Annotated in this window: 39 protein-coding genes, 1 tRNA gene and 1 pseudogene; 26 read left to right on the forward strand and 15 right to left on the reverse strand. The window is 56.7% G+C overall.

Annotation, left to right across the window (positions count from 1 at the left end; translation table 11 throughout):
• Nucleotides 1-4 precede the first annotated feature (4 nt).
• Nucleotides 5-78 (forward strand) — tRNA-Cys (locus tag PKC81_RS09675).
• A gap of 92 nt (nt 79-170) precedes the next feature.
• On the opposite strand, the gene PKC81_RS09680 is transcribed toward PKC81_RS09675, so the two are convergent.
• From PKC81_RS09680 to PKC81_RS09700, 5 genes are all read right to left on the reverse strand, one after another.
• A complete protein-coding gene (locus tag PKC81_RS09680; RefSeq protein WP_324335517.1) occupies nt 171-881 on the reverse strand; it encodes a hypothetical protein in 711 nt (236 codons plus the stop codon).
• Between the two features lie 79 nt (nt 882-960).
• Nucleotides 961-1,398 (reverse strand): DoxX family protein, encoded by a 438-nt coding sequence (locus PKC81_RS09685; protein WP_324335519.1) that lies wholly within the window; start codon nt 1,396-1,398, stop codon nt 961-963.
• Nucleotides 1,399-1,600: 202 nt separating this feature from the next.
• On the reverse strand, nt 1,601-2,230 hold the full coding sequence (locus tag PKC81_RS09690) for a peroxiredoxin (RefSeq protein ID WP_324335520.1): 630 nt from the start codon (nt 2,228-2,230) through the stop codon (nt 1,601-1,603).
• Between the two features lie 104 nt (nt 2,231-2,334).
• Nucleotides 2,335-3,930, reverse strand: coding sequence for an ATP-binding cassette domain-containing protein (locus PKC81_RS09695; RefSeq protein ID WP_324335523.1), 1,596 nt, complete (start codon nt 3,928-3,930; stop codon nt 2,335-2,337).
• Nucleotides 3,927-5,561: an ATP-binding cassette domain-containing protein gene (locus PKC81_RS09700; protein WP_324335525.1), complete on the reverse strand. Its 1,635-nt coding sequence runs from the start codon at nt 5,559-5,561 to the stop codon at nt 3,927-3,929. The genes PKC81_RS09695 and PKC81_RS09700 overlap by 4 nt, the downstream gene beginning before the upstream one ends.
• A gap of 105 nt (nt 5,562-5,666) precedes the next feature.
• Between PKC81_RS09700 and PKC81_RS09705 the strand changes: the two genes are divergently transcribed.
• From PKC81_RS09705 to PKC81_RS09740, 8 genes and pseudogenes are all read left to right on the forward strand, one after another.
• Complete coding sequence (locus PKC81_RS09705; RefSeq protein ID WP_324335527.1) at nt 5,667-7,247, forward strand: cytochrome ubiquinol oxidase subunit I; 1,581 nt, start codon at nt 5,667-5,669, stop codon at nt 7,245-7,247.
• Between the two features lie 12 nt (nt 7,248-7,259).
• Nucleotides 7,260-8,408, forward strand: a complete 1,149-nt coding sequence (cydB, locus tag PKC81_RS09710) for a cytochrome d ubiquinol oxidase subunit II (protein ID WP_324335586.1) — start codon at nt 7,260-7,262, stop codon at nt 8,406-8,408.
• 17 nt (nt 8,409-8,425) lie between these two features.
• Nucleotides 8,426-8,536, forward strand: a complete 111-nt coding sequence (gene cydX, locus PKC81_RS09715) for a cytochrome bd-I oxidase subunit CydX (protein WP_298603702.1) — start codon at nt 8,426-8,428, stop codon at nt 8,534-8,536.
• Complete coding sequence (locus PKC81_RS09720; protein WP_324335530.1) at nt 8,533-9,093, forward strand: DUF3365 domain-containing protein; 561 nt, start codon at nt 8,533-8,535, stop codon at nt 9,091-9,093. The genes cydX and PKC81_RS09720 overlap by 4 nt, the downstream gene beginning before the upstream one ends.
• Nucleotide 9,094: 1 nt before the next feature.
• Nucleotides 9,095-9,616, forward strand: a complete 522-nt coding sequence (locus tag PKC81_RS09725) for a hypothetical protein (protein WP_324335532.1) — start codon at nt 9,095-9,097, stop codon at nt 9,614-9,616.
• Between the two features lie 106 nt (nt 9,617-9,722).
• Nucleotides 9,723-10,346, forward strand: a complete 624-nt coding sequence (locus PKC81_RS09730; RefSeq protein ID WP_324335589.1) for a peroxiredoxin — start codon at nt 9,723-9,725, stop codon at nt 10,344-10,346.
• Nucleotides 10,343-10,711 (forward strand): metalloregulator ArsR/SmtB family transcription factor, encoded by a 369-nt coding sequence (locus PKC81_RS09735; RefSeq protein WP_324335534.1) that lies wholly within the window; start codon nt 10,343-10,345, stop codon nt 10,709-10,711. Before PKC81_RS09730 ends, PKC81_RS09735 begins: the two co-directional genes overlap by 4 nt.
• 4 nt (nt 10,712-10,715) lie before the next feature.
• A pseudogene (locus PKC81_RS09740) lies at nt 10,716-11,996 on the forward strand (DUF3422 domain-containing protein).
• Between the two features lie 2 nt (nt 11,997-11,998).
• Here PKC81_RS09740 and PKC81_RS09745 read toward each other — a convergent pair.
• Genes PKC81_RS09745 through PKC81_RS09760 form a run of 4 tightly spaced genes read right to left on the reverse strand, consistent with a single transcriptional unit; the run spans nt 11,999 to nt 16,909 of the window.
• Complete coding sequence (locus PKC81_RS09745) at nt 11,999-12,331, reverse strand: metalloregulator ArsR/SmtB family transcription factor (protein WP_324335536.1); 333 nt, start codon at nt 12,329-12,331, stop codon at nt 11,999-12,001.
• On the reverse strand, nt 12,328-15,534 hold the full coding sequence (locus PKC81_RS09750) for an efflux RND transporter permease subunit (protein ID WP_324335538.1): 3,207 nt from the start codon (nt 15,532-15,534) through the stop codon (nt 12,328-12,330). The genes PKC81_RS09745 and PKC81_RS09750 overlap by 4 nt, the downstream gene beginning before the upstream one ends.
• Nucleotides 15,531-16,562 carry an efflux RND transporter periplasmic adaptor subunit gene (locus PKC81_RS09755; RefSeq protein WP_324335540.1) on the reverse strand — a complete coding sequence of 344 codons (1,032 nt, stop codon included), beginning with the start codon at nt 16,560-16,562 and terminating at the stop codon, nt 15,531-15,533. Before PKC81_RS09755 ends, PKC81_RS09750 begins: the two co-directional genes overlap by 4 nt.
• 11 nt (nt 16,563-16,573) lie before the next feature.
• Entirely contained in the window at nt 16,574-16,909 is a 336-nt protein-coding gene (locus PKC81_RS09760; protein ID WP_324335542.1) for a rhodanese-like domain-containing protein, read from the reverse strand.
• 93 nt (nt 16,910-17,002) lie between these two features.
• Here PKC81_RS09760 and PKC81_RS09765 point away from each other — a divergent pair, with 93 nt between their 5' ends.
• Genes PKC81_RS09765 through PKC81_RS09795 form a run of 7 tightly spaced genes read left to right on the forward strand, consistent with a single transcriptional unit; the run spans nt 17,003 to nt 22,413 of the window.
• Nucleotides 17,003-18,283 carry an FAD-dependent oxidoreductase gene (locus tag PKC81_RS09765; RefSeq protein WP_324335544.1) on the forward strand — a complete coding sequence of 427 codons (1,281 nt, stop codon included), beginning with the start codon at nt 17,003-17,005 and terminating at the stop codon, nt 18,281-18,283.
• Between the two features lie 15 nt (nt 18,284-18,298).
• Nucleotides 18,299-18,502, forward strand: coding sequence for a DUF2892 domain-containing protein (locus PKC81_RS09770; protein ID WP_324335546.1), 204 nt, complete (start codon nt 18,299-18,301; stop codon nt 18,500-18,502).
• Nucleotides 18,499-19,755, forward strand: a complete 1,257-nt coding sequence (locus tag PKC81_RS09775) for a TolC family protein (RefSeq protein WP_324335548.1) — start codon at nt 18,499-18,501, stop codon at nt 19,753-19,755. Before PKC81_RS09770 ends, PKC81_RS09775 begins: the two co-directional genes overlap by 4 nt.
• Nucleotides 19,756-19,779: 24 nt before the next feature.
• A complete protein-coding gene (locus PKC81_RS09780; RefSeq protein WP_324335549.1) occupies nt 19,780-20,322 on the forward strand; it encodes a DUF2202 domain-containing protein in 543 nt (180 codons plus the stop codon).
• 40 nt (nt 20,323-20,362) lie between these two features.
• Nucleotides 20,363-20,716, forward strand: a complete 354-nt coding sequence (locus PKC81_RS09785) for a carboxymuconolactone decarboxylase family protein (RefSeq protein WP_298603683.1) — start codon at nt 20,363-20,365, stop codon at nt 20,714-20,716.
• On the forward strand, nt 20,709-21,626 hold the full coding sequence (locus PKC81_RS09790; RefSeq protein ID WP_324335552.1) for an MBL fold metallo-hydrolase: 918 nt from the start codon (nt 20,709-20,711) through the stop codon (nt 21,624-21,626). Before PKC81_RS09785 ends, PKC81_RS09790 begins: the two co-directional genes overlap by 8 nt.
• 4 nt (nt 21,627-21,630) lie before the next feature.
• A complete protein-coding gene (locus PKC81_RS09795; RefSeq protein WP_324335554.1) occupies nt 21,631-22,413 on the forward strand; it encodes a sulfite exporter TauE/SafE family protein in 783 nt (260 codons plus the stop codon).
• Nucleotides 22,414-22,420: 7 nt separating this feature from the next.
• Here the strand turns inward: PKC81_RS09795 and PKC81_RS09800 are convergent, their stop codons facing one another.
• Nucleotides 22,421-22,612 carry a hypothetical protein gene (locus tag PKC81_RS09800; RefSeq protein ID WP_324335556.1) on the reverse strand — a complete coding sequence of 64 codons (192 nt, stop codon included), beginning with the start codon at nt 22,610-22,612 and terminating at the stop codon, nt 22,421-22,423.
• 484 nt (nt 22,613-23,096) lie between these two features.
• On the opposite strand from PKC81_RS09800, the gene PKC81_RS09805 reads away from it, so the two are divergent.
• Nucleotides 23,097-23,405, forward strand: a complete 309-nt coding sequence (locus PKC81_RS09805; protein WP_324335557.1) for a hypothetical protein — start codon at nt 23,097-23,099, stop codon at nt 23,403-23,405.
• A gap of 155 nt (nt 23,406-23,560) precedes the next feature.
• Here PKC81_RS09805 and PKC81_RS09810 read toward each other — a convergent pair whose 3' ends face one another.
• Nucleotides 23,561-26,074: a TonB-dependent receptor gene (locus PKC81_RS09810; RefSeq protein ID WP_324335559.1), complete on the reverse strand. Its 2,514-nt coding sequence runs from the start codon at nt 26,072-26,074 to the stop codon at nt 23,561-23,563.
• An 88-nt stretch (nt 26,075-26,162) separates the two neighbouring features.
• Between PKC81_RS09810 and PKC81_RS09815 the strand changes: the two genes are divergently transcribed.
• From PKC81_RS09815 to PKC81_RS09840, 6 genes are read left to right on the forward strand one after another with little or no spacing between them, the layout of a single operon-like run.
• Nucleotides 26,163-26,837 (forward strand): GntR family transcriptional regulator, encoded by a 675-nt coding sequence (locus PKC81_RS09815; protein WP_324335561.1) that lies wholly within the window; start codon nt 26,163-26,165, stop codon nt 26,835-26,837.
• A 43-nt stretch (nt 26,838-26,880) separates the two neighbouring features.
• Nucleotides 26,881-27,792: a hydroxymethylglutaryl-CoA lyase gene (locus PKC81_RS09820; protein ID WP_324335563.1), complete on the forward strand. Its 912-nt coding sequence runs from the start codon at nt 26,881-26,883 to the stop codon at nt 27,790-27,792.
• Nucleotides 27,793-27,802: 10 nt separating this feature from the next.
• On the forward strand, nt 27,803-29,851 hold the full coding sequence (locus PKC81_RS09825) for a hydantoinase/oxoprolinase family protein (protein WP_324335565.1): 2,049 nt from the start codon (nt 27,803-27,805) through the stop codon (nt 29,849-29,851).
• 12 nt (nt 29,852-29,863) lie between these two features.
• Nucleotides 29,864-31,738, forward strand: a complete 1,875-nt coding sequence (locus PKC81_RS09830; protein ID WP_324335567.1) for a hydantoinase B/oxoprolinase family protein — start codon at nt 29,864-29,866, stop codon at nt 31,736-31,738.
• The gene (locus PKC81_RS09835) at nt 31,735-32,916 is read left to right on the forward strand and encodes a CoA transferase (protein WP_324335569.1); all 1,182 of its coding nucleotides are present in this window, start codon (nt 31,735-31,737) and stop codon (nt 32,914-32,916) included. The genes PKC81_RS09830 and PKC81_RS09835 overlap by 4 nt, the downstream gene beginning before the upstream one ends.
• Nucleotides 32,916-33,554 carry an N-carbamoylsarcosine amidohydrolase gene (locus tag PKC81_RS09840; RefSeq protein WP_324335571.1) on the forward strand — a complete coding sequence of 213 codons (639 nt, stop codon included), beginning with the start codon at nt 32,916-32,918 and terminating at the stop codon, nt 33,552-33,554. Before PKC81_RS09835 ends, PKC81_RS09840 begins: the two co-directional genes overlap by 1 nt.
• Nucleotides 33,555-33,588: 34 nt before the next feature.
• Here the strand turns inward: PKC81_RS09840 and PKC81_RS09845 are convergent, their stop codons facing one another.
• The 4 genes from PKC81_RS09845 to PKC81_RS09860 are packed head-to-tail and all read right to left on the reverse strand — an operon-like array spanning nt 33,589 to nt 37,948.
• Nucleotides 33,589-35,031: a bifunctional 3-(3-hydroxy-phenyl)propionate/3-hydroxycinnamic acid hydroxylase gene (locus PKC81_RS09845; protein WP_324335573.1), complete on the reverse strand. Its 1,443-nt coding sequence runs from the start codon at nt 35,029-35,031 to the stop codon at nt 33,589-33,591.
• Between the two features lie 24 nt (nt 35,032-35,055).
• The gene (locus PKC81_RS09850; RefSeq protein ID WP_324335575.1) at nt 35,056-36,087 is read right to left on the reverse strand and encodes an MBL fold metallo-hydrolase; all 1,032 of its coding nucleotides are present in this window, start codon (nt 36,085-36,087) and stop codon (nt 35,056-35,058) included.
• Nucleotides 36,088-36,092: 5 nt separating this feature from the next.
• Nucleotides 36,093-36,932: a fumarylacetoacetate hydrolase family protein gene (locus PKC81_RS09855; RefSeq protein WP_324335576.1), complete on the reverse strand. Its 840-nt coding sequence runs from the start codon at nt 36,930-36,932 to the stop codon at nt 36,093-36,095.
• Nucleotides 36,929-37,948, reverse strand: coding sequence for a VOC family protein (locus PKC81_RS09860; RefSeq protein WP_324335579.1), 1,020 nt, complete (start codon nt 37,946-37,948; stop codon nt 36,929-36,931). Before PKC81_RS09860 ends, PKC81_RS09855 begins: the two co-directional genes overlap by 4 nt.
• A 79-nt stretch (nt 37,949-38,027) precedes the next feature.
• On the opposite strand from PKC81_RS09860, the gene PKC81_RS09865 reads away from it, so the two are divergent.
• The 3 genes from PKC81_RS09865 to asnB form a co-directional block, all read left to right on the forward strand.
• On the forward strand, nt 38,028-38,675 hold the full coding sequence (locus PKC81_RS09865) for a TetR/AcrR family transcriptional regulator (protein ID WP_324335581.1): 648 nt from the start codon (nt 38,028-38,030) through the stop codon (nt 38,673-38,675).
• Nucleotides 38,676-38,977: 302 nt separating this feature from the next.
• Entirely contained in the window at nt 38,978-40,483 is a 1,506-nt protein-coding gene (locus tag PKC81_RS09870; protein WP_324335583.1) for a lipid II flippase MurJ, read from the forward strand.
• A gap of 18 nt (nt 40,484-40,501) precedes the next feature.
• Nucleotides 40,502-41,970, forward strand: a 1,469-nt coding sequence (asnB, locus tag PKC81_RS09875; RefSeq protein ID WP_324335584.1) for an asparagine synthase (glutamine-hydrolyzing), incomplete at its 3' end; no start/stop codon positions are given.

Raw genomic sequence — 41,970 nt, forward strand, 5'->3', positions numbered from 1 at the left:
GCGAGGCCCGATGGCGGAGTGGTGACGCAGAGGACTGCAAATCCTTGCACGCCGGTTCGATTCCGGCTCGGGCCTCCACACATATCTCGGTTTTTATATTTAATTTCCCATAGCTTGGTTCCGGGAAATCACTGCAACACGGTCGTGCCTATCGTACTCGTCAAAATGCCTTATCGGCCTTGACTGATAAACTTCCAGTCAAGTTCCGTAACCCCGCTATTCCCTGTTTTACGGTTTCGCGCGAACAAGACGATCCGGTATCGGCCTTTGGCTGGCGTCGCGATTGTGCCAGCGAAACGGCCGGGCGCTTCGATGAAAGCTAGCGGTGCAGAGCCGAGCGGCCTCCTGCCTTTCCAGACGGTCGCTTCCACTTCATATTCGGCTGCATCCCAGAGACCTCCCGGTGTAATCGGACAGCCGCACATCAATTCCACCTTGGCGTCAACCCAGAGTCCCTCATCCTTTCGGGCTATCTGCGGAGTTATCGCGAGCCCTGGCAATTCGATAGTCCAGCCATCGCCAATCGTCAGGTCTTTGCCGGGTAAGACCCAGCGTTGCGCGCGCACTGTCACCATTGATTGCGGTTTTGCGTTCGGCCCTGTTATGACCGCTTCAACGAGCGTCGGTCGATCAATGTCGATCGTCGCGAGAAAAGCAGCGGCATCGGGCGTCGAGCGCAGCGGGCTTCGCCCAGTTGTTTCCATGATCTTTTTAGTGTCGCCGGTGCCGCCCTTGGTCTTGCCCTGAACGAGAAGTTTGCCGGTACGGGCATCGCGTAATGTCACCGCTGCCCCACCCATGCTGTCGCCAATGAACTTGGCATCCGCGCTAATCACCCGCACGGCAATTTGTGTCGGCTCGGCGCTCAATTGCGACGACATCAAGCCGAGGGAAACAATTCCGATCCCGGTTCTGACTATGGATAGCATGACATTTTTCCGCAAGTTGGGACGCAAGATCTCATTTCCGAGGCCGGTTATCTAGTGCATAATGACCTGACCCACGAGCGAAAATCAACAGCAGCGCGCCAAGGATCGCAACGTTTTTGAATAGTGGCCCAACGTGACCCGGCGCGAAATGGATTGTGACGGTAATCGGGACCAACGTTGTAAACAATGCGATGGCAGACAGACGGGTCATCCAGCCCAGCGCGAGTGCTATCCCTGCCGCAACGAACACGCCTCCAGACAGCCAAAGCAACCAGATTGGATCGCCTAATGCGTTGATTGTGTCGCGCCATGGGGATTCCTCCATGCGCGCAAGCATTTCGTTCGATCTGCCGAAATGTCCCAGCCCGCCGATGATGAAGATCAAGCTCGTCAAGAACCGGAATATCGGGTCTGCAAGGGCTTTCACCTGCTCACCCGGCTCCACCAATGACTCAAATTTCCTCAACATTGTCCCGATCCCTCCCCACGAGATCAAATGTCTCGTCACTGCCTGTTAGCGCCTGAGGATAGATTGAGAAAACCGATATTTCGGCTGACGGTCATTCAGTTAACCGATTAACGGTTGATAGCGGATTGCAAATGCAGGGCCCGGACAGGAGGAGGTGGCGTCCGGACCCTGCTGTCATCGAACTGGCAAAACCAGTCGAAGATTATTTGACGTTTACGGTGCGCAGATAGGGGCGATGTTCGACCCAACCCTGCGGGAACAGGGTGGCGGCTTCTTCATTGGCGATTGACGGCGGGATGATGACATCCTTGCCCGGGGTCCAATCCGCAGGGGTTGCAATGCGCTTGGCATCACTGAGCTGCAATGCATCGATAACGCGAAGGATTTCGTCAAAATTCCGTCCAACGCTCATCGGGTATGTCATGGTCAGGCGGATCTTCTTTTTCGGGTCGATGATGAACACCGAACGCACAGCCGCCGTTTCGCTCTGATCGGGGTGGATCATTTCATAGGTCTTGGCAATGGCCAGATCGGTATCCGCGACAATCGGGAAGGTAAGGTTGGTGTGCTGGGTGTCGTTGACGTCGGCAATCCACTCATGATGTTCTTCAACCGAGTCGGTCGAAAGGCCGAGCGGCTTCACATTTCGCTTTGCAAACTCATCAGCCAATTGCGCCGTGCGCCCCATCTCGGTCGTGCAGACCGGGGTAAAGTCGGCGGGATGGCTGAAGAAAAAGACCCAGCTGTCGCCAGCCCAATCGTGCAGGCTGATTTTACCCACCTGGGTGTCGACGGTGAAATCGGGGGCGATATCGCCAATATGGAGAGACATTTGCAATTCCTTTTCTAGAATTTCGATGGATTGAAAATGCCACCCACGGCACATAATTGCAAATACAATATATCGATTAATGAAAGTGAATGTTTGAATGGATGTCAGCGATTGCCGATTTGCAACCGCTGCACCGCCAGCGTGGCCATCATTGGCCGGTGGCTGATCAGAATCAGTCCGGTTTTGCTATCGGCCAGCCACCGGTCCAGCCGATCAATCAGGCGGGCCTCTGTCTCGGCGTCAAGACCTTCGCTCGGCTCATCAAGCACCAGCCAGGGTCGTTTCGCCAGCAGAGCGCGTGCCAGAGCGATCCGCCTTTGCTGCCCTCCGGAAAGCCGCGCACCACTTTCGCCAAGCCATTGGTAGAGCCCGTCAGGAAGTCCCTGCACAAAGTCTGAAGCACAGGCCGTATCGAGCGCCTGCCACATATCGGATTCCGTTATGCCTGGCCGCGCCATGCGCAGATTGTCGGCAACCGAGCCGGCTATCAGGCCGGGCTCTTGCATTGCTGGCGCTGATATTTGCCGTAAAACGTCTAGCGGCAGTGCGCGCGCATCGATGCCGTCGATTAGCAATGTTTCGGGCGCATCGACACGAAGCCCACCCAGCATTGCTGCAAGCCGTGTTTTACCAGCTCCGGACGGCCCGTCGAGTAACAGCCGTTCACCCGGCCCGACGATTAAGCGACTATTTCCACTGACAAATTCCAGCGTCGGGGTGGCTGAAATGGACGTTTCGTCCTCCACGGTTCGAATGGGTAAAGCCAGCAACGCTTCAAGCCTGACTATAGCGTCCGCGCGTTCGGTTTCCCGAAGGTCACCCATCACCAATTGCCCCCAGACCTCGGCGGCTCCCAAGGCAGCGAGAGCGCCCAGAGCGAGTAATGGTGCAGGCGCATCGGCCAGCAAGAACATCGCTGCGATCATGACCCCCGTCAGTGCGGTTTGACAGGCCTGTACTATTGCTTCGATCCGTGTGAATTGAAGGCGGGCGGCATCATGTTCACGTGCCGTCTCGCCGAGCGATTGTGCAACGCGCTGCCCAAGCCCATAAATAGAAATGTCGGCACCCGCGCGGGCATAATCGGCATAGTCGGCCCGCAGCGCGGCCAAGCTATCCGCCAGCTGGGCAGATAGCGCCAGCATTCTTTTTCGGGCAAACTGAAGAGGCATCCAACGCATTACAATCAGTGCAGCCAGCCAAGGCAGCCATGCCAACCCGCCCATAGCCACTACGCCGCCTGTTCCCGCCAGTGCAGACAGCCAATGTGCCGGTTTGCCCAATCGGTGAATCAGATCATTTTCGATCCGATCGACATCGCTACCCAGGCGAGCGGCGATAACACCGCTGCGCTCAGCAAACAGGGCTTGCGGTTCGCGCTGCGCCAGATGGAGAAACAATGCAGGCCGCAATTGCGCCAATGTCTGTAGCGCTGCCTTATGGCCGATCAGTCGCTCGCCATAGCGGGAGAGGGTGCGCGTTATCGCCAGCATCCGGATTGCTGCGCTTGGCAGCAGGTAATTGAAGCCTCGCACCGCGATGAGCCCGCCTGCACCTGCTAATGCAGCGCCGGTCAGAAACCAGCCTGAAAGCGCCAAAAGGGCAATTCCGGAAAGCGCGCCGGCAATGGATAGCGAAATCGCCGTGCGATTGGCGGCCCCCTGGCCTTTCTCACAGTCTTTGAGAAGCGATTCTATCATCGCAATTCCAGCACAGAATGGCCTGCTGCGACCAACCGGTCGTCGTGCGTGGCTGCTATGATCAAACAGGTCTGCGCTGCTTCAGACAGCAGGTCAATGACCGCACGGGCAGCGACATCATCGAGATCTGCGGTAGGCTCGTCGAGCAGCAGCAATGGGCGGCCTGATGCGATGGCGCGCATTAACCCGATGCGCCGTCGCTCGCCGCCCGAAAGGCCCGAGCCTCTATGATCAATGATGGCGTCGAGTCCGTTTCGCTCCCCAAACATGCTTTCGAGACCGAGACGAGCGGCAAGTGCCAATAGAGCATCGTCGCTATATTCGGTTCCACATGGGGCAATGTTGTTGCGCAAATCACCGCGAAACAGTGCAACTGTTTGCCCGGCCCATGCAAGTTTGCCAGCCAACATATTCGGATCAATCGCTGTTCCATCGGCGACAAGCTCACCCCGATCTATTGGTATTAACCCCGCAATAGCTTTCAACAGGCTCGATTTTCCCGATCCCGTCGGACCGTGCAGAATGTGCAGACCGGGTGATTGCCACAGGCCGTTGAAGGGGCCGATACATTGCCCATCGGGGTAGCGAAGCGCAAAGTTCCGCAATCCCAATTGCTTCGGCATGGTTTCCAACCGTACCGAAATGTCCGCCTGATCAATTTGCCTCACTTCCTCGTCGATCCGCAATGCAGCCGATTCGCCCTGCTGTTTTTCGTGATAGGCGGTCGCCAGGCGGCGAATGGGCAGATAGAATTCCGGCGCCATCACCAGCGCAAAGAAGGCCTCGGTCAGTCCAAGTTGTTCGGGTGCCCGAAAGGGTAACAAGCCGAGCAGCGAGAAACCGGCGTAAACAGCGATCAGCGCGACCGACAATGCAGCAAAAAACTCCATGATCGCGCTGGAGGCAAAGGCGATCCGCAGCACATGGACTGTCCGGTCAGCGACCTCTTTCGTAGCTGTCGCCAGATGACGACCAATCCGCCCTTCAACGCCAAAAGCGAGGATCGAAGGCAGATTTTGCACCCGGTCGACAAATAGTCCCGACATGCGGGTAAGCGCAGCAAGTTGTGCATCGGATTCCTTGCGCGCGGCAAAACCGGCCAGCGCCATTCCAAGTGCAAAGGGCAACAGCGTCGCCAGCATGATAGCCGCGGCCACCCAGCTCGCCGGTGCCACGAGCGCCGCAACCAGCAAAGGTGACAGCGTGGCAGCGGCTCTGATAGGCAGGTAGCGGGCCGCATGACCCTCAATGGCCTCCGGATTATCAATCGCAAGGCGAACATCTTCACCAATGAGGCGGTTGCGCCGGGTGCCCGAAACCAAAAGCATTTGATGGAGTCGCGTACGCAGCTGCCCCTTGTGGGAGGTTGCGGCCTTCTGTGCGGAATAGCGTGCGGCAAATTGCGCCAGGGATCTCACGACGCCGCCACCGACGATTAGCAAAACCGCTGTTCCGATGCCGAACCAGCCCGCAGATCCGGCGACGGTGCTTATGCAATTGGCAAGCCCTGCGGCAAGCATTGCAGCACCAAACACATCGGCAAGCCACCAGCCCACAGGTGCCATATGCGGACGGCTGGGCAATGTGGTCTGTCCGCGGTGAGCATCGGATGGCATTTTGAAGCTTGACATCAGTTCAATTATATAGATACATTATTTGTATAAATGAAGTTCATTTTTTGAGTCGAAGGCCTCCCCTGCATATCGCTCGCGGTGCCTAGTATATGGAGCAATTCGATGGATATGGCAGTTGTAGAATTGTCGCGGTTGCAATTTGCGCTGACGGCGATGTATCACTTCCTTTTTGTTCCGCTCACGCTCGGTCTGTCTTTCATCCTTGTTATCATGGAGAGCATCTATGTGATGACGGGCCGCGAAATATGGCGGACGATCACCCGTTTCTGGGGCAAATTATTCGGCATCAACTTCGTACTCGGGGTCGCAACCGGTATAACGATGGAATTCGAATTTGGGACCAACTGGTCCTATTATTCGCATTATGTCGGCGATATTTTCGGCGCACCTCTCGCGATTGAAGGGCTGATGGCCTTTTTCCTTGAGGCGACCTTCGTCGGGTTGATGTTCTTCGGGTGGGACAAATTGTCGCGGGTCAAGCATCTGATGGTGACCTTCATGGTCGCCCTCGGCTCCAACCTCTCGGCGCTCTGGATTCTGATTGCCAATGGCTGGATGCAGAATCCGGTCGGTTCGAAATTCAATCCCGAAACCATGCGAATGGAAGTCACTGACTTCTATTCGGTTCTGTTCAACCCCGTTGCCCAAGCAAAATTCGTCCATACCGTTAGCGCGGGCTATGTCGCCGCTTCGGTTTTCGTACTTGGCGTGTCCGCCTGGTATATGCTCAAAGGCAAATGGGTTGGTATCGCGCGCCGTTCGATGATGGTCGCATCCGCTTTCGGCTTGGCCTCTTCGCTCTCGGTGGTCGTTCTCGGGGACGAATCTGGTTATGCGCTGACTGACAACCAGAAAATGAAGCTCGCCGCGATCGAGGCGATGTGGGAAACCGAACCGGCTCCCGCCGGATTGGCCATTTTCGGTATTCCCGACATGGCTGCGCAGGAAACGCATTATGAAGTCAAGATTCCCTATGTACTCGGCCTGATATCCACCCGCAGCCTTTCTGGTGAAGTCGAGGGCATCAACGAACTGGTGCTGCGCGCGGACGAGCGTATTCGCACAGGCATATTGGCTTATGATGCTGTTGAAAAACTGAAAGTTGATCGCGAGGACATGGCAGCACGCGAGACCTTTGAACGGCATAAGGCTGATCTGGGTTATGCAATGCTGCTCAAACGCTACATCAGTGATCCGCGTCAGGCGAGTGATGCCCAGATTTTGCAGGCCGCACGCGATACGATACCCAATGTCCCAGTGATGTTCTGGCTGTTCCGTTTCATGGCCGGGCTTGGTTTCTTCTTCATCGCCTTCTTTGCGGCAGCTTTCTATTGCGCATCGGCTTGCGGCTTCAACCGGAAGTGGTTCCTCCGTCTCGCCGTAGCCATCATTCCATTGCCATGGTTTGCGATCGAATTTGGTTGGGTGCTGGCCGAAATCGGGCGCCAGCCCTGGGCGGTAGAAGGGGTCTTGCCGACTTTCCTCGCGGCCTCCTCGCTCTCCATTGCGCAGATCTGGACCACAATAATCGGCTTCACTCTGCTCTACGGGACGCTCGCGGTTATCGAAATTCGCCTGATGCTCGCGACGATCCGCAAGGGGCCCGTCGAAGCACCGCATCATGAAAACAACGGGGCCGCCAGCCTGCCCGGTGTCGGCTACGCGCCTGTACCTGCAGAATAAGGGAGAAAGATGATGGGACTTCCCCTTGATTACGAAACGCTGCGCCTGATCTGGTGGCTTTTACTGGGCGTGCTGCTGATCGGCTTTGCTCTGACAGATGGTTATGATCTGGGCGTCGCAACCTTGATGCCGTTTATCGGCAAAACCGACGACGAACGGCGTATGGTCATCAACAGTATTGCCCCGACATGGGAGGGCCATCAAGTATGGTTCATCCTCGGTGGTGGCGCAATTTTTGCCGCATGGCCCTTTGTCTATGCGGTTAGCTTCTCGGGTTTCTATCTCGCCATGTTTCTGGTTCTGGCCGCGTTGATATTACGCCCTGTGGCATTCAAATATCGTTCGAAGCGGCCGGATGCAGCGTGGCGCAACCGTTGGGACTGGGCGCTGTTCATAGGTGGGGCGGTGCCTGCGCTGGTCTTCGGGGTTGCCGTGGGTAATGTACTGACAGGCGCACCTTTCCGCCTCGACAGCGACCTGCGCAGTTTCTTTGAAGGCAGCCTGATCGGATTGTTCCATCCCTTCTCCTTGCTTGCCGGCTTGCTCTCGGTGGCAATGGTCGTACTGCACGGTGCGGGTTGGCTGTCGGTGAAGATCGAACGCGGCCCGGTGATGGATCGCGCCCGCCGGATCGGATCGGTGGCAGCGATCGTTGCAATACTGTTGTTCGCTGCGGGCGGAGCGATGGTTGCCTGGTATGGCATGGGCTTCCGTATCGAAGGTGTGGTCGATCCCAATGGTCCTTCCAATCCGCTGTTCGTCAAAACGGTCGCCGCCTCTGGCGCATGGCTGGATAACTATAGCCGCTATCCCTGGATGATGATTGCACCTGCGCTCGGTTTTGCTGGCCCTGCACTTGCACTGCTGGCGATGGCGAAACGCAGCCATCAGTTGCTGATTGCGGGCTCTTCACTCGCTACCGTTGGCATCATTTCAACCGTTGGCCTGTCCATGTTCCCCTTCATCCTGCCGAGTTCGATTGACGCGCAGTCGAGCCTCACTGTTTGGAACGCCTCGTCGAGCCATCTCACGCTTTTCATCATGCTGGTCGTGACGCTGATATTCCTGCCGCTTGTGCTGGCCTATACAGCCTGGGTGATGAAAGTCCTTTTCGGGCGTGTCACGCTCGCGGACGTTCGCACCAACCCCGACTTTTATTGAACAAGGAAACTGCACCAATGTGGTATTTCGCATGGATATTGGGCTTGGGGTTGGCAGTCGCCTTCGGCATTATCAACGGGATGTGGCACGAGTTCAGCCTGCCTGAAGATGAGGATCCCAATCTGTGATCCGCCTGTTTGGGTTGGCCGCGCTAGCCATATTGGCTGGATGTTCGGGTGCAACGGAAAAACCGCCCGTACAGCAAAAAGTCCAACCGCAAGTCATTGCCGACCGCTTCCAGAAGGAACTGCAGGCCGAGCTGCAAGCTGCCTTGAAAGCGGGTGGTCCAACAGCGGCTATTGGCGTTTGCCAACAGGCTGCACCAGCGATAGCCGCGTCACTTTCCGACGAATATGGCGTAGAAGTGCGGCGGATCGCTCTGAAACCCCGCAATCCTGCAGCAGCGGTTCAAGGCCGTGTTGAACAGGAATTGCAAGCAATGTCTCAGGCCCCACTGAATGCATCGGGTAAACCCGCCATACGCCAATGGGGTGATGGCAACAAAAGCCATTGGATGCGTGCCATACCGATGAAAGAGGAGCCTTGTGCCGCCTGCCATGGCACATCGATTTCTGCGCCGGTAAAGGAAAAGCTCGATGCACTTTACCCTGAGGACAAAGCTACCGGTTTTTCTGCGGGCGATCTGCGTGGTGCAATTTTGATCAGCATGACGGCGGACAATTGAAATGAGCGGGTCAATCTCGCCCACCAGCGGCAACTTGCCCAAAATACTGGTTCCGGTTTTGCTGGCCATCATCCTTGCGCTGCTCGCCTTCATCTATTTCGACGAGAGCAGCGTCGAACCAAATTCCAGCGCCACGGGTCCACAAATTGCAAAGGGTGCGGGGGATGACAGGACGGCAGTTTCTTTGCCACCTGAACATGTCGCGCATGTGCTCGGAGAAATGCGCGGATTGATGACCGCATTGAGCGAGATCCAGAGCGCCCGCACCACCGACGATCTGGCTGCGATCGCCACGGCGGCAGGACAACAGTCTCCGGGGCGAAGAGGAAAGCCCCCCGCTGGGCTGCGTGAGGCCATGCCTGATGCTTTCCGGCTGATGAGCCAAGAAATGCGCCAAGATTTCGCGCTGGTTGCAGATGCCGCAGCAAAAGGGGATCGCAAAGCGATGGACAGCCATCTGTCTTCGGCCATGGCCAAATGCGTGGCCTGTCATGGTGGATACCGGTTGGAAACGAGGCGCTGATCTTCCTTATCACTCAGCCTCGACTGCACAGTTACATTTTTTGCAATAATGTGTATGATGGGCGAAATAGTAGTTCGGGGGTGATGGAGTGACAGTTACGGATATGATGGCGCACAGCCTGCAAATTGGCGATGCTGCGCCGAATTTTCAGGCGCGCAGCACGCAGGGGAATATCAGCCTGGCTGATTTTCGAGGCAAATGGCTGGTCCTCTTCTCGCACCCAGCCGATTTCACACCGGTATGCACCAGCGAATTTGTGGCACTGGCCAAAGCCAAAGATCGCTTTGATGCCATAGGCTGCGCGCTCATCGCCGTATCGGTCGACAGTCTCTATTCGCATTTTGGCTGGATCAGCGCCATCCGCGAGGGGCTGGGCGTGTCGCTCAACTTCCCGATTGTCGAAGACCCGTCGTTGGTCATCGGTCGCGCTTATGGAATGATCTCGGACCGCTCGCAGGATGCTTCAGCAATGCGGAGCAGCTATTATATTGATCCGGAGGGTGTAATCCGGGCGATCACCACCTATCCGGCGACAATTGGTCGTTCGGTTGAAGAAATGCTTCGTATAGTCGCAGCCTTACAGCGCGTGGATCAAGGGGGCGCGGTGACGCCGGAGGGTTGGCATCCAGGCGATCCTGCGCTGATACCGCCCCCGTTAGATATGCGATCTTTTGTTGAACGGGCTGACGATCCGCTATGGTTTTATAAGTTCGAAGGCGGCAACAAATGACCGGCAATGTGCATGACATTGTCGAGCTCGCCGAGCTGTTCCGTGTTCTGGGGCATGAAACCCGGCTTGGTCTGGTGGGCAATCTCCATGATCGGGGCGAGTCCAGCGTTGGCCAGCTTGAAGCCTTTTCCGGCGTGGGCCAACCGGCATTGTCCCAGCAACTGGCGGTCTTGCGCAAGGCAGAACTTGTGTTGACCCGCCGCGAAGCAAAGCAGGTTTATTACCGGATCAATCCGGATAAAATATTGCTGCTGAGAGGATTTCTCTCTGCGCTGGCATCTGACCAAGTTCTTATGGAGCGTCCTGCAAGCCTACCAACTCCCACCGCCGGAGCGGCAGGCTTTGCCCGGATAATTAGCAATTAGCGCAATGACACGGTCGTTTGTCGAGCATCCAGATCGCACCTATGTGATTGAGGAGCTGCACCTTCGACGCATGCCTCCTATACCTGTTCCGGCACTCGTTCTTCAAACACTTCATATCGTGGAGAGCGAAAATCGCGAGGCCGAAAAGGCTTATATTCAGACACTTCCCTTTGAACCCGTGATAACGCGATGTAGCGCCAGACATTGAGAAGCACATGCCGAAGACGGAACTATCATTCTGTGGGAACGCCACAGCGAGGCTTCAACCACAACGCTGATCGTACCAGCTTCTCGATCGCTCCATTTTGTAATGGATATATTCGATCCAAATCTGCTCGACTGGCTTCACCACGTGCCCGGCGCAGTCATGCGCGCGACACATATCGTCGTCGTCGAGAATGATGCAGCGGCGATCGCGCTCCTCGACAAGGCAGCCTTTGATCCCGACGAGTTGCTGAGCACACATATCGATCGGACTGCTCGAATTTGGTCTGATTTCAAGGTCCATGAAAATGGTTTCGGACATTTGCTGGTTGCTGCGAATGGTGCGGATACGCGCGATCTGGGCCGCATGTTGCAGCGGCTTCAGGAGTTGGGCAATTACCGCAATCTTGCTTTGATGGGACTACGCGTCGCGCAGCAGGAAAATGGCGCTTTGTCCAACCTTGAGACGGACTTGCTGGAAGTTACCAACGCAATGCAGAACGACGAAAGCGACGCTGAGGCAATGCTGGATCACCTCGTCTCGATTGCAACATCGGTCGCCGCATTGTCAGCAAAGACAGGTTTTCGGTTGAGCGCGACTGCTGCCTATACCGAAATCGCGATGCAACGACTGGAAGCATTGGAGGCTCGTTCCATTGCCGGCTACCAGTCACTTGGCGACTTCATCGAACGAAGACTGCTTCCTGGTGCAAGAACCTGCCAGACTTTCGAGCGGCGACTTGAACGCCTCTCATTGCGAACCGAACGTGCCACCGCACAACTGCGCACGCGTGTTGATTTGGCCATCCAGCAGCAGAATAGTGCAATGTTGGCTTCGATGGAGCGCAGCGCCAGCCAACAGCTCCATCTACAGCATATGGTTGAAGGGCTATCGGTAGTCGCAGTCAGTTATTATGCCATCGGGCTGTTTGGCTATCTGATCAAAGCGGTGGCCCACGCTGTGCCGATATTCGATCCGACTCTGGCTACTGGATTTGCCACGCTGCCAATTTTCGGTTTGGTCTGGCTCTATTTACGTTTGCGAACCTCTGCGTGGCGTAGTGCGAAATCAGAAAGCTAAACTTATACTGCCTTTGCGGTACTTTCTTTTGGGCCAAAGCGGTCGCACAACATATCGATGATCGCCTTGATATCATCATTGGCAAGACTGTAAAAAATCGTTGTGCCTTCGCGCCTTGTACCGACGACACCGCTACCCCTGATGCGAGCCAGATGCTGTGAGACGCTTGATTGAGACAAGCCGGATAGCTCGACCAGCTCGTTTACGGCACATTCGCCATGCTTCAATCGGCACAACAGCAACAGTCGTTGTTCATTTGCCAGCACTTTAAGTAGCCCGGCCGCCTGTGACGCGTTTTGCGACAGCGTGGCCATCTGGAGATCTGCAAGGTTCATGGCGTCGCCATATCCTTTCCGTCGTCGCGTAACACAATATAAATTGCCGGAATCACGAGCACCGTCAGCAAGGTTGACGAGGCCAGCCCAAACAGCAGAGAGATGGCGAGCCCCTGGAAAATCGGGTCGCTAAGGATCGTCGCCGCGCCAATCATGGCTGCCGCAGCCGTTAGCACGATCGGTTTGAAACGGATGGAACCAGCTTCGATCAGCACCTGGCGCAAGGGTTTGTCAGGTGCCTGAGCATGGCGGATGAAATCGACCAGCAAAATCGAATTGCGGACTATAATCCCGGCGAGCGCGATGAAACCTATCATGGACGTGGCGGTAAAGGGCGCCTGAAACAGCATATGACCGAGCACGATACCCACCAACGTCAGCGGCACGGGCGTCAGGATGACCAGCGGCAGTTTGAAACTGCGGAATTGCGCAACCACCAAAACATAGATTCCAAGCAGTGCGACCATGAAGGCAGCACCCATATCCCGGAAGGTGACCCAGGTGATTTCCCATTCGCCATCCCATAACAATGCCGGCGTGGCCTCATCCTTGGGCTGGCCGTTCAGACTGATTACCGGCTTCACCAAACCTTTGGCGGCCCAATCAACCTCGTCAATCGCCCTGTTGACTGCGAGCATACCGTAAATCGGTGCCTCATAATCGCCGGCCAGTTCGGCCAACACCATATCGGCGGCGCGTCCATCGCGGCGGAAAATGGTGTGGCTGCCTTGATCATTTTGAGCCCTGACCACCGCTCCAAGCTCAATCAACCCACCATTTGGGGCCTGGGCCACCGGCGTAGAAGCCAAGGTTGACGTCCAGGATCGCGCAGATTGCGGCAGCGCGACCGTGATCGGCAGAGGCGAGCGCCCATCACCGCGCGGCACATAGCCGACCGTCTGGCTGCCCAGCAGTGCGCCGATGCTATCGTTGATCTGGCGTTCGGATAGGCCGTAATAGTCGATCCGGTCGCGCTCCGGAATCAGCCGCAATCTGGGCCGTTGTGTGCCAAAGCTGTTGTCCACATCGACAATATAAGGAACCGAATTGAAGATCTTTTCAACCTCCAGCGCAGTTTTGCGACGGGTTTCGGCGTCGGGGCCATAAATTTCGGCGAGCAGGGTTGCCATCACCGGAGGCCCCGGCGGCGTTTCGACGACCTTGACCGAAGCGCCTGCGGGCAGCTTCAATGTCTTCAATTTTCCGCGAAGGTCCAAGGCGACATCATGGCTTGAGCGATCGCGATCATCCTTGGGAGCGAGCGTCACCATGACATCGCCCATTTCAGGGCGTGCCCTCAGGAAATAATGGCGCACCAGGCCGTTGAAATTGAAAGGGGCAGAGGTGCCTGCATAAGCCTCGATCGAGACCGTTTCAGGCAGCGAACGAGTGATAGTGGCAACATCTTCCAGCACCCGTGCCGTGTTCTCCAGCGCGGTTCCTTCTGGCATGTCGACCACCACCTGAACCTCCGACTTGTTGTCAAAGGGGAGGAGCTTCACCGTCACGGCTTTGAAGTAGAACATCGAGCAAGCCAGCAGCGTCGCCACCCCAACCCATATCAGGAAGGTCTTGGCGGACTTTTGGGTGTCGATAATGCGATGTGCGACCCTTGCATAGGCGACACCCAGCTTGCCGCCATCCTCTGCATGACCATGCCCGCCTTCAAGCGTTTTGCGTGCAAAGCGGATCATCAGCCACGGCGCGATTACAACTGCTACGAAGAAGGAAAAGACCATCGCTGCCGACGCGTTGACCGGAATCGGCGCCATATAGGGGCCCATGAGACCCGAAACGAACAGCATCGGTAAAAGCGCGACGACAACGGTCAGCGTCGCGACAATTGTCGGGTTGCCCACTTCCGCGACGGCTTCGACCGCTGCATCGATGCGGCTGCGGTCATCGTCCATTGCCCAATGCCGGGCGATATTCTCGATCATGACAATGGCGTCATCGACCAATATGCCGATCGAGAAAATCAGTGCAAACAGGCTGACGCGGTTAATGGTGAAACCCATCAGGTTTGATGCGAACATGGTGAGCAAGATCGTGGTCGGGATGACAACTGCCGTTACACCCGCCTCACGCCAGCCAATGGCAAAGCCGATCAACGCAACGATCGAGATTGTCGCCAGCGCGAGGTGAAACAGCAGCTCATTGGCTTTCTCATTCGCGGTCTCGCCATAATTGCGGGTCACCGATACCTCGACACCATCGGGTATCAGGCTGCCTTTCATCAGCTCAAGCCGTTCGAGAATGGATTCAGACAGGACGACGGCGTTGGCGCCGCTGCGCTTTGCAACGGCCAGACTGACCGCAGGGGCACTATGCCATTTGCCATCACTCTTGGCCCAGCGCCACGCGCGCGCCTGATCCTCACGCGGGCCTTGATCGACATTGGCAACGTCGCGCAGATAGACTGGTGCGCCGGTTGCAGAGCGCACTGTCAAAAGCCCGACTTCCTGTGCCGAGGTCAGCGTGCGTCCCGCAGAAACCGAGATGGCCTTGCCACCCTCCCGTATCGTTCCAACCGGAAAGGATCGGTTCGCCTGTCCAGCCGCTTCGATAACGCTGCCTAGGGGCACGCCATATTGGCTGAGCTTTGCCGGATCAGGCTGGATACGCACTTCGTCGGGACGACCACCTGTAATGAAGGTCAAACCGACATTGTCGACTTTGGCGATTTCGGTGCGCAGCTTTCCTGCCAGCTCGTACAACGCCTGATCAGACCACTGCCCGACAGCGCCCGGTTTGGGTGTCAGAGTCAGGACGACAATCGGTACATCGTTGATACCGCGCACTGTCACCTTGGGATCAGGGATGCCAACCGGGATGCGGTCCCAATTGGCCTGCAGTTTCTCGTTGATGCGGATGGCCGCGTCTTCGGGGTCGGATCCGACGAGGAAGCGTGCGGTCACCATCACGCCATCATCTTCAGCCTGCGTATAGACATGCTCGACACCATCGACGCTCTTGACGATGGTTTCCAGGGGAATGCCGACCAACTCGACAGCATCAGGTGCAGCAAGGCCGGGGGCCATCACCTGGATATCGACCATCGGGACACTGATTTGGGGTTCTTCTTCGCGCGGAATCGCCATCAAGGCGAGCAGACCGACCGCAATCGACGCCAGCAGGAACAGCGGCGTCAGCGGAGATGTTATCGTCGCGCGGGTCAGCCGCCCCGATACGCCCAGATTCATTTCCCGCCACCCGTGGTGTAGAGCGTGTCGCCTTCACCGACGCCGCTCAATATCTCGACCATTCCAGCGTCGGCGGCGGGCGCAAGCTGCACCGGAACGCTCGACAGGGCGCCATCCTTGGCGACGACATCGACATAATCCATGCCATAACGGGTTGAGACAAATTTGCGCGGAACGACAATGGCATTGCGTTGCCCAACTTCAACCGTCGCGCTGACGCGGCGCCCGACCGAGGTGGTAGCGAGGCCGGATACGGTGGCATCCACACGCACCCGGCCCCCGGCGATGGCAGGATAGACCTGCACCACCTGCCCAACGAGCGACCCGGAGGGCATATCAGGATCGGCAAGAGAAATCCGTGCCCCAATGCGGATTTTGTCTACCAATGATTCGGGAAGGTCGAGCCGAACAATCGGATCGCCTGCAGTAATGGTGGCAACCGATACGCCGGGCGCAACAGCGGAGCCCTGCGGCACATCGGCACGCAGAACCCGGCCAGATGCAGGCGCAATAATCGCGCCTTGCCCGGCGACACTTGACACGGCTCCTTGCTGGGCACGCGCAGCGGCCACCTGTGCATTGGCGGCGCGCGCAGCGGCTTCGGCCTGTTCGAGACGCGCTTTGGCATAAACATTCTGGTTGTAGAGATAGCGGATGCGTTCCAGTTCGGCTTGCGCACGGCCCGCTTCCGCCTGTGCCGCCGCAATCTGCGCACCAAAGGCTGCGGATTCATATCCGAGCCGGGAGTCTACCACCATTCCGATCCGCTGGCCCTTTTTGACCATGTCGCCTTCGCGGACCGTAAGACTTTGCAAAATGCCTGGGATGCGCACCGTTGCTTCGGCCATGTCGCGGGTCGTAATTTCGGCACCGACCGCTTTCATATCCGCCATCGGCATGGCTTTCAGCAGCAACCTTTCACCACCTTTGACGGCTTCGGCTTTCGGCGCTGTCGCCTGCTCGCTGCCGCAGGCTGCAAGCGGTAGGGTCAAGGCTAACAGCAACGTCAGATAGGAACGGCTACGCATCGGGTTACTCCTCAACCGCGAACAATAGGGAGGCCAGCAGACTTCCACGCGCCAATGCCGCCCGCAAGATGCGTTTCAATGGCGGCCTGCGCCGACGCGCATTTGTCGAGCGCCATGGCCGATCGCTTGCCGCCGGCGCATTGGAGCACGACGGTCTTGCCACCGGCGTCAGGGATAAGCGAAGCCTGAAAGCGGGACAGCGGCATGTTGATCGCGCCTGCAATATGGCCATCGGAAAATTCGTCGACTTCCCGGACGTCCACCAACAAAACAGCATCATCCTTGAGCATTGCGTTGAGCTCTGCAGCGCTGATTTCCTTATGCTTATTGCCGCCGAAACCGAACATGGGAACCTCCAAATCAATTTGTATATTGCATATATCGTTTAATTATCATATTTAGTCAATATACGAAAATCAGAATGATGGCAGGAGACGATCATGACGACCCCCAGGATAGTGGTAATAGGTGCCGGACTCGGCGGAACAATCGCGGCTTATGAAATCAATGGCGCGGTCGGTAATCGTGCGGAAATCTTGATGATTTCCGACTCGGACACTTACTCTTTTGTTCCGTCAAACCCTTGGGTGGCGGTTCGCTGGCGTGAGCCAGAGGCCATTCAGGTCCACCTGCCACCGATCTTTGCCAAAAAGGGAATCGGCTTCACTTCTGCGGGTGCCAAGCGCATTCATCCCGCAGAAAAACGGGTCGAGCTTAACAATGGCGAGTCAATCAATTACGATTATCTTGTAATTGCAACCGGCCCCAATCTCGCCTTTGACGAAATTGAAGGCTTTGGTCCAAATGGCGGTCATACCGTTTCGGTATGCCATACCAGCCATGCTTCCGAAGCCGCCGATGCCTTCGAAGAATTCTGCAAGAATCCGGGCCCAATCGTTGTCGGTGCTGCGCAGGGCGCGTCCTGCTATGGCCCGGCCTACGAATTTGCCTTGATCCTCGATACCGAACTCAAGCGTCGCAAGATCCGCGACAAGGTGCCAATGACCTTCGTCACGGCTGAACCTTATATAGGTCATCTGGGTCTGGACGGTGTCGGCGATACCAAGACGCTGCTCGAAAGCGAGTTGCGTAATCGCCATATCAAATGGATAACCAACGCCCGCGTTACCAGCTTTGAAGCGGGCATGGCGCATGTCGAGGAGGTAGCGGACGATGGATCGGTCAAGTCCAAACATGACCTGCCCTTCGGCTACTCGATGCTCTTGCCTGCATTCCGCGGCGTCCCGGCGGTGCGGGATATTGAAGGGCTAACCAATCCGCGCGGTTTCATCCTGATTGACAAGCATCAGCGCAATCCGAACTTCCCTGAAATATTCGCGCTTGGCGTTTGTGTGGCCATACCGCCGACGGGCCCGACTCCCGTTCCGGTCGGGGTGCCGAAGACCGGCTTCATGATCGAATCGATGGTTACGGCGATTGCCGAGAACTTTGTCGAAATACTCGATGGCAAGGAACCCACGCACGAAGCAACCTGGAATGCGGTCTGCCTTGCCGACTTTGGCGATGGTGGCGTTGCCTTTGTCGCGCAGCCGCAAATTCCGCCGCGCAACCTCAACTGGTCGGCGAGCGGCAAATGGGTGCATCTCGCGAAAATCGGGTTTGAAAAATACTTTCTGCGCAAAGTTCGCAAGGGCGAGAGCGAACCCTTTTATGAAAAGCTTGCCATGCATGTGATGGGCATTCGCAAACTGAAAATGTGATGGAAGGATTAGAAAATGACACTTGATCGAGCTGTACTGGCTTTTGCCGGTTTCGTTGTGCTCATTGGCATCGCGCTCTCATTGACCGTTCATCCCTATTGGCTGGGCCTCAGCGCTTTTGCCGGGCTGAATATGTTGCAGGCGGCGTTTACGGGCTTCTGCCCCGCTGCGAAGATATTCAAAGCGATGGGCGTTGCCCCGGGAGTTGCCTTCAAGTGAGGAATGCCGCGCTCGTTCTTGGCCTTGCGACCCTCATTTGGGCTATACCGCTGCACGCCACAACTCTTGAAGAGGCGATAGCAGCAGCGAAGGAGCATGCACCAGAAGTGGAAGTTGCCGAGGCCGAAAGCGACATCGCCAAGGCACGGCTGCAACAAGCCAAATCGGGCGGACGGCCAAGCGCAACGCTGTCAGGCACCATTGGCGCAGGACGACTGGACCCCAAGGGTTATTTCGGGCTGACAGCAGACAATGTCACGCCTGCCGCTGCCCAGTTGGTTATTGAACAGCCCCTGTTCACCGGCGGCAAGGTTTCGGCCGGGGTCGAACAGGCGCGTGCCAGCATGGCGGCGGCCGAGGCGGGTGTCGTCGCTACCGAGGCCAATCTGGTCGCCAATGTAGCCGGGGCCTATGGGTCTGTGATCGCTGCCGAGACAATGGTGGGCAACTATGCGCAGTTGGTTGACGAGACGGAGGAGATTGAGCGGCAAGCGCGCCTTCGGTTCAGCGTCGGTGAAAGCCCCAGAACCGATGTCGCGCAGGCTCAGGCGCGGACGGCAGAGGCAAAGGCCGGTTTGGCTCGCTCCGAAGGGCAATTGGTGACGGCGCGTGCACGGTTCCGGTCATTGACTGGACTTGAGGGTAATGACTTGCAACCCCTGCCTGCCAGCCCGCTGCTTCCCGCAACACTCGACGATGCTGTCGCACAGGCTGAAGCCAATAACCCGCAACTCGCACAGGCCGAAGCAGGCGTGAAAGCTGCACAAGCCGGATTGAAGGGCGAAAAAGCCGATCAACTTCCCATGGTTAGCGCCTTTGCGGAAGGTGCGGTGGTGCGCGACCAGTTTTTCCCGGGATATAAGGCCGATAGCGCAACTGTGGGTGTCAGGGCCCGTTGGCAGATTTTTAGCGGCGGGCGCGTCTCCGGCAAGATTGCCGAAAGCGATGCCCGGCTGCGTGTCGCCGAGGCGCAATTGCGCGCTGCCCAGGATGCGATCCGCGAACATGTCATCGCGGCCTTCTCTGGCGTTCGCACAGCTACCCTGATTGAAACCGCAGCACAGGAGCAGGAAAGCGCCGCGCGCGAGGCACTGCGCAGCGTGCGTGAGGAAGTACGCGTCGGCATGAAACCGCAGCTCGCTTTGCTGGACGCCGAACGCGAGGCGATCGCTGCCTCTGCTGCGCTGGAATCCGCACGTACAGACCGAATCGTCTCGGCTTACCGCCTGCTTGCCCTTGTCGGCGCGCAATGAAACAGAACCGGAAAGGCTTCTATCATGGCAATTAGCAAAAATCTCCAAAACGGGACCCTGTCAGTAATTGGAGCATTGGCAATATGCGGATGCGCTTCCCCTTCACTCGCGGTTGCCAAAGCAGATCAGGAGGCGCTGGTTGCTGCGCTTGACGACGAGTATCGTGCCGAAGCGATTTATGCGGCTGTGATAGGGAAATTTGGCGAAGCGCGTCCCTTCATCAACATCATTGAAGCCGAACGGCGGCATGCCGCCATGGTCAAAGCCGAAATGGATCGTCTTGGGATCAGCTATGAAAAAGCCAATCCCTGGCTGGATAAGGAGCAAGCTCCTGCCTCACTGCTAAAAGCGTGCGAGCAAGGTATAATCGCTGAGCAGGAAAACATCGCGCTCTACGATAAATTGCTTCCTTCCATTCAGGATGCACAAGTTCGCGCAACCCTCACCAAACTGCAAGCCGCTTCACGCGATCGCCATCTTCCAGCCTTTGAGCGTTGCGTCGCCCGGGGTGGTGCGATGGGTCGCGGCCCTGGGCGCGGAATGAACGGACAAGGTCGCGGGCAATAAAAGCGGGCTACCGCAAATAAATCAGAAAGGAACCCTCCCCATGCACAAGGATTGGGCCGCCATGGCCAGCGAATTGTCGGGCGCGATCAAGCAGGTCCGCCTCGGCAGCCCAGAAGTCACCAAAGCTTTTTCGGCGATGGCGCAGGCGGCGACTGCGGGCGGTGCTGTCGACACCAAGACCAAGGAGCTGATTGCGCTTGCCATATCGGTTGCGATCCGGTGCGATGGCTGTGTTGCTTTCCATGCGCAAGCAGCGGTCAAACATGGTGCGACGCGCGAAGAGATCATGGAAGTGATGGGCATGGCGCTGTATATGGGCGCTGGTCCCAGTCTGATGTATGCCGCGCAGGCAGTTGAGGCTTATGACCAGTTCAAGGAGGCAGCCAATGGCTGACGCAATCATCGATCAGGCGGCGGCGATAATTGAGCGCGGCAAATCTGCACCCGTTGTCGTCAAAACCTTCTTCGACGAGGACACGTTTACCGCTACGCATGTCGTCAGCGACCCGGCAACGTCCAAGGCTGCCATCATCGACTCGGTGCTCGATTTTGACGCACCGTCGGGCCGGACGTCGACCAAGTCAGCCGATCTAGTTGTCGAATATGTGAAGAACGCCAATCTCGACATCGAATGGATCTTGGAAACGCATGCCCATGCCGACCATATCTCTGCCGCGCCCTACTTGCAGGAACGGCTGGGTGGAACGCTCGCCATCGGGGCAGAGATTACCCATGTACAGGGCGTGTTTGGCAAGGTGTTCAACCTCGATGATCGGTTCAAGCGCGATGGTTCGCAGTTCGAACGGTTGTTCGGCGATGGTGCGACATTCAAACTGGGTTCCGTTGATGCACTGGCATTGCATGTCCCCGGCCACACGCCAGCCGACATGGCCTTCGTCATCGGCGACGCGGCCTTCATCGGCGACACCTTGTTCATGCCCGACTATGGCACCGCCAGAGCGGATTTCCCCGGCGGCGATGCGCGGACCTTGTTCCGCTCGATCAAGCGTCTGTTGACGCTTCCCGGCGAAACGCGGCTCTTTTTGTGCCACGATTATAAGGCACCGGGCCGCGATGTCTTTGCCTGGGAAACCACTGTCGCAGCCCAACGTAGCGGCAACGTCCATGTGCATGACGGCGTAAGCGAGGATGAATTTGTCGCAATGCGCGAAGCCCGCGATGCGACGCTAGGCATGCCCAAGCTGATCCTGCCATCAATACAGGTCAACATTCGCGGCGGGCACTTCCCCGAACCCGAGGCCAATGGCAGCCGTTACCTGAAACTGCCGGTCGACGCGTTGTAAGCCGATGATGCTCGAGCCCTTCCAATATTGGCTCGGCGGCGGGGCCGGGGCTTTGGTTGGTTTCGTTCTCGGATTGGTCGGCGGTGGAGGTTCGATCCTCGCCGTACCACTGATGGTATATCTGGTCGGTGTCACCAATCCCCATGTCGCCATCGGCACCAGCGCGCTGGCTGTAGCAGCCAATGCACTGGCCAATCTGGTCCCGCATGCGCGCAAAGGCAATGTTATCTGGCGCTGCGGGGGCATGTATGCCTTTGCCGGAGCGATCGGGGCCTTTGCCGGTTCGACCATTGGCAAGGCAGTCGACGGGCAGAAACTGCTGCTGCTGTTCGCGCTTCTTATGCTTGTGGTCGGTGCCGTCATGCTCAAAAACCGCAACGACAGCGGTGATCCAGACGCGAGCTGCCATCGCGAGAACGCCCCCAAGGTGATGGCTTATGGCGGCGTGACGGGACTATTCTCTGGATTTTTCGGGATTGGCGGAGGGTTCCTCATCGTTCCCGGCCTGATCGCGGCCACCCATATGCCAATGGTCAATGCGGTCGGGTCTTCCCTGGTTGCCGTTGCTGCCTTTGGCCTGTCGACCTCGTTCAACTATGCCCTTTCTGGGTTGGTCGACTGGTGGTTGGCAGGGGCCTTTATTGGCGGCGGTATCATTGGCGGATGGCTCGGCACCATTGCCTCAACGCGCCTGTCGAGCAAGAAAGGCGCGCTTAACACGTTGTTCGCTCTGCTGATCTTTGTGGTTGCCGCCTATATGATCTACCGCGGCATTGGCGAACTCTGATTGGCTTTTACTGCCGCAATTTGGTGATCTGTCGCGAAACAAGCCACGTCACGGGCAAGGCAGCGACAAATCCCGCGGCGGCCGCGATCATGATCGGTTTGCCGGTATCAAGCTGCATCGTCAGAACGGCGACAATGGCACTCCCCATCATCGTTGTGGCGATCACAAAAAACAACGCGAACATCAAACGACCGGTCATAGAGCGTCTCCATTTTTAAGAGACAATAATGGTAGCCGATTGCGAGGCATTGATTTGCGTCAAGTTCAGTTCGACAGTTGAATTATGATTTCGCAATTAATGTTGTTCGACGTCGTTTTATCGACCAACTAGACACCTGCTGCGAGGCAGTTGTCGTTACCCCGACCGAATAGCAGCCTCTCGTTTTGGCCAAGCCACATCTTGCCTTTGCGTTTCATATGCATGTTCAAACGCGACGAGCGAACGATTGCCCGGCCAATGGAGCAGCGCCGGCGAGGTTGGAACGCGACTATATGCGCACCCAGGAAGACGGCGTGATCCGCTATCGCAAGGCCTAGATCTTCGCTAACACAACCGCGAGTTTGGGGTTACTCATGCAAGCCGGTGATTTTGCCCGAACCTTTGCTGAAGGTGCGCCACAACAGGCGCTTGCCTGTTCCATGATTGAGGCATTGGACTATCCGGAAACATTGGTCGCTCGTGCGTGGAGCGATGGAAAAAGTTTGGAAGCCGTATTTTATCCAGGCCGCAATCCCAGACCACGCGCCATCCCGACTATGCCGACCTCTGGATTTTCGACAATGACTTTGCCGCTTTGCTACCCCAATCAAGCGAGCATTTGGCGAGCGGAGACAGCCTGCTGCAGCAGGAACAGGTGTCCGGCAAGTGTCGGGTTATGTGCTTTTCACCCGATCATTCGAAAACCTTGCCCGAGCTATCTATCAGACAATTGCGTGCCATCGGACATCACATCGCGCAATCGTGGACTGAGGAGCCCGACATTATCGCGTGAAGACGCGGTGCCACCCATCAACATTCATTCTTCTCTCCATCAGCACCAATGGCATAGATTTGAGGTTGTGATGCAATGGGCGTTTTGGTCTCTTCCCAGTTGCGAGGGCACAAGGAAGAAACCAAAACACCGGGGGGGCTTAGTCAGGCGTGCGCCTAGAATTTGTAACCGGCTTCTACCCCGATCAGGCGTCGTGCGCCGGGCGAGATGAACGAGCCGCCAAATTCGATCGCGGGGATCGCTTCGTTGATATATTTGCGGTCGAGCATGTTGTCAGCGAAAGCGGTAAGGTTCCAGTTTTCGCCTTCCAGCCCAAAGCGCAGGTTGAGCACGCCAAAGGCGTTGCGCTTTGCAACGCTGTAATTCGCATTGCCGACAAATCCGGGAAGCGCGAGCGCGGAGATCGGCAGCAGCTGGCTGAAGATCGTCGCACGTGTCTGGTTCTGCACGGTGTGGAACCAGGTCGGGCCCGTGATGCGGTAGTCGGCGCGTAGCACCAGATCCATCGTATTGCTCAGCGGCGCATCAATCTGCGTGCCAAGGTTGATGGTATAGTCAGCAGTGTAAGGTGACTTGTTGCCCACCGTATAGGGGCGCGAAGCGTTGGCCTTGATCTCGCTGTCGGTGATGTTGACCGAGCCGAATACCTTCCAGCCATCGACGATTTTTGCCGCGGTGTTGAGTTCGACACCCTTCACATCGACCTTGTCGATATTGGACACGACGCGCAGTAGTCCGAACGAGCCGACGAAGAATTCGAAGAACTGCATGTCGGTGATGCGGGTGTAGTAGCCCGCCAGATCGAAAGTCACGCGGTTGTCAAACAGCGATCCCTTGATGCCGGCTTCAAATGCGCTCGACTTTTCCTTGCGAAACAGGTCGTTGATTGTCACCCCGGCGCCGATTTCGGGGATGTTGAAATTGGCATTCACCAGTGCCGATGAGCCGGTATTGTTGAACCCGCCTGATTTGAATCCGACGCCCCAGTTGGCATAGATGTTGGTCGAACTGTTGGGTGTGAAGCTGAGCGTCACCTTGGGCTGCAGTTGTTTAAATTTGGCTGACTTGTCAGCGATGCTACCGGTTGCGGGAAGGCCAGGATTGATCTTCGCGCCGGTGATGGGGTCGAAAACGTTGGGAACCAGGTTGGTCGTACTACGATCTTCGACATCATAACGCAGCGCAACACCCGCCTTGAACCGGTCCGACATTTCATAATCGACCGATCCGAAAGCCGCATAAACGTCGGTCTTGAACTTGTCGTAGAACAATTGTGACGTCGGGTTGCTGCTGCCCGGAGCGTTGTAAAGCTCACGGCTTACGCCTTGACCCAGGTCTGCGCCAAGGCTGACGCCGACCGAGCGGTCGATATGCAGGCCATAGACGCCCAATTGCCAGTTCAGTGGGCCATCGCCGTTTGATGCCAGCCGGATTTCGCCGCTGATATCCTTCTGGTTGCGGATCTGCAGCTGGGTGCCGTCGCAGGTGGTGGGGCTATAGGCACCGAAGGTCGAGCCGGTGGCAGGCGCAAAAATGAAGGGGACCGGCACCTGACCGATGAAACCTGGAGGGTTTACCGGGAACCCGGTCAACGCGGCGGTCGTTGCAAAGCACTGGTTCTGAACGGCAAGGTTCGTCGCATTGGCGGGAGCGCCCAGCGCGGGCGAGATATAGCGCGCAAAGTCTGCAGATGTGCCGTCGGCTGTCAGGCTCTGATCGACATCAGAATAAAGTGCCCAGGCGGTCAGTTTGGTTGAACCGAAATCATGTTCCAGCTTTGCCGAGAAATCGATCGAGCGCTGGTCGTTTGTCGGCCGGATATTGCTATAATAACGCAACGGGTGATCATCGACATCTTCGAAGAAGGCGCCGCCAAAGGCTTCGATGTGGAACACCGAGTTGAAATTGATCGATGCGCCCGAGAGTTTGGAATAGCGTGCTTTGAGATCGAGATTGGTCGCATCGCCCAATTGCGCGATGACGCGGCCATCGATCGAATAGACTTCCTGATCGTCAACCACCTTACGGTCGAGGAACAGGTTGCGATAGAAGCCGTCGGTGGTGCGATAGTTGCCGGAAAGAACGAAGCCGACGCCGTCGCCGAGCGGCCCGGCGATGTAAGCCGACCCGTCAATTGTTTTCTCATTGGCGTAGCTGAGCTTCACCGCACCTTCGAGCGCGTCACCCGGCTTGACCGTCGAAATGACAATTGCACCTGCGGCGGCATTGCGTCCATAAATAGCGCCCTGCGGACCTTTAAGGATTTCGATCTGGCGCAGCGTGCCCTGCGTCTGGTTGAGCTGCGCAGTGTTGGTTTTCAAAATGCCGTCGACGACAAGGGCGACCGAGCTTTCCGCATCGCGCGCACCGTTGATACCTCGGATGTTGATCTGCGTATCGCCCGCTTCGGCAGTGCCGGTGACGATGGTCACCCCGGGTGTGAGTTGAGCAAAGCCCTGGGCATTGTCAGCACCAGTTTTTGACAGTGAGTCTGCATCAATAACCGAAACAGAGGCAGGAACTTCGACCAGCCGTTCGTTCTGACGACGTGCGGTGACAATGATTTCTTCTGCTTCGGCTCCGTCGTCCGCTTCCTGGGCATGAGCGAGGCTGGGGATCAACGTGCTGGCTGCAATCGATGCGAGGAGCGCATGTTTCGTGAAACGCATGGTACCAAAACTCCCTGTGATAGCTATTATTGCTTTGCAGGCAGCTTATTGTATACAAATAGCGTTCGTCAAGAGGAGCATTTTACCTATGTCCCGGGCATCGGATCGCGCTTACAGCCATATCCGCAGCATGATTTTATCCGGCGAATTGCAGCCTGGATCACAGATACGCGAAGAGGCGCTGGCCGAACTTTGCGGGGTCTCTCGCACGCCTGTACGCGACGCGCTTCGTCGATTGGAGGCGGAGCTTTTCATCCGCCGCAATGAATCGCAACGCAGCTTTGTCGCGGACTGGTCGCTCGACGATCTGGAGGAGGCCTTTCAGTTGCGTGCCATGCTGGAGGCTTATGCCGCTAGACGCGCAGCAAAGCGGATTTCGTGGGATCAGCTCGCGCGGCTGCGCAGTCACAATGACGCGATCCGGCAGGCGATAGGGGCGAGCAAGCCCGATATTCCCAAGTTTCTCGATCATAACCGCCATTTTCACGCCATCATCATGGAGGCGTCGGGTTCTCAGCGGCTTTCAGGCATGCTTGCGCAGGTAACCGAACAGCCGGTCGTTTTGCGAACTGCGCAGCAATATGACCTCGAAAATCTGCGACGCTCGCACCATGAGCATGAGGAACTAGTTATGGCTTTCGATTGCCGCGACGGGGAATGGGCGGCGGCAGTCATGACGGCGCATATCCGTCGAGCATTCCATGCCTATGCAGAGGCGCATGCGCGCGGAACCGAAAAAGGTCAGGTGGGCGAGGCTGCATAAACCTGTTTGAAATTGTATACAAATATGGCATCAGGCTCCCATCATGGATATCCCAGGCAACATCGAATTTCTTGAGGTCGGGCCGCGCGACGGGCTCCAGAACGAGAAGAATCTGGTCTCGACGGCCAACAAATTGGCGTTGATTGACCGAGTGATCGATGCCGGTGCGCGCCGGATTGAAGTGACGAGTTTTGTGAACCTCAAGCGTGTGCCGCAAATGGCCGATGCGGAGGAGGTTTGCGCTGGCTTGCCATTGCGTGACGACGTCACCTTCATTGGACTGGTCATGAACCAGCGCGGGGCGGAACGGGCGATTGCCACCGGGCGTATCGATCAATTGGGTGCCGTGGCGGTTTCAACCGATACCTTCGCGATGGCTAATCAGGGACAGACCAGCGGTGAATCGGTTGAGGCCGCAAAAGCCATCATCGAACTCGCCCGTGCGGAGGGGCGCACCGGCCAATGCACTGTCGCTGCTTCGTTCGGTTGCCCCTTTGAAGGTGAAGTATCGGAAGACCGTGTGATCGAAATGGCGCTCGCAATTGCCGAGGCCGGGCCGGTGGAGATCGCGCTTGCAGACACAATCGGCGTCGCCAACCCGGCGCATGTGGCGCGACTGGTCGAGCGTGTGCGCCAGGCGGTCCAGCCGCTTCCAGTCCGTGTCCACTTTCACAACACCCGCAACACCGGCCTCGCCAATGTCTGGGCGGCAGTAGTGGCAGGTGCGACCATCGTCGATGCGTCGCTCGGCGGGTTGGGCGGCTGCCCCTTCGCTCCGGGAGCGGCAGGCAATGTACCGAGTGAAGATGTGGTTTACATGCTCGAACGGGCCGGCGTCCGCACGGGCATGGCCTTGGACAAGTTGATTGAGGCCAGCAACTGGCTCTCGGGTGTGATGGAACGAAAACTGCCGGGAATGGTCGCGCAAGCACCGCATTTCCCAAAAGCAGCGTGAGGAGATAATAATGGGGTATCGTTTGGGCGTTGATGTCGGCGGGACATTCACCGACCTGTTGCTGTTCAATGCTGACACCGGGGCATTCTGGCGCCACAAAACACCCTCTACGCCGCATGACAGCAGCGAGGGCATATTGAATGGCGTGACGGCGATTTGCGCCAATGCGGGTGTGAAACCGGCAGAGATCGAATATTTCCTCCACGGTACCACCGTCGCCACAAATGCCGTTTTGGAAGGCAAGGGCGCACGCGTCGGACTGATCGTGACCGAAGGCTATCGTGACATCATGCAGATCGCGCGGTCTTATGTTCCGGGTGGTCTCGCGGCCTGGATCATCTGGCCAAAACCGACGCCGCTGGCGGCACTGGAAGATACCGTCACCGTCGCGGGCAGGATGAATGCGCAGGGGCAGGAAGTCCGACCGCTCAACGAAAGTTCGGCACGTGAGGCGTTGACGCAGCTCAAGGACCAGGGCGTCGAAGCCATCACGGTCAGCTTCATGAACGCCTATACCAATGGCACGCACGAAAAGCGTGTCGGCGAACTGGCGCGCGAAATCATGCAGGATGTGCCCGTTTCGCTCAGCCATGAAGTGCTGCCGGAGATGCAGGAATATGAGCGCACCCTGACGACCGTCGCCAATGCGGCGGTGCGACCGGTGGTGAGCAAATATGTCTCCAATTTGCGCAACAAGCTGGCGGATTCAGGCTTTACCGGAAAACTCTCGCTGCTACGTTCGGATGGCGGGTTGATGTCGGCGCAAAAGGCCGAAGAGCATCCGGTCAACATCCTGATGTCCGGTCCGGCGGGCGGGGTTACGGGCGCGTTGTGGGTCGGCAAGAATGCGGGGATCAAGAATATCCTCACACTCGATGTGGGTGGCACCTCAACCGACGTGGCGCTGATCGAAAATCTGGAGCCGCGTCGCGTCCGTACTACCGAAGTCGGACATCTGGCGGTGCGCGCTTCATCGCTCGACGTAAAGACCGTCGGTGCAGGCGGCGGATCGATCGCCTATGTGCCCGAGCTGACCGGCGCCTTACGCGTCGGTCCGCAATCGGCCGGCGCGGTGCCCGGGCCGGTCGCTTATGGCAAAGGCGGCGAATTGCCGACGGTGACCGACGCCAATGTCGTGCTCGGCTATCTGCCGGAAAACCTGCTGGGCGGCAGCTTCCAGCTCGATCGCGAAGGCGCGAAAAAGGCGGTGCAGACTATCGCTGACGCGCTGGGTATCGACCTGATGTCGGCGGCGCGCGGGATCATCGACATCGTGAATGAGAATATGTTCGGCGCGTTGCGGATGATTTCGGTGCAGCAAGGCTATGACCCCCGCCACTTTGCGCTGATGGGCTTTGGCGGTGCCGGGCCGTTGCACGTCAACGCCGTTGCGCGGTTGATGGGAAGCTGGCCGGCGATCTCGCCTGTGTCCCCTGGCGTGCTCTGCGCCCTGGGAGATGCGACCACGCGGATGCGCACCGAAACCGCCCGTTCCTTCTCGCGGCTGGCGACGACCACCGACGCGCAGGAACTGATCGGCATCCTCAAGGAAATGGCCGACCAGACGCGTGCCGAGCTGCGTTCAGATGGCATCGCCGATGCGGATATCAGCAGCGAGTTTGAAATCGATGTCCGCTATGCGGGGCAGGCGTTCGAAGTGCCGTTGACGATCACACCCGAAGTGCTCGAACGCGATGGCATTGACGGCATATTGCAGCGCTTCGACGAGGAGCATTTGCGGCTCTTCACTTTCAACATGGATACGCCCCATGAAATCGTGAACCTGCGCGCCGTGGCATTGGGGCAGGCGCTCGACCTGCCGGCCGCCGAACTGCCCAAGGGCGATGGCAATCCCATTGCTGCCAAGATGCGCGATCACAGTTTGTGGATGGATGGCAAGGAACAGGCGGCAGTGATCTACGACCGGTCGAAGCTGCGGCAGGGCGACATCATCCCGGGCCCGGCCATTGTCGTCGAAATGGATTCCACCACGCTCATCGAAACCGGATGCGTTGCGACCGTCGACAAGGTCGGCAACATCCTGATCAATCTGGCTTGAGGAGGCGACATCATGCCCGCCACAATCATTGAAACCAACCCCACACCGTTCAACAAGGTCGCGATCGACCCGGTCACACTCGACATCATCGAAAACGCGCTGCGCAATGCGCGTATCGAAATGGATGCAACGTTGGTGCGTACGGCAATGTCGCCCGGCATCCGCGAACAGGGCGATGCTTTTCCGCTGATTGCCGATCATACCGGCAAGATGATCGTCGGCCAGTTCGGCAGCTTTATCGGCGGCTTCCTCGATAACTTCGATGGCACGCTCGAAGACGGCGACATGATCTTCCTGTCCGATCCCTATTCCTGCGCTGGTGCGGTCAGCCACTCGAACGACTGGCTGGTGCTTCTTCCGGTGTTCAAGGATGGACGGCTGATCGCCTACACTTCGATGTTCGGCCACCAGTCTGATATCGGCGGCAAGGTGGTCGGTTCGATGCCGATCAATGCGCATTCGATCTTTGAAGAAGGGGTGCGCATCCCGCCGGTCAAGATCTGGAAAAAGGGCGAGTATAATGACGACCTGATGAAGCTCGTCATGCACCAGACGCGCAAGCCCGATTGGTGCCAGGCGGATTTGAACGCGCTCATCGCCTCCTGCCGGGTCGCGGCGCGACGGGTGATTGAAATGGCGGCACGCTTTGGTGATGACGTTTATGTATCGGCGACGCAGGAACTGCTGGCGCGCAACCACCGCGCGATGAAATCGCTGATTGCCATGGCGATTGGTGAAGAGCCGGTGGCCTTCGAAGACTATATCTGCGACGATGGTATGGGTGCAGGCCCGTACAAGATCAAATGCACGATGTGGCGCGAAGGCGAAAAGGTCGTGCTCGATTTCGCGGGAACCGATCCGCAGAGCCAAGCCTCGATCAACTTCTATCTCAACGAAAACATGTTCAAGATGTTCTTCGGCATCTACATGATCATGGTCTTCGATCCGCAGATCCTGTTCAACGACGGCTTTTACGATTTGATCGATGTGCGCATCCCAGAAGGCTCGCTCCTCAAACCCAAATTCCCCGCAGCGCTTTCGGGTCGCACCCATGCGCTTGGCCGCATTTTCGACATTCTAGGCGGACTATTGGGCCAAAAAACGCCGGAATTCCTGAATGCGGCCGGATTTTCCTCCAGCCCCCATCTTTTCTATTCGGGCCATGACAAGAAGGGTGATTGGTTCCAGCTCTTCCAGATCGGTTTCGGTGGTGTCCCGGGCCGACCGATGGGTGACGGACCGGATGGCCATTCGCTATGGCCGGGCTTTACCAATGTGCCCAACGAATTTCTGGAGCGCTATTTCCCGTTGTTGATCGAGCGCTACGAAACCGAACCGGATAGCGGGGGTGCGGGTCTGCATCGCGGTGGCAACGGCATCCACATGACCTATCGCTTCCTCAGCCCCGGTACGATCTCCATCCACGACGATCGCTGGTTTGTGCCGCCTTGGGGCGTCAATGGCGGTGAGCCGGGCAAGCGCGCGCGCAAGATCCTCGAAAAGGCCGATGGCACTTCGCAGATCATTGGCAACAAGGTGGAGGAAGTGCAGGTCGAGGAAGGAGACCAGTTGCACTTCATCACCTGGGGTGGCGGCGGCTGGGGTGATCCGCTCGAGCGCGATCCGGCTCTGGTCGCCAAGGAAATCGTACAAGGCCTCGTTACCGCGGAAGGCGCAAAAGCCTATGGTGTGGTGGCCAGCGAACATGGCGTGGTAGACAGCTCCGCTACCGAAGCCCTGCGCGCCCAATTGCGCAGCGAGCGCGGCACATTGCCGCTGTTCAACTATGGCCCGGGCATCGAAGTTCTGCGCGCCAATTGCGAGGCGGAAACCGGCCTTAAGGCACCTGTCCAGCCTGTCTGGCCGATGCTGGAGGCAGCAGAGTGAGCGCGTTAAAAGGATTGCGTGTTGTCGAGATGGGTCAGCTTTTGGCGGGCCCCTTTTGCGGCCAATTGCTCGGCGATATGGGTGCGGACGTCATCAAGGTTGAACCGCCCGGTGCGGGCGACCCGATGCGTGTCTGGGGGCAGGGCAAAGACAAGGTTCAGTGGGAAGTCATTGCCCGCAACAAGAAGTGCGTCTCCGCCAATCTGCGCATTGCCGAGGGTCAGGAACTGGTCCGTAAGCTGATTGCGACTGCCGATATTCTCATCGAGAATTTCAAACCCGGCACGATGGAAAAATGGGGTCTCGCGCCCGAACAGCTCTTGGCCGAACAGCCGGGCCTGATCATCGCGCGCATGTCCGGCTATGGTCAGACCGGGCCCTATTCGGATCGTGCAGGCTTTGGCGGCATTGGTGAAGCGATGGGCGGCTGGCGCTATATTGTCGGCGAACCTGACAGACCACCCAGCCGCATGGGCGTTTCGATCGGCGATACGTTGACGGCCACTTATGGGTGCATGGGCGTGCTTGCGGCGCTCCACCATCGCAACCAGACCGGCAAGGGCCAGATTGTCGATGCGGCGCTCTATGAAAGCGTGCTGCAGGTGATGGAAGGACTCGTGCCCGAATATGCCCATGAAGGGGTTATCCGCGAACGGTCAGGTTCGATCCTTCCCGGCATCGCGCCTTCAAATGTCTACATCTGCAAAGACGGCGAATATATGATCGGGGCCAACAAGGATTCGCTCTGGCAAAGGCTCGCCGAAGCGATGGGGCGGCCGGAACTGGGGACTGACGAACGCTACGCCACACATCTGGCGCGCGGCCAGAACCAGCTGGAACTCGACGAACTGATCAACGCCTGGACCAAGACGCTGACGGTCGATGAAGTCGATGCACTGATGATTGCCTATTCGATTCCCGCAGGCCGTGTGTATCGGGCACCGGAGATGCTGGCTGACCCACATTTCAAGGCGCGCGAAGCGATCATCGAGGTGGAAACCGAACGGTTCGGCAAACTCAAGATGCAGGGCGCTTTCCCGAAACTGTCCGCTACTCCCAGCGGTGTGCGCTCCCCTGCGCCGTCGCTGGTCGGGCAGCATAATGAAGAGGTTTATGGTGGCCTGCTCGGCATGTCCGGGCAGGAGATTGAGGAACTGACAGCGGCGGGTGCCATCTGATGCCTGAAGCCGACGACCTATCGGCCAACTATTCAGGCACCTTCAACGGCCACTTGCCGTTTGGCCAAAAACCGGCCTTGCTGATTGTCGATTTTGTAATGGCCTATCTCGACAAGGATTCGCCGCTCTATGCGGGCGCAGAAGATGCGCTTGCCAGCAATGAACGATTGTTGTCGGCGGCTCGCGCGGCGGGGGTTCCGGTGATTTTCACCAATGTTGTCTATCAGCCTGGTGGTGCGGATGGTGGATTATTCTACAAGAAAATCCCAGCACTTAGCGCGTTCGATAAAGGCTCGCCGCTGGGCGATTTTCCACCGACGCTTAGGCCCGAAGCAGGCGAATTGGTCATTTCGAAACAATATGCTTCTGCCTTTTTCGGAACAAATCTTGCCGCCGCGCTTCGCGACAAACATGTCGACACATTGCTGATCACCGGAATGTCAACATCGGGATGCGTCCGGGCGACTGCCCTTGACGCTCTCCAATACGGCTTTGCACCTTTTGTAGTTCGCGATGCCTGCGGAGACCGCCATCCGGCACCGCATGAGTCCAATCTCTTCGACCTGCAGGCCAAATATGCCGAGGTGATTTCTGAGCCCGAGGCCGTGCGCCTGATGGCCACCCGACTGGAAGCATAGCTCCAGCAAACGGGGTTCGGATCGCGGTCGACCCTCAACCGCCGAGGGTCAATTCCCAGGCTTCGCGCAAATGTTCGGGATCTCCGGAACCATAAACATATTTGTCCGGACGAACCAATGCTGCCTCAACCCCCGTCCGCTGGAGCCAGCTACGGAGCTGTTCCGAAAATGGCGCAAATGGTGCGCTGTCCAAATCCGCTTTTGAGATCAACCAATGCTGATGGCCCAGAAGATCATCGGTCCGACGGCCGTCATGCGATGCAAATTGCGGAAAATAGCTTCCTGCGGCTGCACTTCCCGCAAGGATCGCACCGGTTGAAACAGGCGGATAGGCTGGCGGACCATCAGGCAATTTGCCAAGCATCCGGGCAAGTTTGAACTTCATGTCGCGCAAAAATGCGCCCCATTTGCTGGTGATGCAGACGGTACGACCCATCATGATCGCCATGTCGATCGTTGCGCGCAAATTGGGGGCACGTTCGGGTTGGTAGCTGTCGAGCAGTGCATCTTTAGCCTCGCCCTTGATCACCGCAGCCAGTTTCCATGCGAGGTTGGCCGCGTCCCTTAATCCGGAGCACATCCCCTGTCCGGCAAAGGGCGGGGTCTGGTGCGCGGCGTCACCCGCGAGCAGCACCCGACCTTTGCGCCATTGCTCGGCAATCCGCGCGCGGAAGGTATAGACGGCCTTGCGTTCCATCCGGACGGCGCCTTTGACATTCCAGGGTTCGAGCAGCTTTTCGATGAAGGCATCATCGCTCACCTGCTCCGCCGTCTCGCCCGGCTTTATCATGAATTCCCAACGGTGCCGCCCTTCGCCCATCAGCACACAAGTGGTCGGCCTTTCAGGATTGCAGATTTGCAGGTTCGCATCGGGCAGACGTGAATAATCATCGACCAATACATCGACCACCAGCCAGGGCTCTTCGAAATTGAGGTCTTCAAACGCAATCCCGGCAGCCTTGCGCACCGGCGAGCGCGCGCCATCTGCGCCGACGAGATACTGCGCCCGGATCGTCCTTTCGCCGTCAGGCGTTGCGATTTGCGCGGTCACGCCCTTGCCCTCATCCACAAAGGATTCCAGTTCCCACCTGCTGTGCAATTCCGCATTGGCGTAGGTCGAGAGCGATTGGCGAAGTGCGGCCTCGACCGAAGGCTGGTGGATCATGTTCGCCACTGGCCAGCCGCCCGGGCCAAACTGATCCGAACCTTCGAAGCGCAACAGCACATCGCCCTTGGCGTTGAGGAAATCATAGCGTGACACCCGTCGACTGCCGGCCATCACTTCGTCGGCCACGCCCGCCTCTTGCAGGATGCGCATGCATTCATGGTCGATATGCGCCGCCCGCGGCAGCGGATAGATATCCGCTTCCTTCTCCGCGACGATCACCTTCACCCCGCGCCGGGCCAGCAGCACCGCCAGCGTTACCCCCGTCGGCCCGCCGCCAGCGATCAGCACATCGCAGTCGAAGTCCGTCATCGCATTTACTCCTTTCGGGCGCATTCAAAGCACCAGTGTCATCCCGTCCTGCGCAACCGTGATCTTGCCCTTGTAATGTTCGGCCATATTTTCGGTGTACATCTGCCGGACGACGAAGCTGTCCGGATAGGGAATGAGGTGCGTGAGAAGCAGGTGCTTCACCCCGGCCTCCTGCGCCTGTTTGGCAAGCGCCATATTGTCGGCATGATAGGGGATGGTTCGTTCGGCAACGGTGGCTTCAAAGTCCATCCCCAGTTTCTTCATCTGCGGGATGGCGCGCCGCACCATATGCGCAGCATAGGATTCGTGGATCGCCAGATTGGCATCGCGCATCGCATCCATATTCACCGGGCTGACTTCGGTATCGCCGCTGATGAAGACTTTTTTGCCCTTATATTTGAGGACATAGCCCAGTGCCGGTTTTACCGGATCATGCGCAACCAGCGTGGCGTCGATTGTCACCCCATCCTTGTCATATACCCGCACAGCGTGCTGCCCTTCGGCAAAGGTGATTTCGAGCGGTACGCCAAAGGCGACAGCACGGTTCTTCGCAAGGTGCGGCATATTGGTGCTGCGATAACCTTCGTCGAGCGCATAGGCCTGCGCGAAGCCATCGAGCACCTGTTTGGTACCAACCGGCCCCTGCACTTCAAGCGGCGACTTGCGGCCCCAGATCCAGCCTGCATTGATAAGCGTCGCAAGGTCGTTGAAATGATCCGAATGGAAATGGGTAATATAAACCCGTTCCAATTGGTTCACCGGAATTTTCGAATGCGCGAGCGAGCGAACCGCACCGTCCCCCACATCAAACAGGAACATCTTGCCGCCTGCCGACACCAAAGTGCAGGCCTGCGCCTTGGCAGAGCTGATCTCTGGCGAACCCGTGCCGCAGATCAGAACGCGCACATGCTCCTTATCCGTAAGGAAGCTGCGATCCGGCTGCTGCTGCAACCTGGCCTGGATGGCCCGGTCAACCAGCACATCACGATTGACCCATGCCAGCACCGTTGCGGCGGCAAGCAACGCAATCGTCGCGTAAGCCAGTTTGCGAAGCATCGGTCTCAGCTTTCTGCGGCCATCTTGGCCTCGATATGGCCAAGACCATCAATCTCGCAGCGTACGACATCACCGGCCTTCAGAAACTGGCGGGGGTCCATTGCCGCGCCGACACCGCCCGGCGTTCCGGTGAACAGGCAATCGCCGGGCTCCAGCGTCATGCCAACCGAAAGATGTTCGACCTGTTGCCAGATGTTGAAGACGAGATGTTTGCTGTTCGAATCTTGCCGCTTCTCACCATTGACGAAGCAGCGCAAACCCAGATTGTGAGGATCACAAACCTCATCGGCGGTCACGATCCAAGGGCCCATCGGCGCGTGGGTGTCAAAGCTTTTGCCGAGCGACCATTGCGGTCCGGCATGCTGCCACATCCGCTCGGTCACATCATTGCCGACGCAATAGCCAAAGATGGCTGAAGGGGCATCCTCGACGCCCAGATGCTTGCCGCCCTTGCCAATCACCGCCACCAGTTCGACCTCATAATCATTGGTCATAGTGCCGGTCGCGATTTCGATATCGTCAAAAGGCGCATTGACGCTGGTCTGCGCCTTGGTGAACCAGACCTGCCGCTGCGGGGTTTCCATCTTCGATTCTTCGATATGGTCGGCGTAGTTGAGGCCGATCGCAAAGATCTTGCCCGGGCGCTGCACCGGCGCCTCCAACTTCACCGATGCCAACGGAACCCCGCCACCAGCCGCCGCCTTGGCCTCAAGGCCGGATTTGAGAGCATCCCAATCGCGGATGAGGTCTATCATTGTGCCTTCGACGCCGCTATCGATGATCTGGTCAACAACGACGATACCGGTGCGGGTTTGACCATTGGCTGTGTAGGTTGCGAGTTTCATGCGGGATTTCCTTTGGGCTGGCGGCTGAACAGCCGTTTGATGCGGATATTGAGGGCGGTGAAAAAGGCAATAAGGCCCGGCGGGGGCGGCATCTTGCCTGCAAACATCGGATGGGGCGCGCCCCATTGCACGGCGAGCAGGGCGCTCATCGGCTGCTTCTGCGGCTGATCGGCAGCGGTAAACAAGTCGCCATCGGTCCAATGCTCCAGCTCGTTTCCGAACGGATCCTTCCAATAATCGAAAACCTGGCTGCCCATGATGTGGCGGCCGACGCCCCAAGCAGCTTCGCGCTTCTTTGATTTGAGGTGCTGATGGCCCAGCATCAGGTCATCGAGATTGGCGACTTCGAATGCGGCGTGCAGTAATCCGAGCGGCCCTGGCAGTTGTGCAAGGAAGAGTGTGTGGTGATCTGCAGGCTTGTCCCCACGGTCACAACGCATGAACGCACCTAAGGGCACATCCTTTGCCGCTTCCACTTCATCAGATGTCAGGAAGCCGAAGCGGTCCTTGTACCATTTTTCCGAAACCCGGAAATCCCGCACCTTGAGCACGGCGTGACCGATGCGGCGGACATGCGCGGGTGCAGAATCGAGGCGCACTGTCGAACGGAAACGCGGCTTAGCGGCTGCGGTGTTGCGCGGCGGATCGGGGAATGAAAGCGAAGCGTCACTTTTAGACTGGCCGGCAACGACTTCAACGCCATAGCCATCGGGGTCGGTCAGGCGGGCAATCTTGCCGCCGCCAGGTTCGTTGATGTCTTCAACGGCGACACCCTCGGCTGCTGCAAGTTTTTCCAGATCGGCCACCGTTTCCGCACGAAAGCCGACGGCGAGGAACTTTGCTTCGCCCGGCTCGGTTACGTGAACAAAGGGTCGACCGTCGCTGCCTTTGCCGTAGAGCCGACCGTCAGCCTCGAAGGTCTGCATTCCGAAATCGTCAAGAAATGCCCGCATGGCGGAAAGGTCCGGCGCGGCAAAGCGCACATGTGCAATATCCTCGATCTTGATGATCGCCATCGCGCGTCCTCCCCGATTCGTTATTGACTATTTGGTCAAATAGATTGCAATTGACCATATAGTCAAGTATGAATCAGCGATGACTTCCGCTCCAGCATCTCGCCGTTTATCTTCCCGCTCGGCCCGCACCCGTGCCGCTTTGATCGCTGCGGGTTTTGAACTACTTGTAGAGCGCCCGATCGACGCCATCCCGATTGACGATGTCGTGGCAAAGGCGGGGGTCGCCAAAGGCAGTTTTTTCAACCATTTTGCGGACAAACAGGCTTTCGCCAACGCCATTGCCACAGAGGTGCGGCTCGAGGTCGAAGAACTGGTGACCCGGGCGAATGCCTCCATCACAAACCCTGTCGAGCGTATCGCTGGCGGGATGCGGGTTGTCGCGGAATTTGCCCTGACGCAACCAAAGCGGACCCTGGTGCTACTGCGCAGTCAGGGCTCACCGACATCGCGCTCACATCCTTTGAATCAAGGCCTGCGCGACGATATTGAAGCGGCATACCAGCAAGGGTTGATCCGGCGGGAGGCCAAAGAAAGCGGCGTGCTGTACTGGCTAGGGCTGTGCCAGGCGGTGATGACTGAACTTTCGGCAAACGGGCAGAGCGGATCTGCAACGAGCCAATGCCTTCCGGAAATGCTGGTTCTCGGTTTGACCGGTTTGGGCGTGCCGCAATCCACGGCCGCCAATTTGGCGAGTTGCATCGGATCATCAACCAGCGAATTTAGCTGAAGTTTTTGACCGACTTAGAAAACATAATTGTGTTGAAATTGTTGGGGCATCCGTTTTGGTCCATCTAGTGTTGGTGCCCTACCTGGCACTTTATGCAGCCACTGGCGCAGATGAGACGCTTTTTGGACAACCCATAATAACGCGATTTGACCGTGGCGCGCTATCTCGAGTTTGCGGAGCATGATGTTTGCTTGTAGAGACTGTTTCAATGACAGGAAAGATCGACCAAAAAATGTCTTGGCGAAAGACATGGAATTTTAAACTATGTAATAGTTGCAATTGATGATTGGCAATAATGTAGAATGGAAAATGTAGATAAATATAGTAATTCATCTATTATAAAGAATGTTTTTGCCGCAAGTGGAATGCTTTCTTTTGTATTGATCCTTGGTAGAATTTCTGGATTATTTAGAGAAATAAAAATAGCATCAACATATGGCCTATCAGATAAAGCTGACGCGGCTATTATTTTAATAAGCATTCCTGATCTGCTTGTGAATTTATTGGTGGCAGGCGGCCTGAGTGCGGTGTTGGTGCCTACATTCAGGTCGCTTGCGCCAGAGGCTGCGGCACAATTACACCGCAGGGCGCTAACGGTGTCGTTCGGCGCATTTGGCTTCGTTGCGCTTATATTCTATTTAGTTCCTGATTTCATCCTTTATGCGCTTGCTCCCGGCTTCGCCTCAGATTTTCCGTTTCCTCACATTGCAATAGCATTTGTTGCCTTCTCGATCCCAATCACAGCATTTTCCGGCGTCACAAGCGCTTACTTGAATGCAAATGATCGATTCCTGATCGCTGGACTTGGGACTCTCGTTTTCAATGTTATCGTTATAACGGGACTAATGTTCGCCAACGACGATGATGGGATGTTGATACTCAGCTTAGCTATTTTGGTTGCCGCTGCTGTGCGATGGATTTCCCAGCTGCCGTGCGTCCCACGCGAAGCGTGGAGCATAAGGCATGAACGGGTTGCCAATGATGACGTTTTTGTTCGGCCCTTTCTTATCGGCACCATCGCAACAAGTTTGATTCTTGTACCTCCAGTGCTTGTCCGCGCGGCAGCCTCCTTATTGGAATCGGGAAATATTGCTGCATTCAACTATGCTCAGAAGATCGTCGAATTGCCAACAGGTGTTTTGCTTACGGCGATAAGCTTGGTCGCATTGTCAAAATTGAGCGGATATTATAATGATGGATTGCATGAATTAGCTAAAAAAACAGTTATATCTGGTATAAGAATTTCTCTTTTGATATCTTGTTGTATTTTGTGTTTTGCGTATCCATTGATGGAATATATAGTAGACTTATTGTTTGATTATGGGAAAATGCAAGAGAGAGAGCTTTTAAAAATATCAGAGCTTACTAGAATATCTATCTTAGTTCTTCCGTTTATATCAATAACCAGCATGTTGTCGTCCATGCTTTACTCTATGAAGCGCGTCAATGCAGTTTTGTATTCAAATATAATTTCTTTAATATTGTGTATATTTTTCACAATACCGGGAATTGTCTATAGTAACTCTCAATTGCTTATGCTATCCATCACTGCATCGCAAATTTGTCTTGCATGGTTTCTCGCAAAGGCGACTGACATTAGAATTTTCACGGATGGGGCCATTTTTAATCGGCGGTATTCTGTGTTGCTGCTGGGAGCTGTCGCGTTATGTCTGCCATTTGCGTTTCTGGCTTCTAGCTTGGCGTCTGTGAACATATTCTTCGGTTTTGCGGTAGCTGGTTCGTGTTTCCTTGTGGTGATGGCAATCGCAGTACGTCGATTGATGGCGGCGGAGGCAGGGCAAGGTTAAGGCCTAGCCTTTGACTGCTTGATTTGGCGCATCACGCCACTAATGGTGGGAAAAGCTAAATGGCCACATGCGCAGTTGGATCATTTTAGGATAGAGGTTTCAAATAAAGTGTGTGGGATTTTTGGATATTTTTCCCGAGACGGGGGGAGTGCGGCTGACGATGTGCCGTTGCGTATGGCACATGTGCTGCGCCATAGAGGTCCAGATGATCACGGCATCTATGCTGGAGACGGCGTAGCACTCGGCAATCAAAGACTTTCCATCATCGACATCCATGGCGGACACCAACCATTTTTTTCCGACGGCGGTGAAATCGTCGTTGTCCAGAACGGTGAAATTTTTAACTATGTCGAACTGGCAGCTTACGCCAAAAGTGCAGGGAATCCATGCCGAACTAATTCGGATACAGAGGTTATCCTTCGCCTTTATGAGCTGGAAGGCATAGAGTTTGTCCATAAGTTAAATGGAATGTTTGCGATTGCCATTTATGACAAGCGCAAACGGACAATGCATTTGGTGCGTGATCGTATTGGAGTCAAACCTCTCTATATTCATGATGACGGTAATCGACTGATCTTTGCCTCGGAAATCAAGTCAATCCTCGAAGCGTTGCCGCGCAAACCTGATGTCGATGCGGAAGCAATACATCATTTCTTGACGTTCAATTATGTCCCAGCGCCATTTACGATGTATCAACACGTACGCCATCTCATGCCGGGACACAGACTAGAAATATCACCTGATAGAACCACGATGGTGCAATGGTGGGATCTCGCGTCATCTGCTCCTGTCCTGAACAGGAAAGAGGACGATTGGATCGAAGAGTTTAATGCTATTCTCGACGATGCAGTAAGGATCCGCATGCGATCGGATGTACCGTTTGGTGCATTTCTTTCAGGCGGCGTAGACTCGAGTACTATCGTTGGTTTGATGTCGCGTCACCAAGCATCTCCAACAAAAACCTTTTGTATAGGCTTTGACGATCCACGATTTGATGAGTCGCCGTTTGCACAGATGGCCGCAGACCGGTTCGGGACCGATCACGTCGTGGAATTCGTCGATCCGGACATGTTGGGCTTTTGGCGGGATGCCACTTACTTTTGCGACCAGCCCCATGGCGATGTTTCATTCTTGCCGACGCATCGGGTTTCGCAACTCGCTGTGCGCCATGTCAAAGTTGTGCTGACCGGCGACGGCGGGGACGAGCTTTTCGCGGGCTACGACAAGTATCGGGACTTCTTCGAGCGGCCGGGATTGGTTGATATGCCTGATGACAGGTTTTTCAGATCCTACTTCGACAGCATTTCGCTCATGGATGGGCGTTCGAAACTCGAAATCTACTCTGCGAACGCGCGCGATCAACTGTCACAGATTGACAGCTATGCGGTAGCGGAGCCGTGGTTCAAGAAAGTGCCGCATTTTGACAGGGTCAACCAAGCCCTTTTCCTGGACATGCAGCTACTCCTAAGCGGGAACAATCTGGTGAA

It is taken from the genome of Sphingorhabdus sp., from assembly GCF_035329025.1.
GTDB lineage: Bacteria > Pseudomonadota > Alphaproteobacteria > Sphingomonadales > Sphingomonadaceae > Sphingorhabdus_B.

Bases quoted from the DNA above. Each gene is read 5' to 3' on its own strand.
- PKC81_RS09800 (WP_324335556.1), bottom strand. From the start codon at position 22,612: ATGACCGGTCGTTTGATGTTCGCGTTGTTTTTTGTGATCGCCACAACG.
- PKC81_RS09735 (WP_324335534.1), top strand. From the start codon at position 10,343: ATGACCGGCAATGTGCATGACATTGTCGAGCTCGCCGAGCTGTTCCGT.
- PKC81_RS09685 (WP_324335519.1), bottom strand. From the start codon at position 1,398: ATGTTGAGGAAATTTGAGTCATTGGTGGAGCCGGGTGAGCAGGTGAAA.
- PKC81_RS09850 (WP_324335575.1), bottom strand. From the start codon at position 36,087: ATGCTTCGCAAACTGGCTTACGCGACGATTGCGTTGCTTGCCGCCGCA.
- PKC81_RS09700 (WP_324335525.1), bottom strand. From the start codon at position 5,561: ATGTCAAGCTTCAAAATGCCATCCGATGCTCACCGCGGACAGACCACA.
- PKC81_RS09765 (WP_324335544.1), top strand. From the start codon at position 17,003: ATGACGACCCCCAGGATAGTGGTAATAGGTGCCGGACTCGGCGGAACA.
- PKC81_RS09860 (WP_324335579.1), bottom strand. From the start codon at position 37,948: ATGGCGATCATCAAGATCGAGGATATTGCACATGTGCGCTTTGCCGCG.
- PKC81_RS09745 (WP_324335536.1), bottom strand. From the start codon at position 12,331: ATGAACCTTGCAGATCTCCAGATGGCCACGCTGTCGCAAAACGCGTCA.
- PKC81_RS09760 (WP_324335542.1), bottom strand. From the start codon at position 16,909: ATGTTCGGTTTCGGCGGCAATAAGCATAAGGAAATCAGCGCTGCAGAG.
- cydX (WP_298603702.1), top strand. From the start codon at position 8,426: ATGTGGTATTTCGCATGGATATTGGGCTTGGGGTTGGCAGTCGCCTTC.
- PKC81_RS09725 (WP_324335532.1), top strand. From the start codon at position 9,095: ATGAGCGGGTCAATCTCGCCCACCAGCGGCAACTTGCCCAAAATACTG.
- PKC81_RS09865 (WP_324335581.1), top strand. From the start codon at position 38,028: ATGACTTCCGCTCCAGCATCTCGCCGTTTATCTTCCCGCTCGGCCCGC.
- PKC81_RS09755 (WP_324335540.1), bottom strand. From the start codon at position 16,562: ATGCGTAGCCGTTCCTATCTGACGTTGCTGTTAGCCTTGACCCTACCG.
- PKC81_RS09780 (WP_324335549.1), top strand. From the start codon at position 19,780: ATGGCAATTAGCAAAAATCTCCAAAACGGGACCCTGTCAGTAATTGGA.
- PKC81_RS09690 (WP_324335520.1), bottom strand. From the start codon at position 2,230: ATGTCTCTCCATATTGGCGATATCGCCCCCGATTTCACCGTCGACACC.
- PKC81_RS09855 (WP_324335576.1), bottom strand. From the start codon at position 36,932: ATGAAACTCGCAACCTACACAGCCAATGGTCAAACCCGCACCGGTATC.
- PKC81_RS09795 (WP_324335554.1), top strand. From the start codon at position 21,631: ATGATGCTCGAGCCCTTCCAATATTGGCTCGGCGGCGGGGCCGGGGCT.
- PKC81_RS09750 (WP_324335538.1), bottom strand. From the start codon at position 15,534: ATGAATCTGGGCGTATCGGGGCGGCTGACCCGCGCGACGATAACATCT.
- PKC81_RS09680 (WP_324335517.1), bottom strand. From the start codon at position 881: ATGTCGTCGCAATTGAGCGCCGAGCCGACACAAATTGCCGTGCGGGTG.
- PKC81_RS09820 (WP_324335563.1), top strand. From the start codon at position 26,881: ATGGATATCCCAGGCAACATCGAATTTCTTGAGGTCGGGCCGCGCGAC.
- PKC81_RS09845 (WP_324335573.1), bottom strand. From the start codon at position 35,031: ATGACGGACTTCGACTGCGATGTGCTGATCGCTGGCGGCGGGCCGACG.
- PKC81_RS09695 (WP_324335523.1), bottom strand. From the start codon at position 3,930: ATGATAGAATCGCTTCTCAAAGACTGTGAGAAAGGCCAGGGGGCCGCC.
- cydB (WP_324335586.1), top strand. From the start codon at position 7,260: ATGGGACTTCCCCTTGATTACGAAACGCTGCGCCTGATCTGGTGGCTT.
- PKC81_RS09825 (WP_324335565.1), top strand. From the start codon at position 27,803: ATGGGGTATCGTTTGGGCGTTGATGTCGGCGGGACATTCACCGACCTG.
- PKC81_RS09730 (WP_324335589.1), top strand. From the start codon at position 9,723: ATGGCGCACAGCCTGCAAATTGGCGATGCTGCGCCGAATTTTCAGGCG.
- PKC81_RS09830 (WP_324335567.1), top strand. From the start codon at position 29,864: ATGCCCGCCACAATCATTGAAACCAACCCCACACCGTTCAACAAGGTC.
- PKC81_RS09810 (WP_324335559.1), bottom strand. From the start codon at position 26,074: ATGCGTTTCACGAAACATGCGCTCCTCGCATCGATTGCAGCCAGCACG.
- PKC81_RS09770 (WP_324335546.1), top strand. From the start codon at position 18,299: ATGACACTTGATCGAGCTGTACTGGCTTTTGCCGGTTTCGTTGTGCTC.
- PKC81_RS09785 (WP_298603683.1), top strand. From the start codon at position 20,363: ATGCACAAGGATTGGGCCGCCATGGCCAGCGAATTGTCGGGCGCGATC.
- PKC81_RS09790 (WP_324335552.1), top strand. From the start codon at position 20,709: ATGGCTGACGCAATCATCGATCAGGCGGCGGCGATAATTGAGCGCGGC.
- PKC81_RS09870 (WP_324335583.1), top strand. From the start codon at position 38,978: ATGGAAAATGTAGATAAATATAGTAATTCATCTATTATAAAGAATGTT.
- PKC81_RS09705 (WP_324335527.1), top strand. From the start codon at position 5,667: ATGGATATGGCAGTTGTAGAATTGTCGCGGTTGCAATTTGCGCTGACG.
- PKC81_RS09840 (WP_324335571.1), top strand. From the start codon at position 32,916: ATGCCTGAAGCCGACGACCTATCGGCCAACTATTCAGGCACCTTCAAC.
- PKC81_RS09815 (WP_324335561.1), top strand. From the start codon at position 26,163: ATGTCCCGGGCATCGGATCGCGCTTACAGCCATATCCGCAGCATGATT.